The sequence below is a fragment of the Nonomuraea monospora genome (assembly GCF_039531895.1).
GTDB classification, from domain to species: Bacteria; Actinomycetota; Actinomycetes; order Streptosporangiales; family Streptosporangiaceae; genus Nonomuraea; species Nonomuraea monospora.
The window spans coordinates 1-56,223 of the sequence record NZ_BAAAQX010000048.1 but is presented as its reverse complement, the minus strand read 5'-3'; the positions used below and the strand labels follow the sequence as shown (position 1 = coordinate 56,223).

General features: G+C 72.4%; 53 protein-coding genes (1 of these 53 only partly in view). 33 read left to right on the top strand and 20 right to left on the bottom strand.

What is annotated here, in order from left to right; all coding sequences use genetic code 11:
- The 4 genes in view from ABD331_RS52955 to ABD331_RS52940 are tightly spaced (at most 13 nt apart) and all read left to right on the top strand, a layout consistent with a single transcriptional unit that may run on beyond the window.
- Positions 1-161, top strand: partial view of a WXG100 family type VII secretion target gene (locus ABD331_RS52955; protein WP_148433426.1) — the 3' portion only. It extends 142 nt beyond the left edge of the window; only the last 161 of its 303 coding nucleotides appear in the window; its start codon lies beyond the left edge, outside the window; the stop codon is at positions 159-161.
- 4 nt (positions 162-165) lie between these two features.
- Entirely contained in the window at positions 166-4,725 is a 4,560-nt protein-coding gene (locus ABD331_RS52950) for a DUF6531 domain-containing protein (protein WP_344493808.1), read from the top strand.
- Positions 4,726-4,734: 9 nt separating this feature from the next.
- Positions 4,735-5,172 (top strand): hypothetical protein, encoded by a 438-nt coding sequence (locus ABD331_RS52945; protein WP_344493806.1) that lies wholly within the window; start codon positions 4,735-4,737, stop codon positions 5,170-5,172.
- Positions 5,173-5,185: 13 nt separating this feature from the next.
- The gene (locus ABD331_RS52940; RefSeq protein ID WP_344493804.1) at positions 5,186-5,623 is read left to right on the top strand and encodes a hypothetical protein; all 438 of its coding nucleotides are present in this window, start codon (positions 5,186-5,188) and stop codon (positions 5,621-5,623) included.
- Here the strand turns inward: ABD331_RS52940 and ABD331_RS52935 are convergent.
- A complete protein-coding gene (locus ABD331_RS52935; protein ID WP_344493802.1) occupies positions 5,620-9,798 on the bottom strand; it encodes a type VII secretion EssC family protein in 4,179 nt (1,392 codons plus the stop codon). The genes ABD331_RS52940 and ABD331_RS52935 overlap by 4 nt on opposite strands.
- A 181-nt stretch (positions 9,799-9,979) precedes the next feature.
- Between ABD331_RS52935 and ABD331_RS52930 the strand changes: the two genes are divergently transcribed.
- Positions 9,980-10,504 carry a sigma-70 family RNA polymerase sigma factor gene (locus ABD331_RS52930; RefSeq protein ID WP_262379325.1) on the top strand — a complete coding sequence of 175 codons (525 nt, stop codon included), beginning with the start codon at positions 9,980-9,982 and terminating at the stop codon, positions 10,502-10,504.
- Between the two features lie 34 nt (positions 10,505-10,538).
- Positions 10,539-11,234 (top strand): zf-HC2 domain-containing protein, encoded by a 696-nt coding sequence (locus ABD331_RS52925; RefSeq protein WP_344493800.1) that lies wholly within the window; start codon positions 10,539-10,541, stop codon positions 11,232-11,234.
- Between the two features lie 4 nt (positions 11,235-11,238).
- Here ABD331_RS52925 and ABD331_RS52920 read toward each other — a convergent pair whose 3' ends face one another.
- The 6 genes from ABD331_RS52920 to ABD331_RS52895 all read right to left on the bottom strand — a co-directional run bounded on the left by ABD331_RS52920 (position 11,239) and on the right by ABD331_RS52895 (position 18,222).
- Complete coding sequence (locus ABD331_RS52920) at positions 11,239-13,515, bottom strand: hypothetical protein (protein WP_344493798.1); 2,277 nt, start codon at positions 13,513-13,515, stop codon at positions 11,239-11,241.
- On the bottom strand, positions 13,512-15,326 hold the full coding sequence (locus ABD331_RS52915; protein ID WP_344493796.1) for an ABC transporter permease subunit: 1,815 nt from the start codon (positions 15,324-15,326) through the stop codon (positions 13,512-13,514). Before ABD331_RS52915 ends, ABD331_RS52920 begins: the two co-directional genes overlap by 4 nt.
- Positions 15,323-16,546 carry a hypothetical protein gene (locus ABD331_RS52910; protein ID WP_344493795.1) on the bottom strand — a complete coding sequence of 408 codons (1,224 nt, stop codon included), beginning with the start codon at positions 16,544-16,546 and terminating at the stop codon, positions 15,323-15,325. Before ABD331_RS52910 ends, ABD331_RS52915 begins: the two co-directional genes overlap by 4 nt.
- A complete protein-coding gene (locus ABD331_RS52905) occupies positions 16,530-17,186 on the bottom strand; it encodes an ATP-binding cassette domain-containing protein (protein WP_344493794.1) in 657 nt (218 codons plus the stop codon). The genes ABD331_RS52910 and ABD331_RS52905 overlap by 17 nt, the downstream gene beginning before the upstream one ends.
- A 68-nt stretch (positions 17,187-17,254) precedes the next feature.
- Positions 17,255-17,617, bottom strand: coding sequence for a VOC family protein (locus ABD331_RS52900; RefSeq protein ID WP_344493793.1), 363 nt, complete (start codon positions 17,615-17,617; stop codon positions 17,255-17,257).
- Entirely contained in the window at positions 17,614-18,222 is a 609-nt protein-coding gene (locus ABD331_RS52895) for a dienelactone hydrolase family protein (RefSeq protein ID WP_344493791.1), read from the bottom strand. The genes ABD331_RS52900 and ABD331_RS52895 overlap by 4 nt, the downstream gene beginning before the upstream one ends.
- Before the next feature lie 77 nt (positions 18,223-18,299).
- Here ABD331_RS52895 and ABD331_RS52890 point away from each other — a divergent pair, with 77 nt between their 5' ends.
- Positions 18,300-19,493, top strand: coding sequence for an FUSC family protein (locus ABD331_RS52890; RefSeq protein ID WP_344493789.1), 1,194 nt, complete (start codon positions 18,300-18,302; stop codon positions 19,491-19,493).
- A gap of 3 nt (positions 19,494-19,496) precedes the next feature.
- Entirely contained in the window at positions 19,497-20,009 is a 513-nt protein-coding gene (locus tag ABD331_RS52885; RefSeq protein ID WP_344493787.1) for an SET domain-containing protein, read from the top strand.
- Between the two features lie 83 nt (positions 20,010-20,092).
- Here the strand turns inward: ABD331_RS52885 and ABD331_RS52880 are convergent, their stop codons facing one another.
- Positions 20,093-20,998: an aminoglycoside phosphotransferase/kinase family protein gene (locus ABD331_RS52880; RefSeq protein ID WP_344493785.1), complete on the bottom strand. Its 906-nt coding sequence runs from the start codon at positions 20,996-20,998 to the stop codon at positions 20,093-20,095.
- Between the two features lie 48 nt (positions 20,999-21,046).
- Here ABD331_RS52880 and ABD331_RS52875 point away from each other — a divergent pair, with 48 nt between their 5' ends.
- Complete coding sequence (locus ABD331_RS52875; RefSeq protein WP_344493783.1) at positions 21,047-21,742, top strand: hypothetical protein; 696 nt, start codon at positions 21,047-21,049, stop codon at positions 21,740-21,742.
- Positions 21,743-21,792: 50 nt separating this feature from the next.
- Here ABD331_RS52875 and ABD331_RS52870 read toward each other — a convergent pair whose 3' ends face one another.
- The 3 genes from ABD331_RS52870 to ABD331_RS52860 form a co-directional block, all read right to left on the bottom strand.
- Positions 21,793-22,161: a hypothetical protein gene (locus ABD331_RS52870; RefSeq protein WP_148433439.1), complete on the bottom strand. Its 369-nt coding sequence runs from the start codon at positions 22,159-22,161 to the stop codon at positions 21,793-21,795.
- A gap of 69 nt (positions 22,162-22,230) precedes the next feature.
- Complete coding sequence (locus ABD331_RS52865; protein ID WP_344493780.1) at positions 22,231-25,704, bottom strand: tetratricopeptide repeat protein; 3,474 nt, start codon at positions 25,702-25,704, stop codon at positions 22,231-22,233.
- Between the two features lie 207 nt (positions 25,705-25,911).
- A complete protein-coding gene (locus tag ABD331_RS52860) occupies positions 25,912-26,604 on the bottom strand; it encodes a response regulator transcription factor (RefSeq protein WP_344493778.1) in 693 nt (230 codons plus the stop codon).
- A gap of 176 nt (positions 26,605-26,780) precedes the next feature.
- Between ABD331_RS52860 and ABD331_RS52855 the strand changes: the two genes are divergently transcribed.
- From ABD331_RS52855 to ABD331_RS52810, 11 genes are all read left to right on the top strand, one after another.
- The gene (locus ABD331_RS52855; RefSeq protein ID WP_148433531.1) at positions 26,781-27,032 is read left to right on the top strand and encodes a MoaD/ThiS family protein; all 252 of its coding nucleotides are present in this window, start codon (positions 26,781-26,783) and stop codon (positions 27,030-27,032) included.
- Between the two features lie 85 nt (positions 27,033-27,117).
- Positions 27,118-27,783: an LmeA family phospholipid-binding protein gene (locus tag ABD331_RS52850; RefSeq protein ID WP_344493776.1), complete on the top strand. Its 666-nt coding sequence runs from the start codon at positions 27,118-27,120 to the stop codon at positions 27,781-27,783.
- Between the two features lie 37 nt (positions 27,784-27,820).
- On the top strand, positions 27,821-28,333 hold the full coding sequence (locus ABD331_RS52845) for a sigma-70 family RNA polymerase sigma factor (protein ID WP_344493774.1): 513 nt from the start codon (positions 27,821-27,823) through the stop codon (positions 28,331-28,333).
- The gene (locus tag ABD331_RS52840; RefSeq protein WP_344493909.1) at positions 28,333-29,190 is read left to right on the top strand and encodes an anti-sigma factor family protein; all 858 of its coding nucleotides are present in this window, start codon (positions 28,333-28,335) and stop codon (positions 29,188-29,190) included. The genes ABD331_RS52845 and ABD331_RS52840 overlap by 1 nt, the downstream gene beginning before the upstream one ends.
- A 27-nt stretch (positions 29,191-29,217) precedes the next feature.
- Positions 29,218-29,631, top strand: a complete 414-nt coding sequence (locus tag ABD331_RS52835; RefSeq protein ID WP_344493772.1) for a TlpA family protein disulfide reductase — start codon at positions 29,218-29,220, stop codon at positions 29,629-29,631.
- Positions 29,632-29,709: 78 nt separating this feature from the next.
- Positions 29,710-29,793 carry a putative leader peptide gene (locus ABD331_RS61190; RefSeq protein WP_350668905.1) on the top strand — a complete coding sequence of 28 codons (84 nt, stop codon included), beginning with the start codon at positions 29,710-29,712 and terminating at the stop codon, positions 29,791-29,793.
- Positions 29,794-29,853: 60 nt separating this feature from the next.
- Positions 29,854-30,267 (top strand): DUF4395 domain-containing protein, encoded by a 414-nt coding sequence (locus ABD331_RS52830; RefSeq protein WP_344493770.1) that lies wholly within the window; start codon positions 29,854-29,856, stop codon positions 30,265-30,267.
- Entirely contained in the window at positions 30,264-31,103 is an 840-nt protein-coding gene (locus tag ABD331_RS52825) for a sulfurtransferase (protein ID WP_344493768.1), read from the top strand. The genes ABD331_RS52830 and ABD331_RS52825 overlap by 4 nt, the downstream gene beginning before the upstream one ends.
- A complete protein-coding gene (locus ABD331_RS52820; RefSeq protein WP_148433448.1) occupies positions 31,103-31,408 on the top strand; it encodes a DUF1416 domain-containing protein in 306 nt (101 codons plus the stop codon). Before ABD331_RS52825 ends, ABD331_RS52820 begins: the two co-directional genes overlap by 1 nt.
- 94 nt (positions 31,409-31,502) lie before the next feature.
- Positions 31,503-32,063, top strand: a complete 561-nt coding sequence (locus ABD331_RS52815) for an RNA polymerase sigma factor (RefSeq protein WP_344493765.1) — start codon at positions 31,503-31,505, stop codon at positions 32,061-32,063.
- Positions 32,060-32,809 (top strand): methylated-DNA--[protein]-cysteine S-methyltransferase, encoded by a 750-nt coding sequence (locus tag ABD331_RS52810; protein ID WP_344493763.1) that lies wholly within the window; start codon positions 32,060-32,062, stop codon positions 32,807-32,809. Before ABD331_RS52815 ends, ABD331_RS52810 begins: the two co-directional genes overlap by 4 nt.
- 352 nt (positions 32,810-33,161) lie before the next feature.
- Here ABD331_RS52810 and ABD331_RS52805 read toward each other — a convergent pair whose 3' ends face one another.
- A complete protein-coding gene (locus ABD331_RS52805) occupies positions 33,162-33,713 on the bottom strand; it encodes a helix-turn-helix domain-containing protein (RefSeq protein WP_344493761.1) in 552 nt (183 codons plus the stop codon).
- Positions 33,714-33,963: 250 nt separating this feature from the next.
- On the opposite strand from ABD331_RS52805, the gene ABD331_RS52800 reads away from it, so the two are divergent.
- Positions 33,964-35,265 (top strand): hypothetical protein, encoded by a 1,302-nt coding sequence (locus ABD331_RS52800; protein WP_344493759.1) that lies wholly within the window; start codon positions 33,964-33,966, stop codon positions 35,263-35,265.
- Positions 35,266-35,268: 3 nt separating this feature from the next.
- Here the strand turns inward: ABD331_RS52800 and ABD331_RS52795 are convergent, their stop codons facing one another.
- The 3 genes from ABD331_RS52795 to ABD331_RS52785 form a co-directional block, all read right to left on the bottom strand.
- Positions 35,269-36,144, bottom strand: coding sequence for a hypothetical protein (locus tag ABD331_RS52795; protein WP_344493757.1), 876 nt, complete (start codon positions 36,142-36,144; stop codon positions 35,269-35,271).
- Positions 36,145-36,892: 748 nt separating this feature from the next.
- Entirely contained in the window at positions 36,893-37,540 is a 648-nt protein-coding gene (locus tag ABD331_RS52790) for a hypothetical protein (protein WP_344493755.1), read from the bottom strand.
- Positions 37,537-38,202, bottom strand: coding sequence for a hypothetical protein (locus ABD331_RS52785; RefSeq protein WP_344493753.1), 666 nt, complete (start codon positions 38,200-38,202; stop codon positions 37,537-37,539). Before ABD331_RS52785 ends, ABD331_RS52790 begins: the two co-directional genes overlap by 4 nt.
- A 170-nt stretch (positions 38,203-38,372) precedes the next feature.
- Between ABD331_RS52785 and ABD331_RS52780 the strand changes: the two genes are divergently transcribed.
- From ABD331_RS52780 to ABD331_RS52760, 5 genes are all read left to right on the top strand, one after another.
- Entirely contained in the window at positions 38,373-40,316 is a 1,944-nt protein-coding gene (locus ABD331_RS52780; protein ID WP_344493751.1) for a hypothetical protein, read from the top strand.
- A gap of 167 nt (positions 40,317-40,483) precedes the next feature.
- The gene (locus ABD331_RS52775) at positions 40,484-43,345 is read left to right on the top strand and encodes an ATP-binding protein (protein ID WP_344493749.1); all 2,862 of its coding nucleotides are present in this window, start codon (positions 40,484-40,486) and stop codon (positions 43,343-43,345) included.
- A 109-nt stretch (positions 43,346-43,454) separates the two neighbouring features.
- The gene (locus tag ABD331_RS52770) at positions 43,455-44,684 is read left to right on the top strand and encodes a Mur ligase family protein (RefSeq protein ID WP_344493747.1); all 1,230 of its coding nucleotides are present in this window, start codon (positions 43,455-43,457) and stop codon (positions 44,682-44,684) included.
- A complete protein-coding gene (locus ABD331_RS52765) occupies positions 44,674-45,387 on the top strand; it encodes a type 1 glutamine amidotransferase (RefSeq protein ID WP_344493745.1) in 714 nt (237 codons plus the stop codon). Before ABD331_RS52770 ends, ABD331_RS52765 begins: the two co-directional genes overlap by 11 nt.
- A gap of 60 nt (positions 45,388-45,447) precedes the next feature.
- A complete protein-coding gene (locus ABD331_RS52760) occupies positions 45,448-46,497 on the top strand; it encodes a YihY/virulence factor BrkB family protein (protein WP_344493743.1) in 1,050 nt (349 codons plus the stop codon).
- On the opposite strand, the gene ABD331_RS52755 is transcribed toward ABD331_RS52760, so the two are convergent.
- Positions 46,491-46,853, bottom strand: coding sequence for a DsrE family protein (locus tag ABD331_RS52755; RefSeq protein ID WP_148433460.1), 363 nt, complete (start codon positions 46,851-46,853; stop codon positions 46,491-46,493). The genes ABD331_RS52760 and ABD331_RS52755 overlap by 7 nt on opposite strands.
- Before the next feature lie 62 nt (positions 46,854-46,915).
- On the opposite strand from ABD331_RS52755, the gene ABD331_RS52750 reads away from it, so the two are divergent.
- The 4 genes from ABD331_RS52750 (at position 46,916) to ygfZ (ending at position 49,397) form a co-directional block, all read left to right on the top strand.
- Positions 46,916-47,404 carry a heme-binding beta-barrel domain-containing protein gene (locus ABD331_RS52750; protein WP_344493740.1) on the top strand — a complete coding sequence of 163 codons (489 nt, stop codon included), beginning with the start codon at positions 46,916-46,918 and terminating at the stop codon, positions 47,402-47,404.
- A 4-nt stretch (positions 47,405-47,408) separates the two neighbouring features.
- Entirely contained in the window at positions 47,409-47,705 is a 297-nt protein-coding gene (locus ABD331_RS52745) for a DUF2470 domain-containing protein (RefSeq protein ID WP_344493738.1), read from the top strand.
- Positions 47,706-47,993: 288 nt separating this feature from the next.
- Complete coding sequence (locus tag ABD331_RS52740; RefSeq protein WP_225271219.1) at positions 47,994-48,407, top strand: Fur family transcriptional regulator; 414 nt, start codon at positions 47,994-47,996, stop codon at positions 48,405-48,407.
- A gap of 51 nt (positions 48,408-48,458) precedes the next feature.
- A complete protein-coding gene (ygfZ, locus tag ABD331_RS52735; RefSeq protein WP_344493734.1) occupies positions 48,459-49,397 on the top strand; it encodes a CAF17-like 4Fe-4S cluster assembly/insertion protein YgfZ in 939 nt (312 codons plus the stop codon).
- Between the two features lie 33 nt (positions 49,398-49,430).
- Here the strand turns inward: ygfZ and dtd are convergent, their stop codons facing one another.
- Positions 49,431-49,856 carry a D-aminoacyl-tRNA deacylase gene (dtd, locus tag ABD331_RS52730; protein ID WP_344493732.1) on the bottom strand — a complete coding sequence of 142 codons (426 nt, stop codon included), beginning with the start codon at positions 49,854-49,856 and terminating at the stop codon, positions 49,431-49,433.
- A 62-nt stretch (positions 49,857-49,918) separates the two neighbouring features.
- Here dtd and ABD331_RS52725 point away from each other — a divergent pair, with 62 nt between their 5' ends.
- The gene (locus tag ABD331_RS52725) at positions 49,919-50,827 is read left to right on the top strand and encodes an asparaginase (RefSeq protein WP_344493730.1); all 909 of its coding nucleotides are present in this window, start codon (positions 49,919-49,921) and stop codon (positions 50,825-50,827) included.
- Between the two features lie 88 nt (positions 50,828-50,915).
- Here the strand turns inward: ABD331_RS52725 and ABD331_RS52720 are convergent, their stop codons facing one another.
- The gene (locus ABD331_RS52720) at positions 50,916-51,335 is read right to left on the bottom strand and encodes a DNA-binding protein (RefSeq protein WP_344493728.1); all 420 of its coding nucleotides are present in this window, start codon (positions 51,333-51,335) and stop codon (positions 50,916-50,918) included.
- A 100-nt stretch (positions 51,336-51,435) separates the two neighbouring features.
- On the opposite strand from ABD331_RS52720, the gene ABD331_RS52715 reads away from it, so the two are divergent.
- Entirely contained in the window at positions 51,436-52,281 is an 846-nt protein-coding gene (locus ABD331_RS52715; RefSeq protein ID WP_344493726.1) for a TIGR03619 family F420-dependent LLM class oxidoreductase, read from the top strand.
- On the opposite strand, the gene ABD331_RS52710 is transcribed toward ABD331_RS52715, so the two are convergent.
- Both ABD331_RS52710 and ABD331_RS52705 read right to left on the bottom strand, forming a co-directional pair.
- Positions 52,278-53,885, bottom strand: a complete 1,608-nt coding sequence (locus tag ABD331_RS52710; RefSeq protein WP_344493724.1) for a DUF2207 domain-containing protein — start codon at positions 53,883-53,885, stop codon at positions 52,278-52,280. The genes ABD331_RS52715 and ABD331_RS52710 overlap by 4 nt on opposite strands.
- A gap of 28 nt (positions 53,886-53,913) precedes the next feature.
- A complete protein-coding gene (locus tag ABD331_RS52705) occupies positions 53,914-54,990 on the bottom strand; it encodes an FAD-dependent monooxygenase (RefSeq protein ID WP_344493722.1) in 1,077 nt (358 codons plus the stop codon).
- A gap of 107 nt (positions 54,991-55,097) precedes the next feature.
- On the opposite strand from ABD331_RS52705, the gene ABD331_RS52700 reads away from it, so the two are divergent.
- Positions 55,098-56,009: a TetR/AcrR family transcriptional regulator C-terminal domain-containing protein gene (locus ABD331_RS52700; protein WP_344493720.1), complete on the top strand. Its 912-nt coding sequence runs from the start codon at positions 55,098-55,100 to the stop codon at positions 56,007-56,009.
- Positions 56,010-56,223: the final 214 nt, after the last annotated feature.

The following is a 56,223-nucleotide window of genomic DNA, read 5'->3' as shown; positions in this document are numbered from 1 at the left end:
CCGAGCGGGCCTCCGGCAAGTTCCAGCAGGACTACGATCAGTGGAACAACGGCGCCAAGCAGGTCATGCAGGGCCTGGAGGGCATGAGCCAGTTCCTCAAGACCGCCATCGCCAAGCACCGCGAGCTGGACGCCTCGCTCAGCGGCGGCGCGGGAGCGTGACGTCATGCCGGGCGGATGGGACGTACTGGGCCTGGCCGGCGACCCCGCCCCGGGGGACCCCGGGCAGGTCAGAGGACTAGCCGACCGGCTGCTCAAGGAAGCGCGGCTGGCCGAGGACAACACGGCCAAGCTGAGCACCGTGTCGGGCGGCAGCTCGGCGCTGGGGATGCGCGGCGACTACGCGGCCCGCTACACCGAGGCGCTGGGCGAGCTGCCCGGCGAGCTGGCCAAGCTGGGCAAGGCGTACCGGGGCGCCGGTGAGGCGCTGCTGACGTACGCGGGCAGCCTGGAGGAGGCCAAGACGCAGGCCGGCGCGGCGCTGCGGCAGGGCCGGAGCGCCGCGGCCGCGTCACAGGGGGCGCTGCGCGAAGTACAGGCGCGGCTCCCCGGCGGCGGCGCGGTGCGTGACGTGCCCTCGGCGGAGTCGGCCCTGGCCGCCGCCGACGAGGCCACCCGGGAGGCCACGCGCGCGGCGATGCAGCGCGCCCGCCAGGCCGAGGACGACCGCGCGCGAGCCCGCCGGATCGCCGACGAGGCCGCCAGGCTGCGCGGCGACGCGGAGAGCCGCGCCACGCGGGAGATCGAGCAGGCGCTCGAAGGCAGCGGCATCAAGGACAAGTCCTGGCTGGAGCGGGCCTGGGAGACGATCACCACGCCGTTCAGGTCGTGGGACGACTTCGTGGCCTTCGCCGGGACCGTCGGAGCGGTGGCCGGGCTGGTGGTGCTGGTCATCGGCACCGGCGGGCTGGCCGGGGTGATCCTGGCCGGCGTGGCGGTGGCCGCCGGGGCGGTGGTGCTGGGAGACGCGCTCAACAAGTACCGGCAGGGCAGGGGCTCGCTGGGCCAGGTCGGGCTGGCCGCGCTGGGCGTGCTGCCCGTCGGCAAGGGGCTCGTTCTGCTGGGCCGCGGCGCCAAGGCCGTCATGGGGCTGAACGGGGCGGCGGGCGTCGTACGAGCCGGTGGCGGCACCCTGCTCGGCACGGGCGCCATGGCGGCCGTGCGCGGCGGCGGCAACGCGCTGGGATCACCCACGCTGCGCACCGCGATCCAGAGCGGCGGCGCCCGCCAGGGGACGGCCGCCACCGCGTCGTGGCAGCGTGGCCGCCAGTTCTTCAGCCGGGACCCGGTGCACTTCCCGACCGGCACCGTGCTGCTGCCGCAGACCGACGTCGAGCTGCCGGGCGTGCTGCCGCTGCGGCTGGAACGCACCCACCTGTCCACGTACCGCACCGGCCGGTGCTTCGGCCGCTCCTGGGCCTCCACGCTGGACCAGCGGCTGGAGGCCGACGCCGGCGGGCTCTGCCTGGCCACCGAGACCGGGGCGCTGCTCACCTTCCCCTACCCCGAGCAGGACCGCCCGGCCTACCCGGACGACGGCCCCCGCCTGGCCCTGCGCGAGACCGACGACGGCTACGCCGTCACCGACCCGCTCACCGGCCGTACCGTGCACTTCGCCGAGACGACCGAGGCCGGCGTGCTGCCCGTCGCGGCCGTCACCGACCGCAACGGCAACCGCGTCGAGGTGCGCTACACCGACGGCCTGCCCGCCGAGATCGTCCACTCCGGCGGCTACCACCTGGACATCGAGACGTCCCAGGGCCGCGTCGTGGAGATCCGCCTGCGCGGCGCGGGGCAGCGGCTGGTGTCGTACGCCTACGACGAGGCCGGCGACCTCACCGAGGTGACCAACTCCTCCGGCCTCCCGCTGCGCTTCAGCTACGACGAAGACGGCCGGATGACCCGCTGGCAGGACCGCATCGGCACCTGGTACGCCTACACCTACGACCTGGAGGGCCGCTGCGTGTACGGCACCGGGTCGGCGGGCGTCTTCAACACCGAGCTGTCCTACGGCGTCGGCGTCACCAGGGCCGCCGACTCGCTCGGCCACGTCACCACGTACCACCACAACGACCTGCTCCAGGTCACCGCCGAGACCGACCCGCTCGGCCACACCACCCGCTACCGCTGGGACCGCCACGACCGGCTGCTCGCCCGTACGGACGCGCTGGGCCGCACCACCCGCTACACCTACGACGAGGCGGGCGCCGCGCTGTCGGTCACCCGCCCGGACGGCGCCACCCGCCGCTGCACGCGCGACGCCCGCCACCTGCCGCTCACCGTCACCGACTTCGACGGCACCACGACCACCCTGCGCCACGACGCCCACGGCAACCTCACCACGACCCCGTCCGTCACCTACGCCTACGACGAGCGCGGTCATCTGACGAGCATCACCAACGTGCTCGGCCACACCCACACCGTCACCACCGACCCGGCGGGCCTGCCCCTCACGATCACCGACCCCACCGGCGCCACCACCCGCTACGAACGCGACCCCTTCGGCCGCGTCACCGCCGTCACCGACCCGCTGGGCGCCACCACCCGCCACACCTGGACGGTCGAAGGCCGGCCCGCCACCCGCACCCTCCCCGGCGGCGCGACCGAACGCTGGTCCTACGACGCCGAGCACAACCTCATCGAGCACGTGGACGCGATGGGCGAGGCCACCCGCGTGGAGATCGGCCCCTTCGACGTCCCCACCGCCCGCACCACCCCGGACGGCGCCCGCCTGGACTTCACCTACGACACCGAGCTGCGCCTCACCAAGGTGACCAATCCGCAGGGCCTGACCTGGCACTACACCTACGACCCCGCGGGCGACCTGGTGGAGGAGACCGACTACAACCGGCGCGTCCTGAGCTACCTGCACAACCCGGTGGGCAACCTCACCGAACGCGTCAACGGCGCGGGCCAGTCCACCAGCTTCGTCTACGACGTCCTCGACCGGCTCATCGGCCGCCGCGCCGGCGACCGCCTCACCACGTTCGACTACGACCCGCTCGGCCGCCTCGTGCACGCCGCCAACCCGGACGCCGACCTCACCCTCGTCCGCGACGCGCACGGCCGCGTCGTCCGCGAGACCTGCAACGGCCGCACCCTTACCTCCGCCTACGACGCGCTCGGCCGCAGAGTTCTGCGCCGCACCCCGTCCGGCGCGGAGACCGTATGGACGTACGACGCCCGCGACCTCCCCCTCACCCTGGAGACCGCCGGCCAGACCCTCCACTTCACCCACGACCTCGCGGGCCGCGAGACCTCCAGAACCTTCGGCGCCGACCTCGCCCTCCTGCACGACTGGGACGACGACGGCCGCCTCCACTCCCAGACCCTCACCGCGGGCCCGGCTCGCCGCACGATCCAGCGCCGCACCTACGGCTACCGCAGGGACGGCGGGCTGACGGAGATCGACGACCTCCTGTCCGGCCGCCGCCGCTTCGACCTCGACCCGGCCGGCCGCATCACCGCCGTCCACGCCACCGGCTGGTCGGAGACCTACACCTACAACACCGCCGGCCAGATCACCGACGCCACCTGGCCCACCCCCAACCCCGGCGACCCGCGCGCCCACCCCGACTCCCGAAACCCGCACGCCAACACCGACTCCCAAGGCCCGCGCGCCTACACCGGCACCATGATCCGCCAAGCGGGCCGCACCCGCTACGAGTACGACCGCCAGGGCCGCACCATCCTCCGCCAGCGCAAAGGCGCGTCCGCCAAACCCCGCACCTGGCACTACACCTGGGACGCCGACGACCACCTCACCACCGTCACCACCCCCGACGGCACCCGCTGGCGCTACCTCTACGACCCGCTCGGCCGCCGCATCGCCAAACAACGCGCCGACGGCGCACACCGCACCGACTTCAGCTGGGACGGCTTCACCCTCGCCGAACAGTCCACCGACGAGCGCACCACCTCCTGGGACTGGGCACCCGGCTCCTTCCGCCCCCTCACCCAGACCGAACGGTCCCAGCAATGGGTGGACGAGCGCTTCTACGCCATCGCCACCGACCTCGTGGGCACCCCGGCCGAACTCGTGTCCGCGGAGGGCGAAGTCGCCTGGCGCACCCCCCACACCCTCTGGGGAGCCTCACCCCACCCGATCACCTCCGGGGCGGACTGCCCGTTGCGGTTCCCCGGCCAGTACGAGGACGTGGAGTCGGGGCTCCACTACAACTTCCTGCGGCACTACGACCCCGAGGCCGGGGTTTACGTGGCGGCGGATCCGATCGGGTTGCGGGGTGGGTGGGATCCGCATGCGTACGTACGCAATCCACAGGTGTGGACGGACCCGCTGGGCCTGTCGGCCTGTCCGAGGGAACTGCCCGCAGGCAGGCCGCCGTCCGTCTCCCCCGGCAGGTTGTCGCCGCGTGAGGCCGCCCAGGCCCGGGAGATCGCAGAACTGCGTGGCGGGCACTTCGAAGGAGCGCCGACCGACAACTTCCCCGGCATCGACGGCTGGCTCGACGGAACGCCGGTCAGCCTCAAGCAGATCGAGGCCGAGGGGCCGTTCATGGTACTCAAGAGGGCGGGCGACGCCGAGAAGTCCGCGCGCAAGGAGGGGTACACAGGCGTGGAGGTCTACGTCGACGCGAAGAACGTGCCCGGCCCGGACTTGATCGACTTCGGCCTCAACGGGCCGCTGGCGCAGTTACCGCGAAAGGGGACCGTCAGCAGCATCTACGTCAACTCAGCCGACGGCTGGATCGTGTTCCCGGGGTGACGCATGTCCGTGGAGATCGAAGTCAAGTGCCGGCAGCGGCCGGACCCGCACACGCTCACTCGCGTGGCCGGGTTCGCCATGCGAACGATCCTCGGCGTGTCGAACGTCGAGGTGACCTTCGAGGAGGGGGAGACGGACTGGACCTTCCACTGGGGCGGTGCGGGCCATGTCGTCATGTTCTTCACGACGCCCGGCGAGTACGGGATCGACGGGCCCTGGTACCTGAACTTCAACCCCGGTCTCCGGGGTCGATCCGTGCCGGAGCTTTTCATGATCGTCCTGGCCGCGGTCGCCGCGCTGCTCAGCGACGGCACGCTCGTCGACGACAACTACCCCTTCCAACGGCCCGACCTCACCCCCGAGGCGCTGCTCGCCCAAGTGCTCCGGGAAGCGCCGCTGGAGGTGGAGCCCGCAATACACCTGCTCGTGACCGGCCGCCTGCCATGAACGAGGGTGACCCATGGCTGTGGAGATCGACGTCGAGTGCCACCAGCGACCTGACCCCGGGACGCTGGCCCGTCTGGCCGGCTTCGTCATGCGCGCGCTCCTTGCCGCCCCCGGCACGGAGGTCACCGTCATGGAAGAGGGGGAGACCTGGACCTTCCACTACGGCGACGGAGCGCGGGTGATCACGTTCCTCTGGCCGCCGGGAAGGCACTTCGCCGTGAAGTGGTATCTGACGTTCATGCCAGGCTCCCGGGGCGAGCCCGTGCCGGAGCTGCTCATGATCATCCTGTCGGTGACTGCGGGCCTGCTCACGGACGGCACGTTGAACGACGACAACTACCCGTGCGAGCGGACGGACCTCCACCCCGAGACCATGCTGGCCCAGGTCCTGAAGTGGGCGCCGCTGGAGCCGGAGGCCGCCGTCCGCCTGCTGAGCACCGGCCGGCCCTAAAGCTGCGCGAACTGCACCAGTTCCAACCGCCGCCCCACCCCCATGTACCCCCGCCCCACCGGCCCCCCGAAGAACTGATCCGGCTCCAGGTTCACCCCGTGCTCCCGAGCATGCACCCGGCTGGTGGGCGTGAGCAGAAACCGCACCCCCGACCGCAGAACCTCCCCCACCTCCCCGCTCAACGCCCGCCGATGCCCTTCCAAGAGCGGCGTGGCGTCCCCGCACAGCACCAACGCCCGCCGCCCCAGCTCGGACGGCGCCAGGATGTCCTGCAGCAGGGTGGGCAGCGTGTCGAAGCCCTGCTCCCGAGGCGTGACCGTCACCTGGTCGAAGTCGTCCACCACCACGGCGTACCGCTCCCCTTCGAAGCCCTCCACGGCCTCCCGCAGCGCGGCGTCGGTGAAGGAGGTTCCGGCCAGCGCCCGCACCTCAGGCAGGGTGCGGACGAGCGGTGAGCGGGGCGGCCCGATGGCCAGCACCCGTACACCGGCCCGCAGCAGCACCCCGGCCATGACGAGGGCCGCGTTGCTGCGTCCGGAGCCGGAGGGGCCTGAGACGAGGGCGAGGTGCGGGCCGAGGTCGAAGAGGTCCAGGTCGATGGGGGTGACGTCGGGGCCGCCGACGGCGACGGCGGGGGCGGGGAGTTCGCGGAGGGGGATGGTGGCGGGGAGCGGGGGGAAGGGTTTGGGGCCGGACGAAGGGGCGCGGCTGTGGCGGGCGGAAGGGGCGGCGGGGAGGGCGGAGGGCGGGAGGCAGATCTGGGCGTGCAGGCCGGAGGCGGCCTCGATGGCCCGCCCCGCCAGGACGGGCGGCGAGATCATGCCGGAGGTGAGGTAGGAGCGCCGGGTCTCCTCGCGGGCGAAGGGCAGGAACAGGCGGCGGGAGAACAGGTCGGGGGTCTTGCCGCGCAGCATGTCGTGCCCGCCCACGGCCACGGCGTGGACGCCGACGGGCGGCCCGCCGGCGACGATCCCGCGCAGGGTGACGAGCAGCGGGGTCTCGAAGAAGTCGGGGCTGCCGCGATCCTCGAAGTACTCCCACCCGTCGATCACCAGCACGATGACGGGCGCGGACGGCCCGCCGGGCGTCAGGCGGGTCAGCCGCCGCCGGTCCACCTCCTCCGCGAGCCAGGTCACGAGCCGCCTGATCCGGTCGGGCTCGCCGCCGCCGATGACGGCGCCGCACAGCGGCAGCGACGCGTACGCGCCGAGCCCGCCCGGCTGGTTCTCCACGACGTACAGCCACACCTGGGCGGGCGTGCAGCGCGCCGCCAGGCTGGAGATGAGGGTCCGGCAGAACGTGGTGCGCCCCGACTGCGGCCCGCCCGCGACCATGAGCCGTTCGGTGCCGGTCAGGTCGAGCCCCATGGCGGGCTGCGCCTGGTTGGCGGGGTCGTCCAGCAGCGCGAACGGCACCCCGCCGGCCCCCGACAGGTTGTCGAGCGGCAGCGCGGCGGGCAGGGGCGGCAGCAGGGGGCGGAACGGGGGTTCGGTGGACAGGCGGGGCGCGGCCTCCAGCACGGCGGCGATGGCCAGGTCCTGGTCGGTGCGGCTGGCGCGGGGCGCGTCCCTGAGCTCGGGGCGGGGCAGCCCGAGCGCCGGCCAGGGCGACAGCCGGGCGGTGGCGGGGGCGGAGCCGGTGGGCGGCGGGTCGCCCAGGTAGCCGGTCTGGAAGAGCTGGGGGGTGCGTTGCTCGCCGCCCACCCGCATGATCATGCCCCGGCCGCGCAGCCGTGACGGGATCGTGGCGGCGTCGGGCACGCCGAGCACCTCGGTGCTGTCGGACGGCTCGTTCTGGCGCAGCGTGATGCGCAGGGAGATGTTGTTCTTCAGCTCGGGCGACAGCTTGCCCTGCAGCGACTGGGTGGCCAGCACCAGGTGCATGCCGAGGGAGCGCCCCTTGGCCGCCACGTTGACCAGCTCGCGCAGGAAGTCGGGCGAGGTCTCCAGGACGCGGGCGAACTCGTCGAACACCATGACGAGCCTGGGCAGCCGCCCGCCGGCGTTCCAGTAGACGTCGATCTCGCCGCCGTACCTGGCCAGGACGGCCTCCCGCCGCCGCACCTCGGCCCGCACGGAGGCGAGCACGCGGCGCGCCGCGCTCTCGTCGAAGACGTCGGCCGCCGTGTCGCCGGTCGAGCGGATCAGGCCGACGACGTGGGGGCAGTGCTCGAACGGCAGGAACGCGCTGCCGCCCTTGAAGTCGACGAGCACCAGGTTCAGCTCGTCGGGGCGGTTGGCCAGCAGCAGCGAGGTGACGAGGGTCTGCAGCAGGATGCTCTTGCCCGCGCCTGTCGCCCCGCCGAGCATCGTGTGGGGGCCGTCGGCGGCGAGGTCCACGGTGACGGGTCCTGTGCCGTCGGCGCCGACGCACACCTTGGTGGTCGGTCCCGGGTCGGCGGCCCATCGAGCCAGTACGGCCTCCGCCTCGGGGACGCCGAGGCCGAGCGTGTCGAGCAGGCGCACGGCGTCGGGGATGACGCTCTCGGCCCTGGCCAGGGTGAGCCGGTCGCGCATGGGGGCGACGGCGCGGGCGATGCGTTCTGCGGCCTGCTCGCCGAGGCTCTCGGGCTGCACCGCGACGGGCAGCCCCTGGCGGCCCCTGGTGAGCAGCATGCCGGTGCCGTCCAGCTCGCAGACGCCGCGGCACTCGTTGAGGCTGCGCTGGTCGGCGCAGATCACGTACACGCCGACCGAGGGACCCTCGCGCAGCACCTCCTTCATGCCGGGGATGTCGCGCAAGGCGCGCGCGCCGTCCAGGACGACGACGATCTCCTCGCCGTACGTGACGCGCCGTTCCTTGGCCTTGAGCCGCTCGGTGACCAGGTCCTTGAGCTCCTCGACGCGTTCGGTGCGGGTCTCGGGGGTGTTGCCGACCAGGCACGGGACGGGCGCGTCCACGTTCAGGTGCGGCAGCCAGCGCGTCCAGGCCAGGTGTTCGCCGCCGGACGCGGTGATGAGCACCAGCCGCAGCTCGTCGGGGGCGCGCAGGGTGCAGAGCTGGACGAGCAGCCAGCGCAGCAGCGCGTCCACGGGGTCGGGCGGGCCGATGACGCCCAGCACGCCGATCTGCCGCAGGTCCACCGTGACGGGCACGCCGCGCAGCACGGGCGGCGTGAACCCGGGCCATGGCTCGCCGTCGAGCGTGATGGTGGCGGGCTCGTCGGCGACGCCGACGCGCAGGGTCAGCCCGTCGGGCGAGTCGGCGTTGCGCGGCCACAGGCCCGGACCCTCGTGGGTGGCGGCGAAGGTGAGGTCCACCTCGTCGGGGGCGACGACGTGCCGCAGCCACTGCTCGTGCACGACGTGTTGCCTGATGCGTTCCATCGTGTCGCGTTTGCGCTGGTCGAACTCGCGCTCTTTCTTCTTGCGCTGCCGCCCTTCCACCCACTGCGTGCCGAAGAACGTGATGGGCGTCAGAATTCCGAACAACAGGAAATACGGACTTTTCAACAGAACAGCCATCGCGACCGATATCGGCAGCGGCAACAGCGACGAAATCAGCGCGACCGCGATATTGCGCTGCGGGGTCTCGTTGCGCGGCATGGTGAGCCGGGCGCCCGCGACGGCCGGGGCGGGGGAGAAGGCTCGGTCGAAGTCGATGCGGCCGTCGCCGGCGCGGGTGGTCCTGAGCCTGCTGGGCGGCAGCGGCGCCCACCGCAGCCGGTCGTCGCCCACCTGGAGCACCCCGTCGGGACGCAGCGCCACGGGCCCCTGGACGCCCAGTTCGTTCACGAGGGTGCCGTTGCGCGAGCCGAGATCGACGACCGTCGCCTCGCCGGTCCACGACACGTCGAGGCGCGCGTGCCGCCTGGACACCTTCTGGTCCCGCAGCAGGCTGATGTCGGTCCACTCGCGGCCGATGACGTGGCTGCCGGGGCTGAGCCAGATCACCCGGCCCGCGTCGGGGCCGGCGAACACGCGGACGGCGCCCGCCGCCGCCAGGGGCCTCCACGGCTGGGTACGCTCGGGCTCGCCCACGCTGATCGTCACCCCGGGCACCAGCGGGCTGTCCGCCACGCGGGCGTCGGGGTCGAGTTTGTCACCGCCGACGTAACAGGGGCGGCCTCTGACGGGGAAGGGCAGCGCCCGCAGCAGCGAGCCGACGAGGGTCTCCGGCTCGGCCGTCACCTCGGCGTCGGCGGCGGTGGAGGCCGCCGGATCGCGGATCGTCAACCGAATGATCATAATCCCCTCTCCAGGGGACTGAAGCACGATTTAACAGATAAATCTAGCTATACGGCGAGAAGGGCAAACTACCCGCCCTTGGCCCCGTCTCGTGGCTAGAGTGATAATTCTCAATATCAGCCTACCGAGCGCGATATTTCATGATATCCGCAGCGCAGGGAGCCGCGGAGTGTCTCACCGCGTAACCGACGAGGCCATGGTCAGAGCCCTCTACCGCGAATACGGCGCCCCCCTGATGGCCTTCGCCGTCAGGCTGACGGGCGGCGATCGCCGCTGGGCCGAGGACGTCGTCCAGGAGACCCTCGTGAGGGCCTGGCGTAACCTGCACGACCTCCGCACGGAGTCCGGCTCCCTGATGCCCTGGCTGGCCACGGTCGCGCGGCGCGTCGTCATCGACAACCGCCGCCGCTCCGGCTCCCGCCCCCTCGACACGGTCGAGGACATCCCCGAACGCGTCATGCCCGTAGCGGAAGAGGACGAGCGGCTCTTACGGGAGATCGTCGTCACCGACGCGATGCTGTCGCTCTCCCCCGCGCACCGGCAGGTGCTCACCCAGACGTTCCTCCTGGACCGCACCGTCCAGGAGGCGGCGGAGACGATCGGCGTGCCCGTGGGCACGGTGAAGTCCCGCGTGTACTACGCCATGCGCGCCTTACGGGTCGCGCTGGAGGAAAGGGGGGTGACGCTGCCGTGATCCTGGTGCGTCACGATGACAGGGGGGTGGCGCCATGACAGAGGTACACCACGAGGACGTGGCCGCGTACGCGCTCGGCCTGCTCAGCGAGGAGGAGCGGGCCGCCTTCGAGCGCCATCTCGACGGCTGCGGCAGTTGCGCGTCGGAAGTGGGGTCGTTCGCCGCGATGGGCGAGCTGATCAAGGGCGTCCATCCGGACGACCTGCTGCCCCACACGCCCGACCCGCAGGTGGAGTCCCTGCTGGTGCACCGTGCCGCCAAGGAGCGGCGCCGCCGCAGCCTGCACCGCGGCTTCATGACGGCCGCCGCGTGCCTCGTGGTCGCGGCCGGCGTCTTTCTCGGCGTCAGCTCGATGACCGGCGATCCCAACCCCGACAGCATCCACGGCCCGGCCCGCGAGCTGCTCATGACCGGCCGCACCTACTCCATCACCGACCCGGCCACCGGCGTGTCCGGGCTCGTCGGCCTGGAGGACAAGGGCTGGGGCACGCACGTCGCGCTGGAGCTCAAGGGCGTCAAGGGGCCGCTGCAGTGCCGGCTCATGGCGGTGGGCGACGACGGGCGCTCCGAGGTCGTCGCGAGCTGGGGCGTGCCGGAGAAGGGGTACGGCGTGCCGGGCTCGCCCGATCCGCTCGTCCTGCACGGCGGCACCAGTCTCCCGCAGGCCGAGCTGAACCACTTCACCATCCAGACCTTCGACGGGAGGACCCTGGCGACCGTGGCGGTCTGACCCGTCACAACGCGAGCAACAACGACCGCAGCTCGCTGACCTGCTTCGGCTCCGCGATCCCGTCCCAGGGAGACAGGGCCGCCAGCCCGGCCTCCTGGTGCTCGGCGGCCCGCTCCCGCCGCAGCCTGGCCAGGTGCAGGTGGACGAGCGCGGTGCTCACCCCGGCGGGGGGCAGCCGCGACTCGGCCTCCTCCAGCAGCGCCACCACCGCGTCCGGCGCGTGCCCCGGGTCCTCCAGCATGATCCCGGCCAGGTGCACCAGGCAGCGCGCCCGCCCGATCTCGTCCGCGGCCCCGGTGTAGAGCCGCTCGGCCTCGTCCAGGTGCAGGCCGGCGTCGTGGCTCTGGCCCAGGTAGTGGTGGGCCAGCGCGAGCAGCTCGCGGGCGTGCGCCTCCGCCGCGGTGTCGCCGGCCCGCCGCGCCAGGTCGAGCGCCTGGAACAGCACGACCCTGGCGTTGGTGTGCAGCGTGCGCGCCTCGGGCCCGCGGCCGTCGTGGTCGAGCGTCTGGCCCCTGCGCATGAGCAGCGCCGCCACGTTCGCCAGCCGGACGGCCTGGCCGAGCACGTCGCCGCCGGCCAGCGCCTGCCCGTACCTGACGAGGGCCGACTCGACGGCGGGGAACTCGTCGCCGCCGGACAGCAGGATCGCCGCGTGCGCGAGATGCAGGCCGGCGGGCCACGACTCGACCCTGACGCGCAGCGCCGCCGCGCGGTTGAAGTGCCGCCGCGCCTCGCGCGGATCCCCGGAGGTGAGCAGGATCGCGCACTGGCGCAGCTCGGCCGTGGCCTGCACCTGCTCGTCCCCGAGCGCCTCGGCCGCCCTGCCCAGCTCGGCCGCCGCGCGCAGCCGGTCCTCGTGCCGCTGTTCGAGCCGGAACCAGCTCTCCAGCGCGTCGGCGATCCGCGCGAGCGCGCGGCCGGTCCTGGGCGCGGGCGCCCTGCCGGCCAGCACCTGCAACAGCACCCGGTCCTCCATCGCGAACCAGGTCCTGGCCTCCTCGGCGGGCAGCCGCCCGGCGTACGAGCCGGCCTGCTCGGCGAAGTGCTCGACCAGCCGCCGCCAGGCGGCGACCTCCCTGGGCGAGTCCTCGGCGCCGCCGCCGCGGAACGCGCTCGACACCCGGACGCGCGTCATCCGCACGTTCTCCACCAGCCCGAGATCGGCCAGCTCCCCGATCGCGTCCGACGCGGACGGCACGCCGAGCAGCGCGGCGGCGGCCTGGTGGTCCACCTCGGCGATGGGCAGCCCGGCGAGCAGCACGAAGAGCTGCTTGGCCGTCGGCCTGAGCTGCTTGACGCTGAGGTGGAGCACGAAGTCGAGCGTGTCGGCGACCGGCCGGCCGCGCAGGTCGTCCACCAGCGACTGGAGTGAGACGCCCGGGTTGCGCGCCAGCCAGCGGCCCACCCTGACGATCTCCAGCGGGCTGCCCAGGCAGACGTCCACCAGCAGCTCCAGCGCCTTCGGGTCGCGGGCCACCCGCTCGGGCCCGAGGTGCCTGGCCAGCAGCGCCTGGCCCGCCTCGGGGGCGAGCGGGCCGAGGTGGATCGGCTCGACGTGCTGCGGCGGCGCGTCCGTGAGCGTGCCCGCCAGCACGACGTGCGCGCCCGGCACCCGGGTCGGCAGCCAGTCGACCTGGCTCCACGAGCTGACGTTGTCCAGCAGGAGCACCTGCCCCGTGCCGGTGAGCGCCTCGATCACCTGCGCGGTCGCGTCCTGCGGCTCCTGGATCGCGCCCGGCGGGCGGTTCAGCGTGCGCAGCACCCGCTGCGCGACGCTCAGCGGCGTCTCGGGCCGGTCCCTGTCGGGGCCGCGCAGGTCGGCGTAGCGCTGCTTGCGCGCCTCGCCCGCCAGCTCCCACGCCGCCTGGATGGCCAGCGTGGACGTGCCCATCCCGATGCCGCCGTGCACCACGACGACGCCGTGCTCCAGCGCCTCGTCCTTGATCCGCCGCAGCTCGGCGTCGCGGCCGGTGAAGCCGTCGATCCTGTCGGGGAACGGCATGGCGGCCATGGCAGGCCGGGGCGGGGCCTCGCGGTGGCGGCGGCGGATCAGGTAGGTGAGCGACCCGGCCGCGAGCGGCACCAGCACCACGAGGACGATCAGCAGCCAGGCCGGCCAGCCGCCGATGAGCTGCTTGATCAGCTCCTCCTGGAGGATCAGGAGGGTGCCGCCCACCGTCAGCGCCCCGCCGACGCCCAGCTCGGGCAGGTGCGCCACGGCCCGCCGGTACAGGCGCGACAGCCGGAACCTCAGCCGTTCCCCGCGCGAGATGTCCGTCACCGGCGCACCCCCCGGGTCAGCCCCCGGTGGAGCCGGCGCGCGGTCACGGCCACCACCAGCACCGGCACGGCGGTGGCGATCACGGCCTGGGCCGCCAGCGGGCTCGCCGCGCTCATGAAGTGGCGGGCCTGCTCCAGCAGGATCAGCGGCAGGTGGTCGCCCGACGGCCAGTTCAGCAGCAGGCCGACGACCGCGTCGTTCCACACCAGGACGAACGCCAGCACCCCGGCCAGCACCACGGCCGGGCGCGCCTCGCGTACGACGTGGAACAGCTCCCACCGGTCGCGCGCGAGCATCGGCGCGGGCACCCGGACGAACGCGTTGTGCAGCACCAGCACCGCCAGCGGGATGACCAGCGCCGCGTGCACGATGGTCAGCGCGAGCGCGGTGCCCACCGGGCTCAGCCAGCGCTGCAACGGCACGGCGAACGCCTGCGGCGGCAGCGCCGCCAAAGCCACGGAGACCAGCAGGACGGGCCGCCAGGCGCGGCGCGGCAGCAGGTGCTCGTGCGCCAGCACGTACGCCGCAGGCACCGCGGCCAGCAGCACCACGCACACCACCGACAAGGCCCGCAGCGCCGTGGTGCCCAGCGCCCCGGTGAACGCGCTGTCGGACAGCGCCTCCCCGTACGAGCCGAGCGTCCACGGCTCGCCGTTCCACCACCCGGTGCGCGCGGCGGCGATCGGCTCGCGCAGCGACGTGAGCAGCAGCGCCGCGAACGGCAGCAGCCACAGCACGGCCACAGCCCCGCCCAGCGGCCACAACCGCCGGCCACTCCCGGCACCGGCCCGCCCCGCACGCGCCGCCTGAGCCGCGCCGACCTGCCCGCGCCCACCACGCGTCGCCTGAGCCGCGCCGACCTGCCCGCCACGCGCCGCCTGAGCAGCGCCGGTCTGCCCGAGCCCGTCACGTGCGGGCGGGTCCGCCCAGTTCGCCCGCCCGCGCAGGCCGAGCAGCGCCGGCGAGGCCAGCCCGGCCACCAGCAGGGACATCAGCACGGCCAGCGCGGCGGCCCCCGCGTCACCCAGGTCGTCGTTGTGCCGCCACCAGTACAGCCCGCCGCCCTCCACCAGCGCCTGCGTCGAGCCGGGCACCCCCATCAGCACCAGGTCGAACACCCGGGCCGCCGCCACCAGCGCGAACAGGTACGCCAGCGCGGCGGGCCCGGCCAGCGCGGGCAGCACCACGGACCAGAGCCGGCGCCGCCGCCCCACGCCGAACGCCCTGGCCATCCGCAGCAGGCTCGTCGGCAGCCGGGCCAGGGCCTCGTGGAAGACCAGGAACGCGACCCCGGCGTACTGCCAGACGAAGGCCAGCCCGAGCACGAGCCAGATCCAGCCGGGCCCGAGGAAGGCCAGGTCCCTGCCGAGCAGGGCGGCGGCCATGCCGCGCTCGCGGCTGGTGTCGAACAGCAGCCGGAAGATCGCTCCGGTGGTGAGCGGGGAGACCACGGCGGGCAGCACCAGGATGACCCGCATGACCAGGCCCAGCGCGAGGCCGGCGTTCCTGACCAGCCAGGCCAGGCCGAGCCCGACCGCGCACACGACCACGACCAGCACCCACCAGATCAGCGAGTTGCCGACCGCCTGCCAGGCCTGGCCGTCGCTCAGCACGCCGGACCAGGCGCCGGGCCTGGAGAAGCTGATGACCACGGTCACCAGGAACGGCGCCAGGATCACGCCCGCCGACAGCAGCACCGCCAGCAGCAGGTAGAGCGCGGCCCGCCAGCGGCTCAGCCCGGACGCGGCGGCCGGCTCCCGGACGTCGTGGTGCGGTGCCACCTCGAACAGGAAGGCGTTCTGCTCGCTCATGCGGCGGCGGCCTCCACGATCTTCTCGCGGGCGGCCGCGGCAGCCGTCGCCGGAGCGACCGTGCCCGCGGTGACGTCGGTGAACAGCTCGGTGAGCACCCGCCACAGCCCGCGCCCGTCGCCGCCCTCCAACCGGCCGATGAGCCGGTCCGACAGGTCGTAGTGGCGGCTCTCCGCCTTGTCCAGCATCTGCGCGGGCATCCGCAGCAGCGGGTGCGACGGCGCGCTGTACGGGGTCAGGAAGCCGCCCTCGTCCACCCAGTCGGTCAGCGCGTCGCGCTCGCCGCTCGCGCGCGGCCTGGTCAGCCAGTTCACGAAGTCGAGCGCGTCCTGCCCGCCGCCGCGCATCGCCACCGCCACGTCACCGCCGACCACCAGCGGGGCGTCCCCGCCGTCGAGGCCGGGGAAGGGGAAGTGCCGGGCCACGTCGCCGCCGCCGTACCGCTCGATGACGGGCAGCGCGAAGTCGGGCGCGGCCACCACGTCGGCGGTGCGGTAGCTGAAGACGTCCAGGATCGAGTCGTGGAACTGCATGGTCAGCGCGCGCCTGCCCTGCTCCTGGGTGAACGCCTCGCGCCAGATCGTGGCGAGCAGCGTGAGCGCCTCGGTGACCCTGGCCACGCCCCACCAGGCCTGGCTGCCGCGTTCCGCGGGCGGGTAGAGCCCGGTGTAGACCTCGGGGGCGTAGGCGAGCAGCACGTTCTCGAACCAGTCGCTGAGCACCCACCCGTCGGCCGCGCCGATCGCCAGCGAGCCGGGGCCGGGCTGCCAATGGGTCAGGCTCGCGGGCGACCACTGCTCGCCCGCGCGGTGCCACACGAGCGACTTGTTCGCGATCTTGAACCAGGCGCCCAGCTCCTCCTCACTGTCGTACGGGGTCACCAGCCGCCGCCAGAACTCCGGCTGCTCGTGCCCGCCGCTCCTGGGCCGGATGCGGGGCCGCACCACCGGGTCGAAGAGCAGCCCGAGGCGGGGGATGACCGCCACGTCGGGGATGACGTCCTCGGCGGGGCCGCGCAGCAGCGCGCTGATGTTGTCGCCCGCCGAGTAGACGCTGACGGGCCGCCGCTGCCGGGCCGCGTACGCGTCCACCACGCGCAGGAAGCGGCGTAACTCCTCGCCGCTCCACACGACCGCGACGCGTAACGGCGCCTGCCCTGAGCAGCCCGCGACCGTGACGGCCGGGATGGCGGCCAGGAACGCCCTACGGCTCATCGACATCGGCGATCTCCCAGATGCAGGAAGGGGAGGCGAGGCTGGCCACCCTGGTGCCGTCGTCGGTGACGACCAGCACGGCCAGCCCTGGGTCGGCGCGCAGCGCCCCGCTCACGGCCGCGTGGCACGGCCCGCAGCCCGTCCGGTCCTCGATCACCACCACCTTGACGGGCAGCGGGCGGCACAGGACGCGCGCCAGCGCCACGCTCAGCCGCTCGTCGTGGGCCAGCTCGTGCGGCCGGGAGCGCAGGAAGCCCTGGATGTCCATCCGCCTGGCCATGAACGCGATCCGGCCCTGCACGAACGACGGCGCCAGGTCGTCACGCGCGGCCAGCGCCAGGTTCCGCTCGACGGTCAGGTGCGGCAACAGCCCCGCGCCCGCCGGGACCAGCCCGATCTCGCGCTCCGCGGGCAGCCGCATGGTGATCTCGTGGCCGCCGATCCCGATCCGGCCGCCGACGGGCATCTCCAGGCCGAGCAGCAGGTCGGTGAACGCGTCGGCCTCGGCGGGCCCCTCGGCCACCACCACGGCGGTCTGCCCGGGGGCGAGCAGCAGCGGGTCGGGCGACAGGCGGCGCCGGGCTCCACGCGTCTCCCAGGTGAGACCGTCGATCTCCAGAAGTGGCACGTCCGCAACCGCCGTCAAGTCGGGATGTCATCCGCCCCGACGTTCGCACAAACCGGGCCGCGCGGCAACGTGATTGATCGATTCCGCTACGTGTTCAGGAAGAGGCAGAAGGGGTGGCCGTCCGGGTCGAGGTGCACGCGCACGTCCTGCTGCGGCTGGTAGTCGGCCACCGTCGCGCCCAGCTCGACGGCCCTGGCGCTGCTCTCGTCGAGGTCGTCCACCTCGATGTCGAGGTGCGCCATCATCTGCTGGGCGCCGGGCCGCGCGGGCCAGGTCGGCCGCACGTACTGGGGGTCGCTGGAGAACGACAGCCCGGCCCCGCCGCCCGGCGGCCTGAGCATCACCCAGCCGGGCTCCTCCTCCTTGACGTCCCAGCCCAGCAGGGCACGGTAGAAGGCGGCCAGCGCGTTCGCGTCGGGCGTCTCCAGGACGGTGGCGGCCAGTCTCACATCGGCTCCCTAGGTCCGGTGAAGCAGGTGGTGAACCAGTCTCTTGCGTGCCCGGCCACGGCCTCCAGCGCGCCCGGCTCCTCGAACAGGTGCGTCGCCCCCGGCACGACCGTGATCCGGCTCTCCGCGCTCAGGCGCCGCTGCGCCTGCTCGTTCAGCTCCACGACCACCGGGTCGCGCCCGCCCACGATGAGCAGGGTCGGCGCGCGCACCGCCGCCAGCCGCTCCCCGGCCAGATCGGGACGGCCGCCGCGCGAGACGATCGCGGCGATCGCGTTGCCGGGCTCGGCCGCCGCCCACAGGGCCGCCGCCGCGCCGGTGCTGGCGCCGAAGTACCCGATCGGCAGGCCCTTGGCCGCGGGCTGGTCGCGCACCCAGGCGGTGTGCTCCAGCAGCCGCCCGGCCAGCAGCGGGATGTCGAAGACGTTCGCCCTGTCGGCCTCCTCCTCGGGCGTGAGCAGGTCGAACAGCAGCGTGCCCAGGCCCGTCTCGTTGAGCGCGCCCGCCACGAAACGGTTGCGGGGGCTGTGCCGGCCGCTGCCGCTGCCGTGCACGAACACCACCAAGCCGTGAGCGGCGTCAGGAACGATCAGGTCGCCGGCCATGTGTCACCCTCCCTCATCTGCCGCTACCCGCTCAACGGCGGCTCTATCCGCGCCGTTACTGGGCAGGAAAACTGGACATGGAGGGTGAAACGGGGCGCGGTCGCGAGGTGGTCGGCTCCCCGCTCGAACGCATCGTGTCGGGCGGGGCCGCCGCGCTGGCCCGCGTCCACAGCATGGGCGTCGGGCGCTGGCTGCGGATGGAGCGGGAGGCGCTGGCCCAGACGGTCAAGGTGACGGCGGCGTGCGCGCTGGCCTGGTGGCTGGCCGCGTACGTGCTCAAGGTCGACCTGCCGGTGCTCGTGCCCATCGGCGTGCTGCTGACCGTCTCCGCGACGGCGTACAGCACGCTCGTCCGCGGCGGCCAGCAGATCATGGCCGTCGTGGTCGGCGTGGGCGCGGCCACCGCGCTCATCTGGCTGATCGGCGCCAACGTGGTGACGCTGGGCGTGCTGGTGGTGGCGGGCCTCGTCCTGACGCGCCTGCTCAACCTGCCCGCCCAGAACGTGCAGATCCCCATCACGGCGCTGCTGGTGTTCGCGCTCGGCAGCACGTACGGCTTCGCCCGCCTCGCCGACGTGCTCCTCGGCGCCGCCATCGGCATCGCGGCGAACCTCCTCGTCATGCCGCCCCGCTTCGTGGACAAGGCCGGCAAGGAGCTGTGCGGCCTGTCCGCCGAGCTGGCCGACCTGGCCGAGGACATGTCGAACGGCCTGCGCGGCGACTGGGACAGGGAGATGGCCGGCGAGTGGCTCGACCGGGCGCGTGCCCTGTCCCAGCGCCTGGAGGACACCGAACAGGCCGCCGACCAGGCGGCGGAGTCCGTACGGCTGTCGCTGCGCCGCCGCCGCTACGACCGCCGCCTGCGCCAGGTGGCCGAGGCCGCCACCTGCCTCGACCACGCCTGCCACCAGCTCAGAGGCATCGCCAGGGGCCTCGTGGACCTCGTCGCCGGCGTGCGCGGCCTGCCCGGCGCGCGCGGCGCCGACCTGCCCGAGTCGCTGGCGGACGAGCTGGCCGCGCTGTCCCGCGTGTTCAGGGACTTCGGCATGCTGCAGGTCGGTCACGGGCGGCGGGAGTACCTGGAGGACCTGTGCGCCGCCCTCGACGACGGCGAACGCCAGCAGCGGCGGCTGGCCACCGAGTTCCACCACACCCGGCATGCCGAGCTGCGCTCGCTGCAGGGGGCGCTGCTGGACGACTGCGCGCGGATCCGGCACGAGTTCGACCCGGACACCGGCCCGCACAAGGCGGCCTTCCCGAGGCAGGATTGACGGGTGCCGCAAGCTCCGGAACCCGACTGCTGGCTCCACCCCGGCCTGGAGGTGCGCCCCTCTGTCATCGCGGGCGAGGGCCTGTTCGCCACGGCGGAGATCCCCGCCGGCACCGTCGTCTCCCGCCTGGGCGGGCGCCTGGTGACCTGGGACGACCTCCAGGCCCTGTTCGCCGACCCCACCGTGCCCTACGTCGACACCATCACGGTGACCGCCGACCATCACCTCGTTTTGCCGCCTGGCCGCCCCATCGGCAAGGCCAACCACAGTTGCGACCCGAACCTGTGGTGGACCGGGCCGTACACGCTGGCCGCCCGCCGCGACCTGCGCCCTGGGGAGGAGGTCACCAGCGACTACGCCACCAGCACCGCCGACCCCGGCTTCGTCCTGGACTGCCGCTGCGCCACCCCGCTCTGCCGGGGCCGCGTGACCGGCGACGACTGGCGCCGCCCCGACCTGCTGGAGCGCTACGGCGAGCACTGGGTGCCCGCCCTGCTCGCACTCGTCCACGCTTAGTCATGACTCAGTCCACGAGCCTGAGGTCAGCCCACGAGCCTGAGGTCAGCCCACGAGCCTGACGTCAGTCCGCGAGCCTGAGGTCAGCCCATCAGCCGCAGCCGGTCCCCGGCCTGGTCGGCGAGCTGGTCGAGCAGCTCACCCCCATCGCCCGCCACCACCGCCTTCTTGGCGTTGAACGCCCGCACCCACAGCCCGGCCCCCCACGCCACCCCCCACTCCTCGCGCCCCCAGACCGCTCCCCGCGCCCGCACGTAGCACTCCAGAAAACGCGCGCTCTCCTCCACCCCGGCCCGCACGGCCGACCGCCCCGTCTCGGTGAACACCGCCGCGGCCGCCCCCGCGACGGCCGGCTCGGGCAGCGCCACGGCGCTGTCCCAGTCGTGCACGGCCAGCAGCTCCTCCCCGCGCCACCACACGTTCTGCGACTCGAAGTCCCCGTGCCCCACCACGGGCGCCGGCCGCGCCCCCAGCAGCCGTTCCCGCACCCGCCGGCCCAGGTCGTCCAGCCATCCGGGCCCGGGGCGGGCGTTGAGGTCGGCGTCGAGGTCGTCCGGCCACGGCCATACCTCGGCCCCGCCGTGCTCCCACCCCACCCACGGCGGCGCGGGCGAGAGCGAGGCCACGGCCCCGGGCGGGGGAGCGAGGCGTACGAGCCGGGCCAGCGCCCGCGCGAACAGCGACGCCCGATCCGCCCCGCCACCGAGCTGCTCGCCGCCGGACACGTACTCCTCGGCCGTCACGACCGACCCGCCGATGAACGACGGCCCGGCGAGGGGCGCGGGGCAGGGGAAGCCCGCCGCCGCCAGGTGCCGCTGCACGTCCACGCAACCCCGGACGCGCGCCTCGCCCGGCGTCCTGCGCTTGACCACCACCCGCCGCCCGTCGGCCAGCTCCAGCCCCAGCACCTCGGCGAGATGCTCCGACCGGAAGAGCTCCAGGACCGGCGTCGCCCCCAGCCACTTCTCGCACCACTCGGCCAGCGTCACCGCGCCAGTATCACGCTCCGATGACGTTGATCATGGCATACTGCACGGATGTCCGATTTCGCCGAGTTTCGAGCGCGGGGGCGCGCGGCTCTGCTGGCCGGTCAAGCCACTCATGACGTCCCCTTCGCGGACGGCGGCACCCGCTGGGGCACCACGGCCGCGTTCCGCCCGCAGCAGCAGATCGCGGAGCGGATGGCGGAGCTGTCCGCCACCGTCAGCGCCCCCGGCCACTGGGTGCACGGCGCCGGCACCCTGCACGTCACGCTCAGGACGCTGGAGCGCTACCGCACGCACATCCCGCAGGACGACCCGCTGTGCCGCGCGTACGGGAGCGCGCTGGCCGAGGCGGTGGCGGGCCTGCCGCCGGCAAGGGTGCGCCTGGCGGGCGTGCACCCGCACCCGGGCGGCGTCGTGGTGGGCGCCCATCCGGAGGACGACACCCTGGACACGATCCGCAAGCGCTTCGCCCACGTGCTGGAGACGCGCGGCATCCGGGACGTGGAGCGCGGCCGGGTCCGCGACCGCTGGTACGTCAGCCTCGTGCACTTCGCGGCCCCGCTGACGAACGCCGGCGAGCTGGTCGCGTGGTGTGACGCGCACGCGGACGCCGACTTCGGGACGGCCGAGCTGCGCACGGCGGAGATCGTCCAGTTCGTGCACACGGGCGGCGGCGTCCGCGTGAACTCCCTGGAGCGCGCGGTTCTGGGCGAAGGCGGCGGGGCGCCGCCCCGGCCCCATTCCTGAGGCGGCACCCCGCCGCCGGCCCCTCGCTGCCCGCCCCCGCGGTAGCCGCTTCAGCCCAGCAGCAGCGCCGTCACGAACTGCAGCAGGTGCCAGGCCACGTAGGCGCTCAGCGAGCAGAACGCCCACTCCTTGCCCCTGCTGATCCGCGAGATCCACCGCAGCTCCTCCGCCGGCTCGCGGCGCGCCCGCAGGGTCCGCGACACGAGGTACGTCGCCACCAGCCAGGCGGCCCCCGACCCCACGGCGAGAGCGGCCGAGATGGCCAGCAGCAGCGGCGAGGAGGAGACCTCCCCGGCGGCGGGAGCCTGGTGCACCCAGGCCCCCAGGAGACCGGCGAGCAGCCCGACGGTGATCCGTCTGTCCTTGCGCGCCTGACTTTTCAGCCAGTTGAGGTCTCGACGCAGATGGTTCTTGAGCATCCGGATCACCTCCGTTTTTCGGTAGCCGGATCACCAGCTAACGGGAGTGTCCGGAAAAGATCTGCGACCTTAGATCCGGGATTTCACGACTTTTGTCGGCATTTCATGGATAAACCGCAGTTCCTCCGCCACCTGCTTCGCCTCGAAAACGTCACCCACCTCTTCCAGAACCCGCACGGCTTCGCGCAAATGGGTCACGGCGGCCCACCGGTGCCCCAGCCGGGCCGAGACGAGCCCGAGTGCCCGCAGCGCGCAGCCGAGGTCGCGCCGCGTCCCGCACTCCCTGTGCACGTCCATGGCCTGACGCGCGTACAACGCGGCCTCGTCCGTCCTGTCGAGGTCGAGCAGCACCAGGGCGAGCGTGGTGAGCGCCGCCGCCCACCGGTCGCGGGTGCCGGTCTCGTGCTGCAGCTCGGCCGCCTCCCTGGCGGGCGCCAGCGCCTGCGCCGACCGGCCCGCCGCGAGCAGCGCCTGCGCCATCGACAGCAGCGCGCTGCCCCGGTTGTCGCGCAGCTCCTCCCTGATCGCCAGCGCCGCCCTGGCCGCCCGCAGCGCCGCCTTGGGCTGCCCCAGCGAGAGGTACGTGTACGTCAGCGTCTCCTGCACGTCGCCCTCGACCCGCCGGTTACCCAGGCCCTGCACGATGTCCAGGGCTTCGAGCGCGTACACGAAGGCCACCTGAGGGCGGCCCTGGCGGCGGCGCACCCGCGCGAGCCGGTTGAGCATGCGCGCCTCGACGGGCCCGTCGCGGATCACCCTGCTGATCGCCAGCGCCTGGCTGAGGTAGTCGTCGGCGCGCAGGTAGTCGGACAGCCGCCAGTACACCAGGCCGATGTCGCCGAGCGTCTCGGCCTTGCCCTGCTCGTGGTGCAGCTCGATCTGCACGGCCAGGGCCTGGTCGTAGGAGGCGAGCGCCTCGTCGTAGCGGGAGCCGTTGCGGGCGATGCGGCCGAGCGCGCACAGGGCCCGGCCGCAGCCGTACTGGTCGCCGGTCGCGGTGTAGCCGGCCAGCGCGCGTTCGGCGTCGCGCTGGGCGTCGTGCGGCAGCCGCAGCAGGTCGTAGATCTCGGCCAGGCACAGCAGCGTCTCGGCCTCGGCGTGCTCGTCGCCCAGCTCGTGGCAGATCGACAGCGCCTCCAGGCCCTCCGACAGGGCGGCGTTCGGCTCGCCCAGGTTGCGCTGCACGGTGGCCAGGATGATCAGGCTCTGCGCGGTGCCACGCCGGTCGCCGAGCTCCTCGCGCACGTCCAGGGCCTGGCCGGCGTGGTGCAGCGCCAGCTCGTAGCGCTCCTGCGACAGGTGCAGCCGCGACAGCGTGTGCAGGCAGCTCGCCACCCCGGCCGGGTCGTCGATCTCCCGGTACAGGTCGAGCGCCTCGGCGGCGTAACGCAGCGCGTCCTCGCTGTTGCCGGCGATGCCGTGCACCTCGGCCAGCTCATTCAGCGCCCGCGCCTGGCCCTCGCGGTCGCCCAGCTCGGCGAAGTCCGCCAGCGCCTCGCCGATCAGCCTGGCGGCCAGCGTGGACGGGCCGATGTCGCGGTGCAGGCTGCCCAGCCGGCTGCGCATGAGCGCGATGGCCCGCCGGTTGCTGACCTGCATGGCCGAGGTGAGCCCGCCCTGCTGCACCTCCAGGTTGTTCTCGTAGAAGCGCAGCCGCCTGAACGGCTCGAACACGGCCTCGGCCAGCCGCCAGGCCATGCCGTGCGCGCCGCTCTCCCCGGCCAGCCGCACGGCCGACACCAGCGAGCGCCGCTCGGCCTCGAACCACTCGCGCGGCGTCGCCGGATCGGTCGCCATCGCCAGGTAGTGGTCGAGCAGCCGCACCCTGGCCTCCCGCACGCCCGCCTCCGCGTGCCTGCCCAGCTCCTTGGCCAGCCGCTTGACCAGGTCGTGCACCCGGTAGCGCGGCCCCGGCAGCGGCTCCACCAGGTACGCCCTGTGCAGCCCCTCCACCGCGACCACCGCCTCGTTCACCGGCACGCCCAGCGCCGCCGCCAGCACCTCGGGCGTGAAGTCACGGCCTGGCAGCAGCCCGACGTGCCGGAAGGCCCGCCGCTGCGCGGGGCTCAGCGACTCGTACGCCAGGTTGAGCGCCTGGGTGAACGCCTCCTCAGGATCGCCTGCCAGCAGCCGGTCGGGCCTGCGCAGCTCCCGCGCCCTGGACTGGACGCTGAGCCCGGGGTTCTCGGCCAGCTTGGCCGCCGAGATCCGCAGCGCGAACGGATGGTAGGAGCACACCCGCGCCAGGTCGGCCAGCGCGTCGCGGTCGGCGGCCCTGGGCGAGTCCTCGCCGAGCACCGCGACGAGCAGCGCCACGGCGTTGCCCGGGTCGAGCACGGGCAGGTCCATCAGGTCGGCGTGGCCGGTGGCGCGCAGCGGCGCCATCCTGGTCCTGCTGGTGACCAGCGCCACGCAGTCCCTGCTGCCCGGCAGCAGCGCCCGCACCTGCGCGGGGTCGGCGGCGTTGTCCAGGATGAGCAGCAGCCGCCGCCCGGCGATCCTGCTGCGGTAGAGCAGCATCAGCTCGGCCTCGTCGGAGGCGGGCTCGCCGATGCCGAGCGAGCGCAGGATCTGTCCCAGGGCCTCGACGGTGCTCATCGGCGGCTGGCTCGGCGACTGCCCGCGCAGGTCGATCACGATCTGCCCGTCGGGGAACCGGTCGGCGTGCAGATGGCCCCAGTGCGTCACCAGCGCGGTCTTGCCCACCCCCGGCAGGCCCTGCACGACCATGGTGTTCGTCCGCCGTGGCCGTTCCAGCCAGCCGGTGAGCAGGTCGAGGCTCTGCTGGCGGCCGATGAAGTCCGGCATGTCGGCGGGGAGCTGGCGCGGCTTGGGCACCTCGCCCACCGGCAGGGGCTCGGCCGGCCCGGCCGGGCGGGCCAGGAACGGCGGCACCCGCCCGGCCCACGGCGCCGACAGGTGCTCCCAGCTCCCGGCGGCGACGCGCAGCGCGGACGGGTCGGCGACGCGCAGCCGCCGGTACCGCACCCGGACCAGCCAGCCGCGCTGCGTCCACCGGGTGATCTGGCGCTGCACCACGTCGGCGGAGCTGCCGACCAGCCCGGCCAGCGTCTCCATGGTCAGCGGCGGCGCGTCCTCGGAGCCCAGCTCGTAACGCTCGTCCAGGTGCAGCAGCCACACGGCCAGCCGGGCGGCGACGGGCGCGCGGGACAGCGCCTCGTGCCTGCGCGCGGCCATGTTGCGCGCGAACAGCTCCTGCACCAGCGCGTTCGCCACGGCGGGGCTGCCGGAGGCGTGCTCGCGCAGCCGCCGCAGGTCGATGGGCCAGGCGCGCACCTCGGTCAGCGCGTCCACCCTGACCCGGTCGGCGGGGCTCCAGAAGGCCAGCTCGCCGACGAGGTCGCCCGCGCCCCGCAGGTCGTGCACGGCCTCCCGCCCGCCCGCCGGGGTGTACTCGCGGGCGTAGCCCGAGTCGATCACGTAGACGTTGTGGTCGGCCCGCAACGGCGAGCACATCATCTCGTCACGGTGGTAGACACGCGGGCGGGCGCCCTCGTCGATCAGCGATCCGAAGAGGCCCACCCGGACACCACCCCCTTAAGGACGGCGGTGTCCTCGACATGACAGACGCGAAACAGTTCGTACGTCGACTTGTCACATCAGTGGAGCGCAGCGGGAACCCGCTGTCAATCTTCGGGAACTTTCGGTCAGACGCCGGCGGCGGGCGCGGCCGGGCGTGAAGACTTTCGGCCCTGCGGTGTCGGCGCCGCCGGGCGCGAAGATTTTCGGTCAGACGTTGGCCGCGTCGGCGCGGTCGGGCACGAAGCGGTAGCCGACGTTGCGCACGGTGCCGATCAGCGACTCGTACTCGGTGCCGAGCTTGGCGCGCAGCCGCCGCACGTGCACGTCGACCGTCCTGGTGCCGCCGAAGTAGTCGTAGCCCCAGACCTCCTGGAGGAGCTGGGCGCGGGTGAAGACCCTGCCCGGGTGCTGGGCGAGGTACTTGAGCAGCTCGAACTCCTTGAACGTGAGGTCGAGCACGCGGCCGCGCAGCCGCGCGGTGTAGGTGGCCTCGTCGATCGACAGGTCGCCGCTGCGGATCTCGTCCGGGACGTCCTCCGTCGCGGCCTGCGAGATTCGGCCGGTCGCCATCCGGAGCCTGGCCTCCACCTCGGCGGGGCCGGCGCTGTCGAGCAGCACGTCGTCCACGCCCCACTCGGAGGTCATCGCGGCCAGCCCGCCCTCGGTCACGATCACCAGGAGCGGGCAGTCGATGCCGGTGGTGCGGATCAACCGGCACAGGCTCTTGGCCTGCACGAGCTCCTTGCGCGCGTCAACGAGGACGGCGTCGGCGGGAGGGGTGTCGATGAGGGCGGATGCCTCCGCCGGGGCGACGCGGACCGAGTGGAGCAGCAACCCGAGCGCCGGTAGCACCTCGGCGGACGGCTCGAGGGCGTTGGTCAGCAGGAGCAGGTTGCTCATTACGGCCTCCTCAAACACGCAAGGACCCGGGGGCTACGTCGCCCAGGTCCTGTGAGTGAGGATATCCCACTAGTAAGTCGCGTCCATTGCGCGTCCGGCAGATGAACAGCGCGTCTCCTGGAACAAGCTCGTTAAGGGCGACGCACAATAGTGTGGAAAAGATTGTGAGGCAACGCATGGCCACGGGAAAAGTGCGTTATTGGGCGGCTGCCAAGGAAGCGGCGGGAGTCGCCGAGGAACCGTTCGAAGCGGTCACGCTTGGTGAACTCATGACGAAAATCACACAAAATCGGTCAGACCTGGCACGCGTCGTGCGACGATGCTCCTTCCTCGTGGACGGCTCCCCGGTCGGCAAGCGCCCCCACGGAGAGGTCATCCTCGCTGACGGCGCGACCGTGGAGGTCCTCCCGCCCTTCGCAGGCGGTTGAGCCGTCAGGTGAGGGGGTGCTTCGCGGGGGAATGGGAGATTCCAATCGGTAGTCTCTTGACCCCCGCTCGAGACATGGGAGCCCCATGCGCAAGCTGATCGTTTTCCTGATCGTGCTGGTCGTCCTCCTTGTCGCCGTGGACCGCGTCGCCGTGGCAGGCGTGCAGCGGGATCTGGCGAACCGCATCGCGGCGTCGGCCGACCTCTCCGGCACGCCGACCGTCACCATTGAGGGCATCCCATTTCTCACTCAGGCCATCTCCGGGCGCTATCCGGAGGTACGGTTCAATCTCGGCACATTCACGTACGGAGACGTGCCGATCAAGAACCTGCGGGGCGCCGCCTACGACGTGACGGCACCCCTGGCGGACATCATCCAGAACAGACCCGACATCCGGGCCGGCCGTGTGAGCATCAGCGGCACCCTCACCAGGGAGACGATCGACAAGCACGCCCCCCAGGGCGTCAAGATCGGCGGCAACGGGCGGCGGCTCACGGCGTCGGGCGAGGTCACGGTGGGGGTGAACAAGGTGCGGTTCAACGCCGAGATGCGGGTCGAATTGGCCGACGGGGCGATCAGGGTGCAGGCCGAGAAGATCCAGGGCGTGCCCGACCAGGTCGCCCGGCTCATCTCCTACACCATCCCCTTCCAGGGCAAGCTGCCCTTCGACGTGAAGGTGACCGGGGTCAAGAGCGTGCCGGAGGGCCTGGAGATCTCGGCCGAGGCGTCTGACGTGCCGATCCGTGGATGAGACTGAACCGCTCGCGCCCGTCGTACGTGAAGAGGGTGTGAGCACAGCCGGGACCGCCGACGAGGAACTCGTGAAGACCCTCTTCGACGAGCATGCCGGGCCCCTCTACGGCTACGTTCTGCGACTGACCGGTGACTCCGGGCGGGCCGAGGACGTCGTCCAGGAGACGCTGCTGCGGGCCTGGCGACATCCCGAGGCGATGTCCGGCAGGCCCATCCGCGCGTGGCTGTTCACGGTGGCCCGTAATCTCGTCGTGGACCAGCATCGCGCCAAGAAGGCCAGGCCGCAGGAGACCGGCGACGAGGCGCTGGCGGTCCTGCCGGCCGACGACGAGCTGGAGCGGGCGGTCGAGTCGTGGGCCGTGGCCGAGGCGCTGGCCGCGCTGCGGCCCGAGCACCGGGAGGTGCTGCTGGAGGTCTACTACCGGGGGCGATCGGTGAAGGAGGCGTCGGCGACGCTGGGCATTCCGCCGGGCACGGTGAAGTCCCGCACGTACTACGCGTTGCGCGCGCTCAAGCTGGCGCTCGAGGAACGGGGGCTGGCACCGTGATGACGTGCGAGGAGGTTCGCATCTCGCTGGGCGCGCACGCGCTGGGCGCGCTGGAGCCCGAGGAGGAGCTGGAGATCGACCACCACCTGGCGACCTGCGAGGCGTGCGGCGCCGAGCTGCTGGAGCTGGAGGGGGTCGGCGCGTTCCTGGGCAAGGTGTCCGAGCGTGACGTGGAGCTGGTCGCCAGCCCCCCGCGCCAGGTGCTCGACCGGCTGCTGAACGACCGCGTCAAGCGGACCAGGCGCGGGCGCGCCGTGATGTCGCTGATCGCGGCGGCGGCGGTCCTGGTGGTGGGCGGCACGGTGTGGACGACGATCCAGACCGGCTCCGGAGGTGAGACGACCGCGGCCCAGGCCCCCGCGCCCGCCGCCTCGGAGGCCCCCCAGGTGCTCCGCGACCAGAGCAGCGAGCAGGACTACGCACAGAAGGCCCAGCCGAGGGACGCCGCCTCCGACTCCCGGAGCGCCGCCGAGGCCTCCCAGAGCCCCGCGGTGCCCGAGAGCGCGACCAGGCCCACCCCGGCCCCCACCAAGGCGGACGAGGTCGCGTTCAGCGACGAGAACGACGCCGAGGAGTACTACGCCACCGTGCTCGTCCGGCCCACGGCCACCGGCTCCGCGCTCGGCGTGCAGGTCATGGGCGTGCCCGTGGGCACCGACTGCCTGGTCGTGGTGGTCGGCGTGGACGGGCGCGAGGAGCGCTCCGAGAGCTGGGTCGTCAAGCAGCGCGACTACGAGACCGGGAGGATCTTCCGCTTCGGGACGAGCATGTCGCTCAACGAGATCGCCAGGTTCGAGGTGGTCGACACCGCCGGGAACCTGCTCGTCAACGTGCCCGTGAAGGACCGCGGGAAGTAACCACTCCGCCGCGCGGTTGCACGGAGGATGACGGGCTTGTGGGTGGCGCTGGCGACGCTGGCGCTCGGAACGGTGATCGGGGTGATGCGCTTGCGCCGCGACGGACGCGTGAACGACGCGGACGGCGACCGGCTGTCCGCCGCCGACCTCGGCGCCGCGCTCGGGGAGAAGGCCACTCTGGTGCAGTTCTCGACCGCGTTCTGCCAGCCGTGCCGGGCCACCCGGCGCGTCCTGGCCGACGTGAGCGCGCTCGTGCCAGGGGTCGGCCACGTCGAGATCGACGCCGAGTCCCGGCTCGACCTCGTCCGCAGGCTCGACATCACGCGCACGCCCACCGTGCTCGTGCTCGACGCGGCGGGCGGCATCGTCAAGAAGGCGTCCGGGCAGCCGCGCAAGGCCGACGTGCTGGCCGCGCTCGCACAGGCCGTACCCGAGACCTGACTGTGAGGCGTCTCACAAGTCGTCTCAGCAACCGGACGAGATGTGACAGATGACGAGACGCCGAGTAGTGTCGTCGCCATGAACCCATCGACAGAGCTGCTCACGAAGCGGCGCGCGGTTGATTTCTGCCGCGTCGCCACCGCGCTCTGTCGCGCTGCCTGAGGACGATCTCGCGCGGACCTGTGATCCGCCCCAAATCGACCCCTTCAGGAGCATCCTGCGATGCGTGCCGATCCTAGAGCGCTGCGCTTCGGCGCGGCCATCACCACCCTGGTCCTGGCCTCCGTCCTGGTGACGGAGAGCTTCTGGCTGCTCGCCGCCCAGGCGGTGGTCTTCGCGCTCGGCGCGCATCGGCGCTCGCCGTACGCGATGCTCTTCAAGGCGTTCGTCAGGAGCGATCCAACGGAGACCGAGGACGCCCGTCCGCCCCGCTTCGCCCAGGGGGTAGGGCTGGCCTTCGCGGTCGTCGGCCTGATCGGGTTCGCCACCGGGATCACACCGCTGGCCCTCGGGGCCACGGCCGCGGCTCTCCTCGCCGCCTTCCTCAACGCAGCCTTCGGATTCTGCCTCGGCTGCGAAACGTACCTGCTCATTCGCCGACTACTGCCCGCCGCCAACATGGAGGTATCCAAATGAGCCGCTCCGCCGCCCTGGTGGACGCCGACTGGGTCGAGGCCAACCTCGACACCCCTGGAGTCGTCCTCGTCGAGGTCGACGAAGATGTCAGCGCCTACGACAAGGGCCACATCCGTGGTGCTGTGAAGGTCGACTGGCGTAACGACCTGCAGGACCCTGTGCGCCGCGACTTCGTGGACAAGACGGGCTTCGAGGCGCTGCTGTCCGACCGCGGCATCGGCAACGATGACACGGTCGTGCTGTACGGCGGCAACAACAACTGGTTCGCCGCCTACGCGTACTGGTACTTCAAGCTGTACGGCCACTCCAACGTGAAGCTGCTCGACGGCGGGCGCAAGAAGTGGGAGCTCGACTCTCGCGAGCTGGTCAAGGACGTGCCGCAGCGCGCCAAGACCCAGTACGTGGCCCAGGAGCAGGACAGCGCGATCCGCGCCTTCCGCGACGACGTGGTGTCCGCCATCGGCAAGCTCAACCTGGTCGACGTGCGCTCGCCCGACGAGTTCACCGGCAAGCTGCTCGCCCCGGCCCACCTCCCGCAGGAGCAGGCCCAGCGCGGCGGCCACGTGCCCACCGCCCGCAACATCCCGTGGTCCAAGGCCGCGAACGACGACGGCACCTTCAAGTCCGACGACGACCTGCGCAGCCTCTACCAGGAGGCCGGCGTCGACTTCGGCAAGGACACCATCGCCTACTGCCGCATCGGCGAGCGCTCCGCGCACACCTGGTTCGTGCTGCACGAGCTGCTCGAGCAGTCCAACGTGAAGAACTACGACGGTTCGTGGACCGAATACGGCTCGCTCGTGGGCGTGCCGATCGAGCTTGGGGAGGCCCGCTAATGTCGGCTGCAGCACAGGGTTGCGGCGCGCCGGAGCAGACCGTCGCGCTGCCCGCCGGGATCGATCTCAGCAACCAGGCCGTCATCCAGGGCGTCGTGACCGGCGCCGGCACCGCCTACGCGCGGCTGCTCGACCACTCCGGTGAGTTCACCGGCGAGGTCGTGGTCTCCGAGGACGGCGTCTTCCGCTTCTTCGCCGCGCCCGGCGACTGGACCGTCCGCATCATCGCGGGCGGCGGCGTCACCAGGGACGTGCAGGTCGAGGCCAAGCTGGGCGAGGTCGCCCAGCTCGCGGTCGCCGTCTGAGCACCCGCTCGCCTACAGGGCCCGCGCTCTCCTGCCACGGAGGCGCGGGCCCTTCGCGTGCAACCGATCCCCGCCGCGCGGTGTTGTAGAGGACGTGGCTGCAACCGACTGTCCCGACCCGGTGCTCAAGGCGCTGCTGGACGACCTCGACGCGGGCTTCGCCGAGCTGTACGGCGCCTACCGCGGCCTGGTCTTCTCGACCGCGCTGCGGCTCACCGGGCGCTGGGCCGACGCCGAGGACTACACGGCGGAGGCGTTCCTGCGGGCGTACCGGGCCCTGTCCGGCTACCCGCCCGAACGCATCGCGGGGCTGCAGCCGCGCGCCTGGCTGATGACGATCCTGATGAACGTCTGGCGCAACTGCGCCCGCGCCAAGTCCCGCAGGCCGCCCACCGACCTCGTCGACGAGCCGCTGGACAGCCCCGACCCCGGCCAGGACGTCGAGGCGGCGGCCGTCCGCCGCGAGACCGGCGACGAGCTGGCCGCGCTGCTGGGGCGGCTCCCCGACGAGCAGCGGGCCGCCGTCGTGCTCAGGCACGTCGTGGACCTGCCGGTCAGTGAGATCGCCACGGTGTTGAAGATCCCCCAGGGTACGGTCAAGTCGCACGTGTCCCGGGGGTTGAGGCGGCTACGCGCACTAGGAGGTGCCCGATGACTCAGGATCCCCTGCTCACCGGACTCGCGGCACTCGCCGTGGAGCCGCCGGAGGCGCTGCTCGACCGGATCGCGGCCCGATGGATCCGCGTGCCGGCGCCCATCGGGGAGCTGTCCGTGGCCTACACCGACCAGGGGGTGGCCTACGTGCACTCGGGAGACGGCTTCACGCGGGCCTTCAGGGAACGCTTCGGCCGTCCCCTGCTGCCCGCCGCCCGCCCGCCCGCGGGCCTGGTGCCCGCGCTGCGCACCGGACGCCTGTCGGGGCTCCGGCTCGACCTGCGCGGGCTCAGCCCCTTCCAGCGCTCGGTCCTGGAAGCCGCCCGGGACATCCCGCGCGGAGAGGTCCGCCCGTACGCGTGGATCGCCGCCCGCATCGGCCGCCCCAAGGCCGTCCGCGCCGTCGGGACCGCGCTCGGACACAACCCCGTCCCGCTGCTCATCCCCTGCCACCGGGTCATCCGGTCGGACGGGGCGGCGGGCGAGTACGTGTTCGGCCCGGCGGCCAAGGAACGGCTGCTGGCGGCCGAAGGGGTGGACCTGGAGCGGCTGCGGGCGCTGGCGGGGGAGCGGGTGTTCTACCTGGCCAGCGACACCACCGGGGTGGTGTGCTTCCCGACCTGCCACAACGCGCGGCGCATCACGGCCGCGCACCGGCACGGCTTCCGCAGCCTCTCCCAGGCCCGCGCCGCCGGCTACCGACCCTGCCGCACCTGCCGCCCGGCCACCGACGACATCCCGGCGTAACGGCGCGGCGGCGGGGCCACCGCCCGCCGCGCCGCGCTACGCCCTGCCGCTACGCCACCGCACTACTACGGCGCCCGCCCGCCGCGCGTCACTCCAGATGCCGCCGGCGCTCCGCTGGCCCCAGCGCCCCGCGCCTGCGCCGTGGACCGCGCCTGCGCCCCGCGCTGTGCCCCGCGCCCCGTGCCGTGGGCCCCGTGCCGTGCGCCCAGCGCGCCTGAGCCCTGCCCTGTGCCCAGCGTCTGCGGCTACGTCCCGGCCCCTGCCCCCCGCGCGTCAAGCCCAGCGCCGTCCCCAAGGTCACCAGCCGGAGTACGGCGTGCGCTCGGGCGAGGCGGGGTCGGGGGGCGGTGGGTCAGATGGGCTTGGTCGGGTAACGCATCAACAGCGTCGCCCGCACCACGTCAGGCCCGTGCGCCCGATACCCGTGCGGCACGTCCGACACCCACGAGATGTGATCCCCCGGCCCCGCCGTGAGCGGCTCGTGGATGGGCCCGGCGCTGAGCGTGCCGGTGAAGACCGTGACGTGCTCGCTGACCCCTTCGTGGTGCGCGGGCGAGGTCTGCGTCAGCCCCGGCGGTATCCGCACCCGATACAGCTCGTAGGTCACCCGGTCGTCCTCGAACACTTCCAGCAGCTCGGCCTCGATCGCCGTCCCCCGCATGATCTGCGGCTCGGGCGGCGCGTCGAGTATGGCCCCGATCGGCACCCCGAGCTGCGCGGTGATCGCCCAGAGCGTCTCCAGGGTCGGGTTGCGGGTGCCGGTCTCCACGCCCGACAGCGTGGCCTTGCCGATGCCGGCCCGCTTGGCGAGCTCGGAGAGCGAGACGCCGCGCGCCTGCCGCAGTTGCCGCAATCGGTCTCCCACCACGCGCGGATCGGTGTCGAGTGCGGGCTGCGGCTCCATACCGCCATATTGCCGCACATTCAACCAGCCCGTGGGCCGGGCCCATGGATTGCTGAAGAGCCGCCGCGCCGCTCGCGGAGGCGGCGCGTGCGATGATCACCGTTCGCGGAGGTGGCTCGTGCCGGTGATCAACGCTCATGAAGGCGGGCGGTGCCGATGATCGCCGCCTGCTCATGATCGATCTGCGGAGCGTAGCGCTTTTGCCATGTTGCGGCTGCGCTCCAAGGGACAGACCGATACGATTCCACAGATGTCCGGATCGACAGGTGTGACGGCACCCCCGCGACCTGGGCCTTCGACGGCTCAGGAGCTGCCGTCGCCGTACTCGCTGCCCCTGCACGCCCTCCGCCTGGCGGGCAAGTGCGCCCTGCCCCTGATCTGCTGGTTCGCCGTCGGCGAGCTGGCACGCTTCGTGCTGCTGTACGGCGCCGTCGAGGTGGCGTACGGCGACTGGCGGCAGATCCGCCTCGTGGGCGTCATGACCCTGCTGACGCTCATCATCATGGCGGCGATGACGGTCACCACCGGCATGCTCTACACCCTGCGCGGCGCCCTCTGGGAGCTGCGCGCCAGGGCCGACGAGGGCGTCGCCGACGAACGCTTCTTCCGCACCCTCGACCGCGTCGCCCCCGCCTTCGCGGTGCTCTACCTCGCGTGGGGCTTCCACGTGGAGGACGCCCGCGACATCTACCAGATGGACATCTTCCATCACTTCTACGACATGACCTCCGCCGCCTGGTTCGGCGAGGAGAGCCAGTTCGGCGAGGGCCTGTCCGGCCTCGACTGGCGGGTGTCGCTCGGCGCGATGGCCGTGATGTTCGCGCTGAAGATGCTCTTCGCCAAGCTCGTCGAGAAGGGCAAGAGCGGCTTCTACGGCTTCGCCGCCGCCTTCTCCGAGTTCGCCTTCGTCTTCTACGGGCTGAACGCCACCGTCGCCTTCGCCGACGCGCGGTCCGAGTGGGTGTCGCACCGCAGCGTCGTCGAGGGCACACAGGAGGTCTGGGCCGAAGCTCAGCAGAAGGTGCCGGTCTGGGACGACGTCACCGGCTGGCTGGGCGACGTCTGGCCGCTGTTCCTGGACGCCGTCGCCGTCCCCCTGGCCTGGCTCACCGTCGCGATGCTCGTCTTCGGCGCCTACTCCGACGAGGCCCGCACCCTGCTCAAGGGCACCAGGCTGGAGAAGGGCGTGGACCGCCTCGAAAGCAGCCACGACATCACGCAGAAGTCCTTCGACCAGGTCACCGGCGGGTTCCGCGACCGCTGGCTGCCGCTGGCCAATTCGCTGCGCATGGTGTTCAAGGCCGGCGCGCCGTTGTTCGGCATGATGTGCCTGTGCTACGTGGCCGTGACGGTGGCCGGCGAGTACGGCGAGCGCGGCCTGCGCTACCTCATCGGCAGCGAGGCCGAGTGGGTGTGGGTCTACCAGGGGCCGCCGCTCGCCTTCGTGCACAAGATGGTCGTGACCGTGCTCACCATGGCGCTCCTGGCCGCCACGTACGATCTCGCCGCCACCCGCGCCCGCCTGCGCGGCGAGCCCCTCAACGACGTCTGAACCTCAGCGGCGTCTGAACACCAGCACTACGTCGTCCTTCTCGGCCTTCTCCATCGCCTCCCGGTCGAACAGGTCCTCCGTGGGGGTGTCCGAGCGGTAGGTGCTCGGCCGGAAGCTCAGCTCCACTTCGTTCGCCACCGGGGACGGCACGATCGCCAGCCCCTCGATCCTGTACTCCTTGCCCATCTCCAGCTTGTCCAGCGGCGGATCGCCGACCGCCTGGGCCTCCACCGCCCAGGTGCGGCCCTTGGTGTCCGTCAGCTTGTACTCCGACGGGGGGCCGGTCATGGTGGCGCTGGACTCGTTCAGCAGCTTCTTCGTGATCACGATCTTCAGCCAGGTCACGCCCTCGCGCAGCTTGCTGTTCGCGGGGGCTTCGGTTTTGGTGATCGTGGCCTTGTACTCGATGTTGTGAGCCTGGCCCGCCTGGCCGGCGGCGACGATGGTGTGTTTGGTGTCCTTGCGGCTGTCCATCTTCATCTCGTAGAAGAGGTAGCCGTCGTAGCTCTGGGCGGCGGTGGTGAGCAACGACGCCAGGATCGCGCCCGCGGCGATCAGTGCGGTACGGCGCCGCCTGGAACGCCGCGGTGGCGCGGCCCCGTCGGGCGCGGTGGCGTCGGGCGTGGCGGGCGCCTGCTCGGAGACGCCTGGGGGCTGCGCGCCGGGCGGGAGGGCGCCGCCGGGGGGCTGCCCGCCCGCCTGTGCGCCCAGGGAGGCCGCGCCCATGCCGTGCGCGCCCGCCGAGTGCGCGCCCGGGTGCTGCGCGCTGGGTGGCAGAGCGCCGGGTGGCAGGGTGCCGGGCGGCAGGGCACCGGGCGGGAGGGCGCTGGGCGGCAGGGCACCACCGGGAGGCGGCGCGTCCATCGCCTGCGCGCTCATGCCGCGCGCGTCAGGAGGCTGTGCACCTGGAGCTTGGGCGCCCACGCCATGCGCGCCCCGCGAGTGCGCGCCAGGGGGCTGGTGGCCGGGCGGCTGCGCCCCAGGAGGTTGGGCGCCAGGGGGCGGGGGGCCGGGGGGCTGTGGTGCGCCGAACGGGGTCGTGCCCGGCAGCGGCCCGGCGGACGGTCGGATGGCCGGGATCGGTTGCGTCGCACCACCGGCGGCCTCGCGCTGTGCCGGAGGCCAGACCTGCTGATCGGAAGGCGTGTACCGCCCACGGTGCGCGGGCGTCCCGAACCCCTGCGGCCCAGCACCCGGAAGCGGCGGACGCCCGTGACGGGGCGGCATCCCGGCAGGATCGGGCGCGCCCTGAGGGTGAGGCCCGTACGACCCCCCGTACGGACCCTCAGGCCCAGGAGGGGGCACCGCACGGCCGTGCCGCCCCCGGCGAGGCAGCCCCGCGCCCCGCTCGGCCGCCGGACCGCCCGAACGCGGAGCCGGCCCCAGCCCAGGCGGCGGAACCCGACTCGGCGGCGGCGGTGGCGGGGGAGCCTCATCCGAACCGGAACCCGAACCGAAACTCGAACCCGAACCGGAGCCCGAACCCGAACCCGAACCGGAACCGGAGCCCGAACCAGAACCAGATCCAGAACCGGACGGTGACGGTGACGGTGGCGGGTAGTCTTCGGGCCGCTGATCGCTGCGAGGCGCGAACCAGTCACGCTCGTCGTTGCCACTCATATCCCGCTCACTTCTTCACCGAGTAAACAGCCTCCGGCGAGGCGACCAGCTTCCGCGCCCCTTCATCGTCCAGCCCGAGATCCACCTCGACCTCCGGCAGGTACGCCTCCGACACGACCTCCCGCGGCAGCCCGATGACGACGCTCGCCCCCGGCAGCGCGGAGGCGGGCACCTCGAAGACGTACCGTCCGCTGACCCAGATGTCCGGCTGCACCCAGGTGTTGGACAGCAGGACGGAGTTGTCCACCCGGTCGGTGTTGTCGAATCGCTTGCCGTCCGCCGTCAGCAGCACGGCCTCGCTGAGGTGGTACGGCTTGAGGCTGGACTTGGCGGACACCATGACGATGAGGAACAGGTTGTCGGTGCCGAGGGTGGTGGAGGAGGTCTCGATGGACTTGGCGACCGAGAACGAGTCCACCCGCGCGGTGAACCGCCGCGCGTCCACGTCCTGGCCCTTGGCGCCGGTGTAGGTGAGCGGGTCGGAGAGCTCGCCCTCGGTCATGTGCAGGGTCTGGAGCCCGATGGCGCCGGAGATCAGCACCAGCCCGGCGACGGCGTTCAGCAGCCAGGAGCCGCCGCCGCGCGGCCTGGCGGCTCGTCTGCCGCGCCGCGCCGGTGCGGCGGCGACCGCTGATCTCTGCTCGGTGGCGGTCACGCCGAGTCGCCCTTCTTGACGGACATGGTGACCCGCGCCTTGATCTCGGGCAGGTGCTTCTGGCCCACCTCTTTGGAGATCATCCGCCAGGCCTCGACGTTGTTGTTGAACTGGGAGGCGAACTCGTAGGAGGCCACGTCAAGGCTGATCTTGGCGGGCGGCTGCTGGCCCTTCTGCAGCTTGTAGCGCAGGATGACCTCGGTGGGCACGCCCGGGTGGAGCTGCCGGGTCTCGCCGCCCTTGCTCAGGGCGTAGGCGAAGGGCCCCGCGTCCTCGCCGGGGAAGGCCGGGTCGATCTTGACGAGGGAGCCGGCGAAGAAGGTGGAGGTGTAGGCCTGCTCCACCTTCTCGGGCGGCAGGCCGACGAGGAGGGTCTCGTCGGAGTTGTTGGTCACGTTGAAGACCAGCTCCACGAACCGCTTCTCCTCGTCCCACTCGTTCTGGGCCGGTTCGATCTTGACGCGGGAGCCGACGAACTTGGTGGAGTAGAGGCCCTGATCGAGCACGGCGCCTTCGCTGAGCGGGTCCGGTTGCTCGGGGGCCTCGTTCAGGCCGCCGAGGAGAGCGGTGATGCCGACGGCGGTGAAAGTCACCAGAGCCACCGCGGGCACCACCACCGGCCGTCTGGGCTTGTCAGTGTTGCCGCCGGAGGGTTCCGTCATGGGTAAGGATGGTAATAGGTCTCGCTTGTCCCATCTGCCGCAATGCTCCCATCGGGCCGGTCGAATTGCCGAGAAACCCTGCCGCTATAGCGCTTGCAACTCATACGCTGTCACGGAGCGGAAAGGGCTGACCCCTACTCCTCATGACATATCGGCGGCCGGAGGGTCACGTGACGGACGTGCATCCCGAGCATGCCCAGCTCCAGGCGGACCGCATCTACCTGGGCTGGCAGTACATCCTGCTGCATCCCGACCCGGGCCCGCCGCCCAAACGCCCCTCGCCCGTCGAGGAGGCGGCGGCGGAGCAGCCCGACCCCGCCGAGCAGGAGCTGATGCGCCGCGAGCGGATGCAGGAGGACATGCTCAACCGGCCGGTCCGCTTCCTGCGCCTGCTCATGCTGGCGATGTCCGTGGTGATCCTGGCCGCCGCCCTGGCCGGCTACCTGGCCTGGTCGTTCGCGCTGGTCGCGCTGGTCGCCGCCGGCGGCGTGGCCGCCATCCTCAGCTACGCGCTGCTGCAGGGCGACAGGGCGGTCAAGTACCGGGTGCTGGAGCAGCAGGCCAGGGACGAGCGCCAGCAGCGGGAACGCGACAAGGACCTGTTCCGCGCCCAGGAGGAGCACGCCCAGCGCTACCGCGACTGGCAGGAGTCGAAGGAGCGCCACGACAGGCAGCTCACCTGGTACGCCGTCGCGGTGCCGGACGAGATCGACCGCATCGACGTGGCAGGCGGCACCCTGCCGGGCTGGTCCGCGCTGGTGACGCTGCTCGGCGCCACCCGGCTCTACAGCGGCGGCCACCTGACCGTGCTCGACCTGTCCGAGGGCGCGATCGCCAAGGACCTCATCGAGCTGGCCCGCAAGGGCGGCGACGACCCGCTCGTCTGGGTGCTGCCCGTCGACCTGCCCCGGCTGGACCTGGGCGCCACGCTCAAGCCGGAGGCGTTCGCCGACGTGCTGGCCCATGTGGTGAGCGTCAGCGAGGAGCAGCGCAGCACCCGCGACCTCAGCTTCGACAACGCGATCCTGGAGCGCGTGCTGGAGGTGCTCGGCGAGAACGCCACGATCAGCCAGGTCACCGCCGCGCTGCGGGCGCTGGCGCAGGTCGGCGACCCGCGCGACGACCTGAAGTTCGGGCTGATCACCGCGACCCAGCTCGAACGCATCGGCACGCTGTTCGGGCGCGGCGTGAGCGACCGGGTGGTGATCGAGCGGGCCTGGGCGCTGGAGTCGCAGTTACGCAAGCTGGAGACGCTCGGCACCCAGGCCGTACGGCTGCCGCCCGCCAGACTGCGGGTGGTGAGCATGGACCGGCAGGCCGGCGTGTTCGGCAACCGGGTGCTCGGCACGTACGTGGCGACGGCCCTGACCCACATCCTGCGCCAGTCACCGTCCTCCGACCGGCCCTGGTACCACACGATCATCGTGGCGGGCGCCGACAAGCTCAGGGGCGACGTGCTGGACCGCCTGATGGACGCCTGCGAGACCTCCCGCACCGGGCTCGTCCTGACCTACCGCTCGCTCACCCCGACCGTGCGCGAGCGGCTGGGCAGGGGGCACGCGGCGGTCGCGTTCATGCGGCTCGGCAACGCCGAGGACGCGCGGGTGGCCAGCGAGCACGTCGGCACCGAGCACCGGCTGGAGCTGGCCCAGCTCACCGAGACGATCAGCGAGTCGCTGCCGGGCCTCGACGGCGGCTACACCTCCACCATCTGCCAGGTCGAGGACGAGCGGGAGGCGCGCGACGGCGACCACGCGGACCTGGCGGAGGACATCACCGAGTCCACCGAGTGGGGCAGGACCGCCGACAAGATCTCCGAGAAGGAGCGGGTGCTGCAGCGCTCGCGCGAGTTCCTCGTCGAGCCGCACCGGCTCCAGCAGCTCCCCACGACGTCCGTGATCGTCACCGACGCGACCGCGGACGGCCGCCGCGTCCGCCTCGCGGACGCGAACCCGGCCATACTCACCTTCCCCAAGACGACGCTCGGCGAGCTGGAGGACGTGCGCGAGGCCGTGCTGGCGCTCGACCCGCAGGCCGGCGACGGCAACGGTGAGCCGCCGCCGAACCTCGGGCCACCACCGCCACGCCTGGACTGGCGCAAGGGCAGGCAATGACATGGTCAATGTCAACGTGACGAGCTGACGGTTGGCGGAATTTAACAAAGAACCGTCTGTGGGGGATTGAAATGCAGCCGAGTGTCTCGCTGAGCGGGCCCTGGTATCGAATTCAGTCGATCGCAGCACCCTCGCGAAGCTCGTCGGCGGAGTGGGATTTCGTCACCGTGCTTCCCGCGGTGCTGTCGGCGGCGCAGCGCGACCGGCCATTTGTCATCGGATGGTTGTCGCGGGGCTCGGGGGCGCCGATCGAACTCATCACGAACGCGGGCCCGTTGTCGCCACCGCGCCAGCCGCGCAGGTCGACGGACGTGCCCGACGACCCGAGCGGGCCGCAGCCGCTGCTGTTCCCGGGGGGAGCGCGCGGGGTGCGGCTGTCGGAGGAGTACCTGGCCGACCTGGCGGACCTGGTGTGGACGCCGTGCCCGGGGCGGCAGGCGCCGCCGCTGGGCAGCAGGGGGCGTGAGTTCGACCCCGACGAGCTGAAGCGGCCCACCCTGTTCGAGTCGACGCTGGTGACGCTGATGTCGCGGCCGTTCGCCTGGCTGGTGGTGGCCGAGCCGACCGACCTGCTGGACGCCGAGGTGGCGCACCTGCGTACGCAGCTCAACGTGCTGCGGCAGTACGGCGACGCCTCCGAGCGCTCCCGCTTCGACGCCGAGCGCGCCGAGCGACGCATGCAGGAGCTGGACGCCTTCCGCGAGGCCGGGCTGTGGAACGTGCGCGTGCTGGCCGGCGGGGCCACGGCCGACGAGCTGCGGCAGATCGCGCCCGTGCTCGTCGGGTCCGTCGAGATGAGCCATCACCCGTACCGGCTGCGCAGCTCGCACGGCGCCGCGTACTCGCTGCCCGAGGCCCTGGCCATCACCATGCAGGACCCGGCGGACGGCGCCGCCGCCCCGTTCGCCGCCACCGCTGGGGCGCTGGCCGCGCTGGCCGGGCTGCCCAGGCGGGAGGTGCCCGGCGTGCGGGTGCTGGACTCGGGCTTCTTCGACGTGACGTCGGAGTCGGAGGGCGGTGAGCTGGAGCTGGGCGAGATCCTCGACGGCCAGGACCGCGGCGTCGGCTCGTTCCGGGTGCCGCTGGCCACGCTGAACCGGCACGCGTTCGTCACCGGCGCGACCGGCTCCGGCAAGTCGCAGACCGTGCGGCACCTGCTGGAGCAGCTCAGCAGGGCCCGCATCCCGTGGCTGGCGATCGAGCCGGCCAAGTCCGAGTACGCCGCCATGGCCGGCCGCGTGGACGAGCCCGTCACGGTGATCAACCCGTCGGCGCCCGACGGCGTGCCGTTCAGCGTCAACCCGCTCGAACCCGAGCCCGGCTATCCCGTCCAGGCGCACATCGACATGGTCAGGGCGCTGTTCATGGCGGCGTTCGACGCGGAGGAGCCGTTCCCGCAGATCATGTCGCTGGCGCTGCAGCGCGTCTACGAGGCGACCGGCTGGGACGTGGTCACCGGCGGCGCCGTGCCTGGCTCGAACGTGCCGCCCAGCGTGCCCACCCTCGAACAGCTTCAGCAGCACGCCATGGACGTGATCAAGGAGATCGGCTACGGCCGCGAGGTGCAGGCCGACGTCGAGGGCTTCATCTCGCTGCGGCTGCGCTCGCTGCGCGTCGGCTCGGCCGGGCGCTTCTTCGAGGGCGGCCACCCCGCCGACATCGGCGGCCTGCTCGAACGCCAGGTCGTGCTGGCCATCGAGGACGTCGCCAACGACGAGGACAAGGCGTTCCTGATGGGCACGCTGATCATCCGGATCGTGGAGCACCTGCGCATGCGGGCCAGGCGGGAGCGCTCGGCCGAGCTGCGCCACGTCATCGTGATCGAGGAGGCGCACCGGCTGCTGCGCGACCGCGGCCACGGCCGGGCCTCCACGCACGCCGTGGAGCTGCTGGCCGGGATGCTCGCCGAGATCAGGGCGTACGGGGAGGGCATCGTGGTGGCCGAGCAGATCCCCACCAAGCTCGTCTCCGACGTCGTCAAGAACACGGCGCTGAAGGTCGTGCACCGGCTGCCCGCCGAGGACGACAGGCAGCTCGTCGGGGCCGCCATGAACCTGAGCGACGAGCAGTCCCGCCACGTGGTGTCGCTGCAGCCGGGCGCCGCCGCCGTGTTCGCCGACGGGATGGACCGGCCGCTGCGGGTGCGCGTACCGCTCGGGGAGTCCAGGGAGAAGGCGCTGCCAGGACCGCCGCCGCCCATCAGGGGCCGCCGCTCGGCGGCGTGCGGCGCGCAGTGCCGCACCGGGCAGGCGTGCACGCTGGTGGAGCTGCGCGAGGCGGACGTGCTGGCGGGCGCGCCCGAGTGGGCGTGGCTGCGCATCTGGTGCGACACGGTGGTGCTGGCCTTCGTCGGCAACCGGCCGCTGCCCGGCGTCCCGCGCGCCCTGGCGGCCGGCTGGGCCGACCTGCCGGCGCGCCGCCGCGAGTGCCTGCTCGCCACCCTGGTCGAACGCTCGGTGCAGCGGCGCGCCTGGTCGCTGCGCACGTGGTTCGACCCCGTCCTGCTGACGGAGAAGGCCGCCGAGACCGCCACCCGGCTGCTGGGCGGCGCCGACAGCGGCGGCGAGCGCCCCGGCGCGTCGTGGGTCATCCCGCAGGTGCGCTGGCTGCACGAGGTCGACAGGCTCTTCCCGTACGGGCAGCCGGCCCCGAACCTGCGCAGCCCCGCGCCCCCCATGGAGTACGCCCTGTTCCGCCAGCCGGGCGGCACCGGCACCGGCTCCGTCGAGCCCGAGCTGCTCGGCCACCGCGCCAAGGCGCTGCGCCACCATCCGCTGTCGATGGAGGTGGACCACAACCGGGCGCTGGCCTGGCGGGTGATCCTCGGCGACGACGAGCACGAGGGGGTGCAGCGGGACATCGCGACCGTGGCCATCGGCGTCGAGTCGGCGTCCAGGATCAGGCACGTGGGGCAGACGATGGGGGCGGGGTGGCTGGAGAGCGTGCTGTCGTGGCCGCGCCGCTTCGTGCTGCCGTTCGAACAGGGCGGCTCCCCGGAGATCGCCTTCGCGGAGCCGCCGGGCCCATGACTCAGCCTGCCGGGCCCATGACTCAGCCTGTGGGGCACGTGATCGCAAAGGGGTGCGTTTTCGCGCGTGTCTCCAGACTTGGGGCCAACGCCGACTAGGATCCTTGCACATGACCCAGCTTCCTCTGCGGGCCCAGCTCGCCAGTGCCCTGGGCCGCAGCGCCGCCACGCTGTCCAGGATGACCGGGCGTGGCGACGGCTCGGTGATCGGCGGTCGGGTCGGCCTGCTGCTAGAGCCGGACCTCCTGCGCCAGCTCGCCCGCGACCGCAAGCTGGCCCTGGTCAGCGCGACCAACGGCAAGACCACCACCACCCGGCTGATCACGTCGGCGCTGCTGGAGCTCGGCGAGGTGGCCACCAACGCGTTCGGCGCCAACATGCCGGCCGGCCACGTCTCCGCGCTCTCCCAGCAGAAGCGCGCCCCCTACGGCGTGCTGGAGGTGGACGAGAAGTACCTGCCGGAGGTGCTCGACACGACCGGCGCCGGCGTCGTCTGCCTGATGAACCTCAGCCGCGACCAGATGGACCGGGCCGCCGAGATCTGGCTGCTGGCGCAGAAGTGGCGCAGGGCCCTTTCCGGCAAGCCCACCCACGTCATCGCCAACTGTGACGACCCGCTCGTCACCTGGGGCGCCTCCACGGCCGCCGCTGTCACCTGGGTCGCCGGTGGCCAGCGGTGGAAGGAGGACTCCTGGTGCTGCCCCGAGTGCGGCGGCCCGCTCGACCGCAAGGACGCCGACTGGGCGTGCCGGGAGTGCACGTTCCACCGTCCAGAGCCGCAGTGGGTGGTCGACGGCGACTCGGCGATCGACCCGCGCGGGCAGCGCTGGATGCTCGACATCCAGCTCCCCGGCCAGGCCAACCGCTCCAACGCGGTGATGGCGCTGGCGGTGGCCGACACGTTCGGGGTGCCGGTCGAGCGGGCGCTGCCCCGGCTGCGCGAGGTCACCTCGGTGGCCGGCCGTTACACCACCGTCGAGCGCGACGGGCGGTTCGCGCGCCTGCTGCTGTCGAAGAACCCGGCGGGCTGGTTGGAGGCGTTCGACGTCGCCGACCCGCAGTTCCCGATCATCCTCTCGGTCAACGCGCAGGGCCCCGACGGGCGCGACACCTCGTGGTTGTGGGACGTCGACTACCGCATCCTGCGCGGACGCCCCGTGTTCGTCACCGGTGAGCGCCGCCTCGACCTGGCGCTGCGGCTCGACGTGGCGGACGTGCCCTTCACGCTGTGCGGCACGTTCTCGGAGGCGCTGGCCATGCAGCCGCCCGGTCGGGTGGACGTGATCGCCAACTACACCGCCTTCCAGCAGATCCGATCGGAGTTCGGCCGTGCCGTCTGACAGCGCCCTTCGCATCGTCTGGATCTACCCCGACCTGCTGAGCACGTACGGTGACCAGGGCAACGTGCTGGTCCTGGAGCAGCGGGCGCAGCGCAGGGGGATCGAGACCGAGACGATCCACGTACGCTCGGCCGACCCGGTCCCCGAGACCGGCGACATCTACCTGATCGGCGGCGGCGAGGACCGCCCGCAGATCCTGGCCGCCCAGCGCCTGCGCAGGGACGGCGGCCTGCACCGCGCCATCGCGCGCGGCGCGGCCATGCTGGCGGTGTGCGCCGGCTACCAGATCATGGGCAGCACGTTCGGCGGCGAGGAGGGCCAGCCGGTCGACGGCATCGGCCTGCTCGACATCTCCAGCGTGCGCGGGCCCGCGCGCGCGGTCGGCGAGCTGGTGGCCGAGGTGGACGCCGCCCTCAACCTGCCCACGCTGACCGGCTTCGAGAACCACATGGGCGTCACCCGCCTCGGCCCCGGCGTCCGCCCGCTGTCGCGGACGGTCAAGGGCGTCGGCAACGGCGACGGGTTCGAGGGCTGCTACGCCGGGCACGTCGTGGGCACCTATCTGCACGGGCCCGCGCTGGCCCGCAATCCCGCGCTGGCCGACCTGCTGCTGTCGTGGCGGGCGGGCGAGCTGGCGCCGCTCGACGACTCCCGCTACGAGGCGCTGCGCCAGGAGCGCCTGGCGACGGTGCTGCAGGACTGATGTCCGCTCCGGCCACCCCCTGGTGGCTGGAGTGCACCACTTTGGGGTAGAAAGTCCGCCGTGGGATCCACGGTGACCGTCCCCCAGACGCGCACGATGGGCGGCGAGGAGCTGTCCGCCGACGACGCGTGGGAGACACTGCGCAAGTACGGCGTCTGGCACTTCGTGCGCGACTCGTTCGTCAGGTTCAGGTACGGCGACGGCATGAGCCACTCGCGGGCCCTGGCGTTCCAGATCTGCCTGGCCATCATCCCCGGCGCCATCGCCGTGGTCGGCCTGAGCGCGGTCACCCACCAGGAGGAGCTGGGCCGCGTGCTGCGGCTCACGCTGAGCGCGCTGTCGCCGGGCGGCGGCGCGCAGGCCGTCGCCGAGGTGCTCGACGGCGGGCGCGGCACCAGGGACCAACTGGCGCTCTGGCTGGGCCTGGCGACCACGCTGGCCGCGCTCACCACCGCGATGGCGCAGTTCGAGCGGGGCGCGAACCGCATCTACGGCGTCGAGCGCGACCGGCCGTTCCACCGCAAGTACGCCAGGGCGGTCGTGCTCGCGCTGACCGCCGGCATCTGCATGATCACCGGGTTCACGGTCCTGGTGGGCGGCGGCGAGCTCGGCGAGGCCCTGGGAGAGACGTTCGAGTGGGGCGACGGGGCCCGCCAGGCGTTCGCCTTCGTCCGCTGGCCGCTCGGCTTCCTGCTCGCCCTCGCCTCCACGGTCACCCTCTTCAGGGCCTCGCCCAGGCGCAGGCAGCCCGGCCACACGTGGCTGGCCGTGGGCGCGCTGGTGGCGCTCGGGTTATGGACGCTGCTCACGCTGGCCCTGGCGCTCTACACCGAGTACAACAGCACGTTCGGCGACACCTACGGGCCGCTGACCGCCGTCGTGGCGCTGCTGCTGTGGTCGTTCCTCAGCTCGATCGCGCTCTTCCTCGGCCTGGCGTTCGCGGCGCAGCTCGAAGCCTGCCGCGCCGGCTGCGTGGAGCCCGCGCACCCCGACCCGGGGCCCACCGCGGAGGAGGAGCGCGAACCCTTCGTGGGGCGGGTCGGCTCGGCCGCGTACGCCGCGCTCAGAGGCCTGTTCAGAAGGCTCCGGCGCGTTGAGCGTGGTCAGTAGACCAGCGCCTGCACGCCCTCCGTGGTCACTTCCTCCACGAACGCCGGCGCGCCCGCGATGCGCACCCCCTCGATGAGGTCGTCCACGGTGATGTTCCTGCGGGCGGCGCACTGCGTGCACAGCGTCACCCGCCCGGCCGCCAGCACGGCGTCCAGCAGGTCGGTGAGCGGCGCCGCGTGCGGCAGGGCGAACTCCTTGGCCCGGCCGGGCAGCGCGAACCACGACGACTCGCCGGTCAGCCACAGGGAGACGGAAACGCCGCTCGCGAGCGCGGCGGCGGCGACCGTGAACGCCTGGTTGCAGCGCTCGGGAGCGTCGGCTCCGGCGGTCACCTTGATCACCAGTGAACGTGCCATGTCCGTCACCCTAGCCCCGCGGGAGGCCGCACGGGCGGTGCACGCCACTACGCTTGGGGAGCATGGAAGAACCTGAGGTGCACCCCGACCTGGAGCCGATCGCGTTCCTGCTGGGGCGGTGGGAAGGCGCCGGCGTGGGCGGCTACCCGACGATCGAGAGCTTCAACTTCGGCCAGGAGATCGAGTTCGGCCACAACGGCAAACCGTTCCTGACCTACGTGAGCCGCACCTGGCTGCTCGACGACGCGGGCAACCGCGTCCGGCCGCTGGCCACGGAGTCCGGCTACTGGCGGCCCCAGCCCGACCGGCAGGTCGAGGTGGTGCTCGCGCACCCCACCGGGATCGTCGAGATCTACATCGGCGAGGTCGTCTTCCACAAGATCGAGCTGCGCACCGACGTGGTGGCCCGCACCGCCTCGGCCAAGGAGTACACCGCCGGCCACCGCCTCTACGGGCTGGTCAACGGCAACCTCATGTGGGCCTACGAGATGGCGGCCATCGGGCACCCGCTCACGGACCACATGTCGGCAGAGCTGAAGAAGGTGGCCTGATCGCATGAGCACGCCGTTCACCGCTGACGCCGTCGAGGCGATCAAGCGGCACATGAATGACGACCACGCCGACGACAGCTTGATCATCGTCCGCGGGCTCGGCGGCCGGCCGGACGCCCGGACCGCGCTCACCAGCGACGTCGACGCAGAAGCGATCACGTTCACGATCGACGGCGGCGAGCGGGTGCGCGTGCCCTGGGGGCAGACGCTCACCGAGCGGGCCCAGGTGCGCAAGGCCGTCGTGCTGCTCTACCGCGAGGCGTGCGACAAGCTCGGCATCGCGGCGCGCGGCGAACACTGACCCAGGAAATGAAGAAGGGCCCCAGGCAACACTCCGCCGTAGGAGACGGGCCGGATGGACCATGGTCGGGATCGACGTCCCGCCCTCCGGCTGCCAGGGGCCCCGGTGGTTGCCTCGTAGTCGCTTCACGTCACGAGACAACAGTCCGCGAGGTCAGCGGACAACCACCTCGCTAGCCCGACTATGACTAACCATTATTCGGACCACCTCCTTTCCGCGTACTCAAGAAGCTATGCGGTCCCGCGCGAAACGGGCAAGTGAATATCGCCGGGCCGTAGTATCGGAGGCATGACCGAGACGCAGTGGCATGAGGAACTCCGCGCCAAGGGCTACCGGGTCACTCCCCAGCGCCAGCTCGTGCTGGAGGCGGTCAAGGAGCTGGAGCACGCCACGCCCGAGGAGATCTGCGTCAAGGTCAGGCAGACGGCGCGCGGCGTCAACATCTCCACCGTCTACCGCACGCTGGAGCTGCTCGAAGAGCTCGGCCTCGTCACCCACACCCACCTCGGCCACGGCGCCCCCACCTACCACCTGGCAGCCGAGGCCGACCACGTGCACCTGGTGTGCCGGGGGTGCGACGAGGTGTTCGAGGTGCGGCCTGAGCTGGCGGAGGGGCTGGTCAAAGGGCTGGACGAGGAGATGGGCTTCGTCGCCGACGTCCACCACCTGACCGTCTTCGGCCGCTGCCGCAACTGCCGCTGACCACCGACCTGTGTGCCGATCGCCGGCGGCGGTGCGGATAGCCTGGAAGACATGCGTAGCCCTCTGCTCGACCTCCCCGGCGCCGTCCCGGCGGACGCCCCTGACTCCGACGTAGCCGCGCACTACGGCGACCTGTTCGCCGAACAGCGCGCACTGGTCAAGGGAGAGGCGGTCGTCGACCGCAGCAACCGCGAGGTGATCCGCATCTCCGGCGCGGACCGCCTGAAATGGCTCAACGACCTCACCTCGCAGAAGCTCGACCAACTCCAGCCGGGCGAGTGGACGCAGACGCTCGACCTCGACCTCCAGGGCCGCGTCCAGCACCACCTCACGCTCACCGACGACGGCGAGAGCATCCTGGCCCACGTCGAGCCGGGCACCGCGCAGAGCCTGATCGACTACCTCGACCGCATGCGCTTCATGCTCCGGGTCGAGGTCTCCCGCGCCGACGACCTCGCCGTCCTCTCCACGGCCACGGAAGACCACCTGGTGCCGAGGGCCGAGCTGGCCGACCACCTGGGCAAGCCGCTGGCGGGGCTGTGGGCGTACGAGGCCCTGCGCATCGAGGCCCACCGGCCCCGGCTCGGCTTCGAGACCGACCACAAGACCATCCCGCACGAGGTCGGCTGGATCGGCGGGGCGGTGCACCTCAGCAAGGGCTGCTACCGGGGGCAGGAGACGGTGGCCCGCGTCCACAACCTCGGGCACCCGCCGCGGCGCCTGGTCTTCCTGCACCTCGACGGCAGCGTGGACACCCTGCCGGTGCACGGCGCTCCGGTGATCTTCGAGAGCCAGGAGGTGGGTGTCGTCGGCTCGGCCGCCCGCCACCACGAGCTCGGGCCGATCGCGCTGGCCGTGGTCAAGCGCACGGTGCCGGTGGACGCGCCGCTGCTCGCCGGCGGCGTGGCGGCCTCCCAGGAGGTCATCGTCCCGCCGGACGCGGGCCGCAACGTCAGCATCGACCCGTCCCTGCGCCGCCGCATCCGCTGAACCCGCCACCCCGCCCGCGAGCAGGGCGGGGTGTCACATGTCCAGGACGAGGGTGATCGGTCCGTCGTTGACCAGGGCGACCTTCATGTCGGCCCCGAACACCCCGGTCTGCACCCGAGCCCCCAGCCCCCGCAACTCCGCCGCCACGGCGTCCACCAACGGCTCCGCCACGTCCCCGGGCGCAGCCGCCTGCCAGGTGGGGCGGCGTCCCTTGCGCGCGTCCCCGTACAGGGTGAACTGGCTGATCACCAGGAGCGGCGCGGAGACGTCCGAGCAGGACTTCTCGCCGTGCAGGACGCGCAGACCCCACAGCTTGGCCGCCAGCCGCGCCGCTTCGGCGCGCGTATCCGTGTGTGTGACGCCCACCAGGACGAGCAGGCCGGGCTCGCTGATCGCCCCGACCACCTGCCCGTCCACCTCGACGGACGCCGAACTGACCCGCTGTACGACTGCTCGCATGGCATCCCATTCTGGACCAGGACCAAACGCTTCATACACTCATGTCGAAAGGGGAACGTGAAATGTCGTTGGTTGTGGAAGTTGTCCGGTCCGGGTTCGTGGAGTCCACGCATCAGGCTCGCATGCTGACCGTGGACGCGGCCGGCCGCCCGGTCGAGACGAGGGGCGCGGTGCACGTGCCGGCCTCGCCACGGTCGTCGATGAAGCCGCTGCAGGCGCTCGGCATGCTCCGCGCCGGGCTGCGCCTGGAGGAGGAGTTGCTGGCGCTGGCCTGCGCCTCGCACTCCGGCGAGCCGTTTCACGTGGACGGGGTGCGGAAGATCCTGGCGGGGGCGGGGCTGGAGGAGTCGGCGCTGCGGTGTCCCGAGGACTATCCGTTCGACCGGGCCGTGACCGAGCGCGGGCGGGTCTACATGAACTGCTCGGGCAAGCACGCCGCGATGCTGGCCACCTGCGTGGCGAACGACTGGCCGCTGACCACGTACCTGGAGCCGGCGCATCCGTTGCAGCGGGCGATCCGCGAGACGGTGGAGGAGCTGACCGGGGAGCGGGTGGCGGCCTCCGGGGTGGACGGGTGCGGGGCGCCGCTGTTCTTCGTGTCGATGCTGGGCGTGACCAAGGCGTTCCGGGCGTTCCCGCTGTCGTCGGAGGACTCGTACGAGCGCAAGATCTTCGACGCCATGCGCACATACCCCGAGTGGACCTCGGGCACCGACAGGGCCGAGGCCAAGCTGATGCGGGCGCTGCCCGGGCTGATGCTGAAGGCGGGGGCCGAGGCGTTCGACGCGTTCGTGTTCGAGGACGGGCGCGCGGGCACGGTCAAGATCGAGGACGGTGGCGCCCGCGCCCGCGTGCCCGTCACCGTGGCGGCGCTGCGCTCGCTGGGCCTGGACGCCCCCGAGCTGGCCGAGCTGGCCTCCGGCGCGGTGCTGGGCGGCGGCCGGCCGGTCGGCGAGCTGCGGGTCCGCTGAGGTCCCCGACCAGGCGGGTGCGCTGAGGCTCCCAACCTGGCGGGTCCCGCTGGGGCTCCCGACCTGGCGGGTGCGCTGGGGCCCTCGCTCAGTCCTGGTCGGGTACGCGTTCGGCGAGCCGCTCGTACCGCTGCCTGGCGGCCTGCGGCGTGCCGAGGCCGAGCCCGAACGCGATCTCCTGCCACGTCATGCCGCGCCCGCGGGCGAGCTGGAGCAGCGTGGCTTCGAGCGCGTCCATCTCCCCGCGGACCAGCGGGACGAGGCTGAGCGCCGCCGTGATGTCGGCGGCGTCCACGCCTGGCTCGCCGTCGTCCGGCCGCGCGGCCCCGCTGAGCAGGAAGGTGACGAGCCTGACGGCCTCGTGCGGCGCGAGCGCCGACGGGTGCACCTGGCGCTGCCGCTGCTCGGGGGTGGCCGCGTGCCGTTCGGAGATCCGGTACAGGGACGCGTACACGCGCTGCGCGCGGGCCTGCTCGGGCTGCGGGGGGTCGAAGGGGTCGGAAGTCATGCGATCACGATGCTCCAGAACACGTCTCGTTGTCAACAGCACGTTTTAAACAACATGTTCATAGTCTGACACCGGCGTCAACGTTCTAACATCGCGGCGCATGAAGTTCGGAATCAGCTACAGCACGCCCCACCACGGGCTCGACCCCGGCAAGCTGGTCGCGTTCGCCCGCACGGCCGAGGGGTGCGGCTTCGAGTCGCTGTACGTCCCTGAGCACGTCGTGCTGTACCCGGGCGCCGCCATCGGCCCCTTCGAGCTGCCGCCGACCCTGCCGTACGGCGACCCGCTCGACCTCCTCACCTTCGTCGCCGCCCACACGGACCGCATCCTGCTGGGCACAGGCGTGCTGCTGCTGCCGTACCACCACCCGGTGACCCTGGCCAAGCGGCTGGCCACGATCGACGTGCTGTCCAGGGGCAGGATGCGGCTGCTCACGGTCGGCCTCGGCGCCCTGCCGGGCGAGGCGCGGGCGATGGGGGTGGACTTCGCCGCCAGGGGCAGGCGCGCCGACGAGGCGATCGATGTGCTGCGGCTGCTCTGGTCGGGCGGCGCGGACGGGGTCAGCCACGCGGGGGAGTTCTTCGACGTGGACCGCCTGTGCAGCTATCCCAAGCCGCACGGGGCAGCGACGCTGCCGATCCACGTCGGCGGTTCGAGCCGGGCGGCGGCGCGCAGGGCGGGCCTGCGCGGCGACGGCTTCTACCCCGGCGGCCGGCTCCGCCCGGAGGAGGTGGCGGAGCTGTGGGAGCTGGCCCGGGCCACGGCCGCCGGGGCGGGGCGCGACCCGGACGCGCTGGAGTACACCAGGTTCGGGGCGATCGACATGCCGGACGGGCGCGTCGAGGAGCTGGCCGCGCAGGGCGTGACCCGCCTGGTCGTCAGCCCTTCGACCACGGAGCCCGGCGAGCTGTACGCGTTCGCCGAGCGCTTCCGCCTGCGCGGCTAGAGGGAGCGGAACTGGCGGGTGGCGGAGATGGCGCCGGACGTCGTCGTGGTGAACGTGCGCATGGACCCGGCGAACTTGGACAGGTCCCACTCCGCCGGCCCGTGGTACCAGTACAGGTTGTCGGCCTGGTGGCCGTTGCCCGTGACGGAGGCCACCACGCGCGACCAGTGCTCCACCCCGTCGAAGATCACGGCGTAGGGCAGGTAGCGGGAGAACAGCTCCACCCGGTGCTGCTCGGGCACGTCACCCAGCTCGCCGGAGAACAGGTACTGCCGGAACCCCATGGTGTGCGCGAGCGCCGCCGACCCCTTGGCGGTCTTGGCCGGCATGTACTGGCCGCCGACGGCCAGCGCGCCGCCCGCGATGACCACGCCCAGGCCGAGCAGCCCGTACGTGGTGAACCAGGCCAGCGCCACCGTGGCCAGCAGCCCCACCCCGATGAGCACCACGCCGATGACGGTCCACCGGGTGCGCTCGGTGTCGGGCCGGCGGGCGAACCAGCCCTGCTTGACGACGTCGGCGTAGAGCGCGTCGCGCACCTTGCCGAGGTGGGTCGCGAACGAGCCGGAAAGCTGCGACAGCAGCACCATGTCACGCCCGTCGAAGATGGCCTGGTAGAGCGCCAGCTCGTACGGCAGCAGCGCGTTGACGGGCGCGTTCGGCTGCCGGACCAGCAGCCAGTCGGGGGCGTCGTAGGTCTGCCTGGGCTGCTCGTCGATGCGCAGGTAGCCGCGCACGGCCAGGTCCACGATGGTGGCGGTCACGTCGATCACGTCGGCCTGCTCGTCCACGAGCGTGCCGATCTGGCCGGGACGCACCCCGTCGGGCGGGCTGAAGTGGCCGTTCTGCACCGGATCGACCTTGCCGCCCTCGTGACCGGCCACGCGGGCGTCGCGGCCCCGCGTCCAGTAGAGCAGGCCGACGCCGCCGAGCAGCAGCACCAGCAGCCCGGCCAGGGCGCCGCCGGTGACGGTGTCGAGGGTGAACGCGGCCGACAGCGAGAAGCGCTTTTCGAGGATGGGCTCGCCGTCGCTGGAGCCCTTCGGGTATCCGACGACGACCGTGAGGGCCTGGTCGGGGGCGATGTTCTCCTGCTCGAAGTCGGCCTGCGTGGCGGCGTGGTCCATGGAGGCGGAGGTGCAGCCGATGGCGGAGGTGAGCGCGCCGGCGAAGCAGGACAGGTTCTGCACCTGGCCGGGGCCGTTCACCTTGACCGTGGCCTTGGCGACCGGCTGGTTCCAGCCGTTCACCGCGAACCAGCGCAGCTCCTCGACGCCGCCCGAGGTCGTCACCGCCCCCTTGACGTCGTACTCGACGGTCTGGCCCGTGACCGTGAGCACGTCGCCCGAGAGGGTGCCGCCCTTGACGTTCGAGATCCGGTAGAGGCGGTCGTTGCTGTCGTCGTACCGCGTCCGGGTGATGAACGTCCGCTTGAGCTGCCCGGACGCCCCGCTGATCTTCTCGACCACGTGCAGGGTGCCGTCCTTGCCGAGGGTCATCGTGACCTCGTCCGTCAGCCCGGCCTCCGCTGCGAGAGCGGCGGGGGTTGCGGACAACGTCAGAGCGGTGGCCGCCAGGGCGGCCATCGTGAGTCTGATACCCATGGCGGCAAATCGTATCGGTTCGTACCTGTCAGGTGAGTGTGATGCTGTTCGCTGCCCGCTGGACGCTCTCGGGGGAGGCGCCCTGGCCGGGGTTCTCGTGGGCGAGCGCCTGGTTGGCGGCGACGAACGGGCGCATGCGCGCCTCGTACCGCTCCAGGGCGTCCGCGCCGCCGTCGCCGAGCTCCTGCGCCAGCACGTACGCGCCCACCAGCGCGAGGCTCGTGCCCTGCCCGGACAGCGGCGAGGCGCAGTAGCCGGCGTCGCCCACCAGCGCGACCCGGCCCTTGGTCCAGCGCTCCATCTTCACCTGCGCCATGGAGTCGAAGTAGAAGTCGTCGGCCTTCCACATGGCCTCCAGCAGCCTGTCCGCCTCCCAGACCTCCGTGCAGCGCTCCTGGATGAGCCGCTTCTGCTGCTCGACGTCGCGATAGTCGTAGTCGATCACGTCGGACCTGAAGCCGAGGTTCACCCGCATCTCGTTCCGGTCGCGATCGCTGAACAGCGCGCCGCCCGCCTCGCCCGCGTTGAACCAGGTCTGCCAGTGGTCGAGGCCGAGGAAGTTCTCTGCGGTGTAGATGGAGACGTAGGTGCCGAGGTGGTGCAGGTACTGCTCCTCGGGGCCGAAGGCGAGCCTGCGCACGTTGGAGTGCAGGCCGTCGGCGCCGATGACGTAGTCGTAGCGCTCGCGGCGGCCCGACTCGAACGTCACCTCGCCGTCCTCGCCGAGGGTGGCGATCGAGTCGCCGTAGAGGTAGCGGGCGGTGGAGGCGCCGAGGAGGATCCGGTTGAGGTCGTCCCGCATGATCTCGACGTCGGGGCTGTCGAACCGGCCGCCGCTGAGCGTCTCCTCCTCGCTGCGCATGAGCTCGTTGCCCTCGGCGTCGACCATGGACATGCCGCGCATGGTGGTGCGCAGCTCGCGAACCTGCTCCAGCACGCCCATCCGCTCGACCACGGTCAGCGCCGCGCCCCTGATGTCGACGGCCTGGCCGCCCTTGCGGGGCGCGGGCGCCCGCTCGACCACCGTCACGTCGAACCCGTTCCGCTCCAGCCAGTGCGCCAGGACGGGGCCGCCGATGCTCGCGCCGGAAACCAGAACCTTCATGTCACTCTCCCGAGTTGCTGACGTTGTACGCAGAACTGAATGTACGTCGTACATACAGCAGGTGGCAACGGTATAGTGGGAAGATCTGTACTAGTACAGGAGGTCGCATGGACACCCCGCCCCACGCCCGCATCACGGCCGACATCAAGCAGCGCGTCGCCGACGGCAGGCTCCGCCCAGGCGAGCGCGTGCCCTCCACCAGGCAACTCGCCAGAGACTGGAACGTCGCCCTGGCGACCGCCGCCAAGGCGCTGACCCTGCTGGCGCGCGAGGGCGTCGTGGTGGCCGAGCCGCGCGTCGGCACGGTGGTGGCCGAACGGCCAGGCACCCCGGCCAGGCCCAGGGCGGGCACGACGGCCGAGCACGAGCTGACGCGGCGGCGCATCGTCGGGGCGGCCATCGAGATCGCCGACGCGGAAGGGCTGTCAGAGCTGACCATGCGCGCCGTGGCCGGGCGGCTCGGCGCGGCCACCATGTCCCTCTACCGGCACGTGGGCGGCAAGGACGACCTGGTCATGCTCATGGTGGACGCGGCGTTCGCCGAGTTCCCGCTACCTGTGGAGCGCCCGCAGGGGTGGCGGGAGCGGCTGGAGACCTCCGCGCGGGTGCAGTGGGCCGCCTACCGGGCGCACCCGTGGATGGCGGGCGCGACGCCGCTGACCAGGCCGGTCCCGTCAGTGGCCCTGCTCCAGCACTCCGAGTTCGTCCTGGAGGTGCTCCAGGAGACCGGGCTCGACGCCGCCACCCGCATGTACGTGGTGATCCTGATCTACAGCTTCGTCCAGGGAATCGCCGCCCACATCGAGCTGGAGCAGCAGGCCAGGGCGGCCACCGGGGTCACCGACGAGGAGTGGATGACCGGGCAGGAGGAGTTCCTGCGCGGCATCACGGCCACCAGCCCGGCCTTCGCCGGGTTGCTCGACGAGCTGGGCGAGTTCGACCTGGACCTCGACAGGCTCTTCGCCTTCGGGCTGCAGTCGCTGCTCGACGGGCTGACGAAGCTGATCGAGCCCCGCTAGTACTCCAGTGACACTTCGCGATCTTGAGGCGTAACGGTCACATGGCGACGGCCACCGCGTGATCATTCGGAGTTTGTGAAGACAACGAAAGATCGTGCGGTGGCCGCGAGCCACAGCGTAGACCCTGACGGCTGGATGGTCATCTTCCACGAGCTGATGGCCCGGATCGCCGGCCGGTTCGGCCGCGTCGAACCCCGTCGCGCCGCGAGCGCGT

Bases quoted from the DNA above. Each gene is read 5' to 3' on its own strand.
- ABD331_RS52950 (WP_344493808.1), top strand. From the start codon at position 166: ATGCCGGGCGGATGGGACGTACTGGGCCTGGCCGGCGACCCCGCCCCG.
- ABD331_RS52940 (WP_344493804.1), top strand. From the start codon at position 5,186: ATGGCTGTGGAGATCGACGTCGAGTGCCACCAGCGACCTGACCCCGGG.
- ABD331_RS52925 (WP_344493800.1), top strand. From the start codon at position 10,539: ATGACAGAGGTACACCACGAGGACGTGGCCGCGTACGCGCTCGGCCTG.
- ABD331_RS52915 (WP_344493796.1), bottom strand. From the start codon at position 15,326: ATGAGCGAGCAGAACGCCTTCCTGTTCGAGGTGGCACCGCACCACGAC.
- ABD331_RS52910 (WP_344493795.1), bottom strand. From the start codon at position 16,546: ATGTCGATGAGCCGTAGGGCGTTCCTGGCCGCCATCCCGGCCGTCACG.
- ABD331_RS52895 (WP_344493791.1), bottom strand. From the start codon at position 18,222: ATGGCCGGCGACCTGATCGTTCCTGACGCCGCTCACGGCTTGGTGGTG.
- ABD331_RS52890 (WP_344493789.1), top strand. From the start codon at position 18,300: ATGGAGGGTGAAACGGGGCGCGGTCGCGAGGTGGTCGGCTCCCCGCTC.
- ABD331_RS52875 (WP_344493783.1), top strand. From the start codon at position 21,047: ATGTCCGATTTCGCCGAGTTTCGAGCGCGGGGGCGCGCGGCTCTGCTG.
- ABD331_RS52870 (WP_148433439.1), bottom strand. From the start codon at position 22,161: ATGCTCAAGAACCATCTGCGTCGAGACCTCAACTGGCTGAAAAGTCAG.
- ABD331_RS52860 (WP_344493778.1), bottom strand. From the start codon at position 26,604: ATGAGCAACCTGCTCCTGCTGACCAACGCCCTCGAGCCGTCCGCCGAG.
- ABD331_RS52855 (WP_148433531.1), top strand. From the start codon at position 26,781: ATGGCCACGGGAAAAGTGCGTTATTGGGCGGCTGCCAAGGAAGCGGCG.
- ABD331_RS52850 (WP_344493776.1), top strand. From the start codon at position 27,118: ATGCGCAAGCTGATCGTTTTCCTGATCGTGCTGGTCGTCCTCCTTGTC.
- ABD331_RS52840 (WP_344493909.1), top strand. From the start codon at position 28,333: ATGACGTGCGAGGAGGTTCGCATCTCGCTGGGCGCGCACGCGCTGGGC.
- ABD331_RS52835 (WP_344493772.1), top strand. From the start codon at position 29,218: ATGACGGGCTTGTGGGTGGCGCTGGCGACGCTGGCGCTCGGAACGGTG.
- ABD331_RS61190 (WP_350668905.1), top strand. From the start codon at position 29,710: ATGAACCCATCGACAGAGCTGCTCACGAAGCGGCGCGCGGTTGATTTC.
- ABD331_RS52830 (WP_344493770.1), top strand. From the start codon at position 29,854: ATGCGTGCCGATCCTAGAGCGCTGCGCTTCGGCGCGGCCATCACCACC.
- ABD331_RS52825 (WP_344493768.1), top strand. From the start codon at position 30,264: ATGAGCCGCTCCGCCGCCCTGGTGGACGCCGACTGGGTCGAGGCCAAC.
- ABD331_RS52820 (WP_148433448.1), top strand. From the start codon at position 31,103: ATGTCGGCTGCAGCACAGGGTTGCGGCGCGCCGGAGCAGACCGTCGCG.
- ABD331_RS52810 (WP_344493763.1), top strand. From the start codon at position 32,060: ATGACTCAGGATCCCCTGCTCACCGGACTCGCGGCACTCGCCGTGGAG.
- ABD331_RS52805 (WP_344493761.1), bottom strand. From the start codon at position 33,713: ATGGAGCCGCAGCCCGCACTCGACACCGATCCGCGCGTGGTGGGAGAC.
- ABD331_RS52800 (WP_344493759.1), top strand. From the start codon at position 33,964: ATGTCCGGATCGACAGGTGTGACGGCACCCCCGCGACCTGGGCCTTCG.
- ABD331_RS52795 (WP_344493757.1), bottom strand. From the start codon at position 36,144: ATGAGCGCGCAGGCGATGGACGCGCCGCCTCCCGGTGGTGCCCTGCCG.
- ABD331_RS52785 (WP_344493753.1), bottom strand. From the start codon at position 38,202: ATGACGGAACCCTCCGGCGGCAACACTGACAAGCCCAGACGGCCGGTG.
- ABD331_RS52770 (WP_344493747.1), top strand. From the start codon at position 43,455: ATGACCCAGCTTCCTCTGCGGGCCCAGCTCGCCAGTGCCCTGGGCCGC.
- ABD331_RS52755 (WP_148433460.1), bottom strand. From the start codon at position 46,853: ATGGCACGTTCACTGGTGATCAAGGTGACCGCCGGAGCCGACGCTCCC.
- ABD331_RS52750 (WP_344493740.1), top strand. From the start codon at position 46,916: ATGGAAGAACCTGAGGTGCACCCCGACCTGGAGCCGATCGCGTTCCTG.
- ABD331_RS52745 (WP_344493738.1), top strand. From the start codon at position 47,409: ATGAGCACGCCGTTCACCGCTGACGCCGTCGAGGCGATCAAGCGGCAC.
- ABD331_RS52740 (WP_225271219.1), top strand. From the start codon at position 47,994: ATGACCGAGACGCAGTGGCATGAGGAACTCCGCGCCAAGGGCTACCGG.
- ygfZ (WP_344493734.1), top strand. From the start codon at position 48,459: ATGCGTAGCCCTCTGCTCGACCTCCCCGGCGCCGTCCCGGCGGACGCC.
- dtd (WP_344493732.1), bottom strand. From the start codon at position 49,856: ATGCGAGCAGTCGTACAGCGGGTCAGTTCGGCGTCCGTCGAGGTGGAC.
- ABD331_RS52725 (WP_344493730.1), top strand. From the start codon at position 49,919: ATGTCGTTGGTTGTGGAAGTTGTCCGGTCCGGGTTCGTGGAGTCCACG.
- ABD331_RS52720 (WP_344493728.1), bottom strand. From the start codon at position 51,335: ATGACTTCCGACCCCTTCGACCCCCCGCAGCCCGAGCAGGCCCGCGCG.
- ABD331_RS52715 (WP_344493726.1), top strand. From the start codon at position 51,436: ATGAAGTTCGGAATCAGCTACAGCACGCCCCACCACGGGCTCGACCCC.
- ABD331_RS52710 (WP_344493724.1), bottom strand. From the start codon at position 53,885: ATGGGTATCAGACTCACGATGGCCGCCCTGGCGGCCACCGCTCTGACG.
- ABD331_RS52705 (WP_344493722.1), bottom strand. From the start codon at position 54,990: ATGAAGGTTCTGGTTTCCGGCGCGAGCATCGGCGGCCCCGTCCTGGCG.
- ABD331_RS52700 (WP_344493720.1), top strand. From the start codon at position 55,098: ATGGACACCCCGCCCCACGCCCGCATCACGGCCGACATCAAGCAGCGC.